Origin of the sequence: Rhodococcus sp. 5A-K4, assembly GCF_046097995.1 — a bacterium.
Classification (GTDB): domain Bacteria; phylum Actinomycetota; class Actinomycetes; order Mycobacteriales; family Mycobacteriaceae; genus Rhodococcus_F; species Rhodococcus_F erythropolis.
Map to the genome: position 1 here is coordinate 1 of NZ_JBJURM010000008.1, position 55,960 is coordinate 55,960.

Annotated in this window: 57 protein-coding genes, 6 tRNA genes and 1 pseudogene (1 of these 64 cut by a window edge); 24 read left to right on the forward strand and 40 right to left on the reverse strand. The window is 62.8% G+C overall.

Going from position 1 to position 55,960, the window contains the following annotated elements:
• The 3 genes and pseudogenes from ACKAMS_RS12645 to ACKAMS_RS12655 form a co-directional block, all read left to right on the forward strand.
• A pseudogene (locus tag ACKAMS_RS12645) lies at window positions 1-428 on the forward strand (ABC transporter ATP-binding protein); the annotation flags it as partial.
• Entirely contained in the window at window positions 428-1,219 is a 792-nt protein-coding gene (locus tag ACKAMS_RS12650; RefSeq protein ID WP_019748317.1) for an ABC transporter permease, read from the forward strand. The pseudogene ACKAMS_RS12645 and the gene ACKAMS_RS12650, both read left to right, overlap by 1 nt.
• Before the next feature lie 133 nt (window positions 1,220-1,352).
• The gene (locus tag ACKAMS_RS12655) at window positions 1,353-2,153 is read left to right on the forward strand and encodes an alpha/beta fold hydrolase (RefSeq protein ID WP_060938521.1); all 801 of its coding nucleotides are present in this window, start codon (window positions 1,353-1,355) and stop codon (window positions 2,151-2,153) included.
• A 9-nt stretch (window positions 2,154-2,162) separates the two neighbouring features.
• On the opposite strand, the gene otsB is transcribed toward ACKAMS_RS12655, so the two are convergent.
• Window positions 2,163-2,951, reverse strand: coding sequence for a trehalose-phosphatase (gene otsB, locus ACKAMS_RS12660; protein ID WP_408989100.1), 789 nt, complete (start codon window positions 2,949-2,951; stop codon window positions 2,163-2,165).
• Window positions 2,952-3,125: 174 nt separating this feature from the next.
• Between otsB and ACKAMS_RS12665 the strand changes: the two genes are divergently transcribed.
• Entirely contained in the window at window positions 3,126-3,455 is a 330-nt protein-coding gene (locus ACKAMS_RS12665; RefSeq protein ID WP_080910859.1) for a type VII secretion target, read from the forward strand.
• A complete protein-coding gene (locus tag ACKAMS_RS12670; RefSeq protein ID WP_408989101.1) occupies window positions 3,452-4,729 on the forward strand; it encodes a hypothetical protein in 1,278 nt (425 codons plus the stop codon). The genes ACKAMS_RS12665 and ACKAMS_RS12670 overlap by 4 nt, the downstream gene beginning before the upstream one ends.
• A gap of 33 nt (window positions 4,730-4,762) precedes the next feature.
• Here the strand turns inward: ACKAMS_RS12670 and ACKAMS_RS12675 are convergent, their stop codons facing one another.
• The 4 genes from ACKAMS_RS12675 to ACKAMS_RS12690 form a co-directional block, all read right to left on the reverse strand.
• On the reverse strand, window positions 4,763-5,752 hold the full coding sequence (locus tag ACKAMS_RS12675) for a malate dehydrogenase (RefSeq protein ID WP_019748312.1): 990 nt from the start codon (window positions 5,750-5,752) through the stop codon (window positions 4,763-4,765).
• A 66-nt stretch (window positions 5,753-5,818) separates the two neighbouring features.
• On the reverse strand, window positions 5,819-6,448 hold the full coding sequence (locus ACKAMS_RS12680; protein WP_020969537.1) for a hypothetical protein: 630 nt from the start codon (window positions 6,446-6,448) through the stop codon (window positions 5,819-5,821).
• On the reverse strand, window positions 6,438-7,709 hold the full coding sequence (gene hisS, locus ACKAMS_RS12685; RefSeq protein ID WP_019748310.1) for a histidine--tRNA ligase: 1,272 nt from the start codon (window positions 7,707-7,709) through the stop codon (window positions 6,438-6,440). The genes ACKAMS_RS12680 and hisS overlap by 11 nt, the downstream gene beginning before the upstream one ends.
• 15 nt (window positions 7,710-7,724) lie before the next feature.
• Window positions 7,725-8,405, reverse strand: a complete 681-nt coding sequence (locus tag ACKAMS_RS12690; protein ID WP_408989102.1) for an MBL fold metallo-hydrolase — start codon at window positions 8,403-8,405, stop codon at window positions 7,725-7,727.
• Window positions 8,406-8,599: 194 nt separating this feature from the next.
• On the opposite strand from ACKAMS_RS12690, the gene ACKAMS_RS12695 reads away from it, so the two are divergent.
• Both ACKAMS_RS12695 and ACKAMS_RS12700 read left to right on the forward strand, forming a co-directional pair.
• Complete coding sequence (locus tag ACKAMS_RS12695; RefSeq protein ID WP_408989103.1) at window positions 8,600-9,481, forward strand: peptidylprolyl isomerase; 882 nt, start codon at window positions 8,600-8,602, stop codon at window positions 9,479-9,481.
• Window positions 9,481-10,293, forward strand: coding sequence for a peptidylprolyl isomerase (locus tag ACKAMS_RS12700; protein WP_372448901.1), 813 nt, complete (start codon window positions 9,481-9,483; stop codon window positions 10,291-10,293). The genes ACKAMS_RS12695 and ACKAMS_RS12700 overlap by 1 nt, the downstream gene beginning before the upstream one ends.
• 53 nt (window positions 10,294-10,346) lie before the next feature.
• Here ACKAMS_RS12700 and ACKAMS_RS12705 read toward each other — a convergent pair whose 3' ends face one another.
• The 10 genes from ACKAMS_RS12705 to ACKAMS_RS12750 all read right to left on the reverse strand — a co-directional run bounded on the left by ACKAMS_RS12705 (window position 10,347) and on the right by ACKAMS_RS12750 (window position 21,946).
• The gene (locus tag ACKAMS_RS12705) at window positions 10,347-12,758 is read right to left on the reverse strand and encodes a bifunctional (p)ppGpp synthetase/guanosine-3',5'-bis(diphosphate) 3'-pyrophosphohydrolase (protein ID WP_029255290.1); all 2,412 of its coding nucleotides are present in this window, start codon (window positions 12,756-12,758) and stop codon (window positions 10,347-10,349) included.
• A gap of 98 nt (window positions 12,759-12,856) precedes the next feature.
• Complete coding sequence (locus ACKAMS_RS12710; RefSeq protein ID WP_019748305.1) at window positions 12,857-13,435, reverse strand: adenine phosphoribosyltransferase; 579 nt, start codon at window positions 13,433-13,435, stop codon at window positions 12,857-12,859.
• Window positions 13,432-15,162, reverse strand: coding sequence for an ABC transporter substrate-binding protein (locus ACKAMS_RS12715; protein WP_408989104.1), 1,731 nt, complete (start codon window positions 15,160-15,162; stop codon window positions 13,432-13,434). The genes ACKAMS_RS12710 and ACKAMS_RS12715 overlap by 4 nt, the downstream gene beginning before the upstream one ends.
• A gap of 2 nt (window positions 15,163-15,164) precedes the next feature.
• Entirely contained in the window at window positions 15,165-16,388 is a 1,224-nt protein-coding gene (secF, locus tag ACKAMS_RS12720; RefSeq protein WP_020969531.1) for a protein translocase subunit SecF, read from the reverse strand.
• Window positions 16,385-18,106 carry a protein translocase subunit SecD gene (gene secD / locus ACKAMS_RS12725; RefSeq protein ID WP_408989105.1) on the reverse strand — a complete coding sequence of 574 codons (1,722 nt, stop codon included), beginning with the start codon at window positions 18,104-18,106 and terminating at the stop codon, window positions 16,385-16,387. Before secD ends, secF begins: the two co-directional genes overlap by 4 nt.
• A gap of 216 nt (window positions 18,107-18,322) precedes the next feature.
• Window positions 18,323-18,670, reverse strand: a complete 348-nt coding sequence (gene yajC / locus ACKAMS_RS12730; protein WP_047888383.1) for a preprotein translocase subunit YajC — start codon at window positions 18,668-18,670, stop codon at window positions 18,323-18,325.
• Between the two features lie 138 nt (window positions 18,671-18,808).
• Window positions 18,809-19,906: a Holliday junction branch migration DNA helicase RuvB gene (gene ruvB / locus ACKAMS_RS12735; RefSeq protein ID WP_019748300.1), complete on the reverse strand. Its 1,098-nt coding sequence runs from the start codon at window positions 19,904-19,906 to the stop codon at window positions 18,809-18,811.
• Complete coding sequence (gene ruvA / locus ACKAMS_RS12740) at window positions 19,903-20,502, reverse strand: Holliday junction branch migration protein RuvA (RefSeq protein ID WP_007732953.1); 600 nt, start codon at window positions 20,500-20,502, stop codon at window positions 19,903-19,905. The genes ruvB and ruvA overlap by 4 nt, the downstream gene beginning before the upstream one ends.
• The gene (gene ruvC, locus ACKAMS_RS12745; protein WP_020907638.1) at window positions 20,499-21,068 is read right to left on the reverse strand and encodes a crossover junction endodeoxyribonuclease RuvC; all 570 of its coding nucleotides are present in this window, start codon (window positions 21,066-21,068) and stop codon (window positions 20,499-20,501) included. Before ruvC ends, ruvA begins: the two co-directional genes overlap by 4 nt.
• Window positions 21,069-21,193: 125 nt before the next feature.
• A complete protein-coding gene (locus tag ACKAMS_RS12750; protein ID WP_408989106.1) occupies window positions 21,194-21,946 on the reverse strand; it encodes a YebC/PmpR family DNA-binding transcriptional regulator in 753 nt (250 codons plus the stop codon).
• 145 nt (window positions 21,947-22,091) lie between these two features.
• On the opposite strand from ACKAMS_RS12750, the gene ACKAMS_RS12755 reads away from it, so the two are divergent.
• Together ACKAMS_RS12755 and ACKAMS_RS12760 are read left to right on the forward strand one after the other, a co-directional pair.
• A complete protein-coding gene (locus tag ACKAMS_RS12755) occupies window positions 22,092-22,448 on the forward strand; it encodes a GntR family transcriptional regulator (RefSeq protein ID WP_003943322.1) in 357 nt (118 codons plus the stop codon).
• Entirely contained in the window at window positions 22,445-23,365 is a 921-nt protein-coding gene (locus ACKAMS_RS12760) for a hypothetical protein (RefSeq protein WP_060938515.1), read from the forward strand. Before ACKAMS_RS12755 ends, ACKAMS_RS12760 begins: the two co-directional genes overlap by 4 nt.
• A gap of 30 nt (window positions 23,366-23,395) precedes the next feature.
• Here the strand turns inward: ACKAMS_RS12760 and ACKAMS_RS12765 are convergent, their stop codons facing one another.
• Both ACKAMS_RS12765 and ACKAMS_RS12770 read right to left on the reverse strand, forming a co-directional pair.
• Window positions 23,396-24,097, reverse strand: a complete 702-nt coding sequence (locus ACKAMS_RS12765; RefSeq protein ID WP_019748297.1) for a GAP family protein — start codon at window positions 24,095-24,097, stop codon at window positions 23,396-23,398.
• Between the two features lies 1 nt (window position 24,098).
• Window positions 24,099-24,299, reverse strand: a complete 201-nt coding sequence (locus ACKAMS_RS12770) for a hypothetical protein (protein ID WP_003943331.1) — start codon at window positions 24,297-24,299, stop codon at window positions 24,099-24,101.
• Window positions 24,300-24,410: 111 nt separating this feature from the next.
• Here ACKAMS_RS12770 and ACKAMS_RS12775 point away from each other — a divergent pair, with 111 nt between their 5' ends.
• Window positions 24,411-25,625 (forward strand): sensor histidine kinase, encoded by a 1,215-nt coding sequence (locus tag ACKAMS_RS12775; RefSeq protein ID WP_244891371.1) that lies wholly within the window; start codon window positions 24,411-24,413, stop codon window positions 25,623-25,625.
• Window positions 25,580-26,257, forward strand: a complete 678-nt coding sequence (locus tag ACKAMS_RS12780; protein ID WP_046378508.1) for a response regulator transcription factor — start codon at window positions 25,580-25,582, stop codon at window positions 26,255-26,257. The genes ACKAMS_RS12775 and ACKAMS_RS12780 overlap by 46 nt, the downstream gene beginning before the upstream one ends.
• A gap of 25 nt (window positions 26,258-26,282) precedes the next feature.
• On the opposite strand, the gene pdxT is transcribed toward ACKAMS_RS12780, so the two are convergent.
• Together pdxT and tesB are read right to left on the reverse strand one after the other, a co-directional pair.
• Window positions 26,283-26,888, reverse strand: a complete 606-nt coding sequence (pdxT, locus tag ACKAMS_RS12785; RefSeq protein ID WP_003943308.1) for a pyridoxal 5'-phosphate synthase glutaminase subunit PdxT — start codon at window positions 26,886-26,888, stop codon at window positions 26,283-26,285.
• Window positions 26,888-27,739, reverse strand: coding sequence for an acyl-CoA thioesterase II (gene tesB / locus ACKAMS_RS12790; protein ID WP_046378507.1), 852 nt, complete (start codon window positions 27,737-27,739; stop codon window positions 26,888-26,890). Before tesB ends, pdxT begins: the two co-directional genes overlap by 1 nt.
• A 35-nt stretch (window positions 27,740-27,774) precedes the next feature.
• Here tesB and ACKAMS_RS12795 point away from each other — a divergent pair, with 35 nt between their 5' ends.
• On the forward strand, window positions 27,775-28,440 hold the full coding sequence (locus ACKAMS_RS12795; protein ID WP_256279814.1) for a hypothetical protein: 666 nt from the start codon (window positions 27,775-27,777) through the stop codon (window positions 28,438-28,440).
• Window positions 28,441-28,490: 50 nt separating this feature from the next.
• Here ACKAMS_RS12795 and ACKAMS_RS12800 read toward each other — a convergent pair whose 3' ends face one another.
• From ACKAMS_RS12800 to ACKAMS_RS12810, 3 genes are all read right to left on the reverse strand, one after another.
• Window positions 28,491-29,312, reverse strand: coding sequence for an acyl-CoA thioesterase II (locus ACKAMS_RS12800; RefSeq protein WP_019748291.1), 822 nt, complete (start codon window positions 29,310-29,312; stop codon window positions 28,491-28,493).
• A 114-nt stretch (window positions 29,313-29,426) separates the two neighbouring features.
• Window positions 29,427-30,935: a DUF222 domain-containing protein gene (locus ACKAMS_RS12805; RefSeq protein ID WP_408989107.1), complete on the reverse strand. Its 1,509-nt coding sequence runs from the start codon at window positions 30,933-30,935 to the stop codon at window positions 29,427-29,429.
• A 128-nt stretch (window positions 30,936-31,063) separates the two neighbouring features.
• Window positions 31,064-31,486 carry an NUDIX domain-containing protein gene (locus ACKAMS_RS12810; protein ID WP_021332940.1) on the reverse strand — a complete coding sequence of 141 codons (423 nt, stop codon included), beginning with the start codon at window positions 31,484-31,486 and terminating at the stop codon, window positions 31,064-31,066.
• Window positions 31,487-31,647: 161 nt separating this feature from the next.
• Between ACKAMS_RS12810 and ACKAMS_RS12815 the strand changes: the two genes are divergently transcribed.
• A complete protein-coding gene (locus tag ACKAMS_RS12815; RefSeq protein ID WP_020907630.1) occupies window positions 31,648-32,124 on the forward strand; it encodes a RidA family protein in 477 nt (158 codons plus the stop codon).
• 98 nt (window positions 32,125-32,222) lie between these two features.
• On the opposite strand, the gene pdxS is transcribed toward ACKAMS_RS12815, so the two are convergent.
• From pdxS to ACKAMS_RS12860, 9 genes are all read right to left on the reverse strand, one after another.
• Window positions 32,223-33,131, reverse strand: a complete 909-nt coding sequence (pdxS, locus tag ACKAMS_RS12820) for a pyridoxal 5'-phosphate synthase lyase subunit PdxS (RefSeq protein WP_003943338.1) — start codon at window positions 33,129-33,131, stop codon at window positions 32,223-32,225.
• Window positions 33,132-33,301: 170 nt separating this feature from the next.
• Window positions 33,302-34,324 carry an NUDIX domain-containing protein gene (locus ACKAMS_RS12825; protein WP_042951805.1) on the reverse strand — a complete coding sequence of 341 codons (1,023 nt, stop codon included), beginning with the start codon at window positions 34,322-34,324 and terminating at the stop codon, window positions 33,302-33,304.
• A complete protein-coding gene (locus ACKAMS_RS12830; protein ID WP_003943332.1) occupies window positions 34,321-35,448 on the reverse strand; it encodes a glycosyltransferase family 4 protein in 1,128 nt (375 codons plus the stop codon). The genes ACKAMS_RS12825 and ACKAMS_RS12830 overlap by 4 nt, the downstream gene beginning before the upstream one ends.
• A complete protein-coding gene (locus ACKAMS_RS12835; protein ID WP_042919909.1) occupies window positions 35,445-36,347 on the reverse strand; it encodes a phosphatidylinositol mannoside acyltransferase in 903 nt (300 codons plus the stop codon). The genes ACKAMS_RS12830 and ACKAMS_RS12835 overlap by 4 nt, the downstream gene beginning before the upstream one ends.
• On the reverse strand, window positions 36,344-37,039 hold the full coding sequence (gene pgsA / locus ACKAMS_RS12840; protein ID WP_408989108.1) for a phosphatidylinositol phosphate synthase: 696 nt from the start codon (window positions 37,037-37,039) through the stop codon (window positions 36,344-36,346). Before pgsA ends, ACKAMS_RS12835 begins: the two co-directional genes overlap by 4 nt.
• Before the next feature lie 81 nt (window positions 37,040-37,120).
• On the reverse strand, window positions 37,121-37,675 hold the full coding sequence (locus ACKAMS_RS12845) for an HIT domain-containing protein (RefSeq protein WP_264614478.1): 555 nt from the start codon (window positions 37,673-37,675) through the stop codon (window positions 37,121-37,123).
• Window positions 37,672-39,729 carry a threonine--tRNA ligase gene (gene thrS, locus ACKAMS_RS12850; RefSeq protein WP_047888389.1) on the reverse strand — a complete coding sequence of 686 codons (2,058 nt, stop codon included), beginning with the start codon at window positions 39,727-39,729 and terminating at the stop codon, window positions 37,672-37,674. The genes ACKAMS_RS12845 and thrS overlap by 4 nt, the downstream gene beginning before the upstream one ends.
• 133 nt (window positions 39,730-39,862) lie before the next feature.
• Window positions 39,863-40,315, reverse strand: a complete 453-nt coding sequence (locus ACKAMS_RS12855; RefSeq protein ID WP_029255280.1) for a TIGR02611 family protein — start codon at window positions 40,313-40,315, stop codon at window positions 39,863-39,865.
• Between the two features lie 187 nt (window positions 40,316-40,502).
• Window positions 40,503-40,574 (reverse strand) — tRNA-Val (locus ACKAMS_RS12860).
• Window positions 40,575-40,867: 293 nt separating this feature from the next.
• Between ACKAMS_RS12860 and ACKAMS_RS12865 the strand changes: the two genes are divergently transcribed.
• The 5 genes from ACKAMS_RS12865 (at window position 40,868) to ACKAMS_RS12885 (ending at window position 41,371) form a co-directional block, all read left to right on the forward strand.
• A tRNA-Gly gene (locus ACKAMS_RS12865) sits at window positions 40,868-40,940 on the forward strand.
• A gap of 25 nt (window positions 40,941-40,965) precedes the next feature.
• A tRNA-Cys gene (locus tag ACKAMS_RS12870) sits at window positions 40,966-41,036 on the forward strand.
• Between the two features lies 1 nt (window position 41,037).
• A tRNA-Val gene (locus ACKAMS_RS12875) sits at window positions 41,038-41,112 on the forward strand.
• Between the two features lie 92 nt (window positions 41,113-41,204).
• Window positions 41,205-41,280, forward strand: a tRNA-Gly gene (locus tag ACKAMS_RS12880).
• A 16-nt stretch (window positions 41,281-41,296) separates the two neighbouring features.
• A tRNA-Val gene (locus tag ACKAMS_RS12885) sits at window positions 41,297-41,371 on the forward strand.
• A gap of 164 nt (window positions 41,372-41,535) precedes the next feature.
• Here ACKAMS_RS12885 and ACKAMS_RS12890 read toward each other — a convergent pair.
• Both ACKAMS_RS12890 and ACKAMS_RS12895 read right to left on the reverse strand, forming a co-directional pair.
• Complete coding sequence (locus ACKAMS_RS12890) at window positions 41,536-42,033, reverse strand: alpha-isopropylmalate synthase regulatory domain-containing protein (RefSeq protein WP_070385159.1); 498 nt, start codon at window positions 42,031-42,033, stop codon at window positions 41,536-41,538.
• A gap of 174 nt (window positions 42,034-42,207) precedes the next feature.
• Entirely contained in the window at window positions 42,208-43,593 is a 1,386-nt protein-coding gene (locus ACKAMS_RS12895) for a GH1 family beta-glucosidase (RefSeq protein ID WP_070385158.1), read from the reverse strand.
• A 116-nt stretch (window positions 43,594-43,709) separates the two neighbouring features.
• On the opposite strand from ACKAMS_RS12895, the gene ACKAMS_RS12900 reads away from it, so the two are divergent.
• The gene (locus tag ACKAMS_RS12900) at window positions 43,710-44,906 is read left to right on the forward strand and encodes an MFS transporter (RefSeq protein WP_019748279.1); all 1,197 of its coding nucleotides are present in this window, start codon (window positions 43,710-43,712) and stop codon (window positions 44,904-44,906) included.
• A 67-nt stretch (window positions 44,907-44,973) separates the two neighbouring features.
• Entirely contained in the window at window positions 44,974-45,507 is a 534-nt protein-coding gene (locus tag ACKAMS_RS12905; RefSeq protein ID WP_019748278.1) for an N-acetyltransferase, read from the forward strand.
• A gap of 12 nt (window positions 45,508-45,519) precedes the next feature.
• On the opposite strand, the gene zapE is transcribed toward ACKAMS_RS12905, so the two are convergent.
• Complete coding sequence (gene zapE, locus ACKAMS_RS12910; protein ID WP_408989109.1) at window positions 45,520-46,536, reverse strand: cell division protein ZapE; 1,017 nt, start codon at window positions 46,534-46,536, stop codon at window positions 45,520-45,522.
• 43 nt (window positions 46,537-46,579) lie between these two features.
• On the opposite strand from zapE, the gene ACKAMS_RS12915 reads away from it, so the two are divergent.
• Genes ACKAMS_RS12915 through msrB form a run of 4 tightly spaced genes read left to right on the forward strand, consistent with a single transcriptional unit; the run spans window position 46,580 to window position 50,687 of the window.
• Entirely contained in the window at window positions 46,580-47,329 is a 750-nt protein-coding gene (locus ACKAMS_RS12915) for a pyrimidine reductase family protein (protein ID WP_408989110.1), read from the forward strand.
• Window positions 47,330-47,348: 19 nt separating this feature from the next.
• Window positions 47,349-48,902 (forward strand): alpha/beta hydrolase, encoded by a 1,554-nt coding sequence (locus tag ACKAMS_RS12920; RefSeq protein ID WP_080910846.1) that lies wholly within the window; start codon window positions 47,349-47,351, stop codon window positions 48,900-48,902.
• Window positions 48,903-48,962: 60 nt separating this feature from the next.
• Window positions 48,963-50,246, forward strand: a complete 1,284-nt coding sequence (locus ACKAMS_RS12925; RefSeq protein WP_019748274.1) for a glycosyltransferase family 87 protein — start codon at window positions 48,963-48,965, stop codon at window positions 50,244-50,246.
• Window positions 50,247-50,255: 9 nt separating this feature from the next.
• The gene (gene msrB, locus ACKAMS_RS12930) at window positions 50,256-50,687 is read left to right on the forward strand and encodes a peptide-methionine (R)-S-oxide reductase MsrB (protein WP_003942631.1); all 432 of its coding nucleotides are present in this window, start codon (window positions 50,256-50,258) and stop codon (window positions 50,685-50,687) included.
• A gap of 53 nt (window positions 50,688-50,740) precedes the next feature.
• Here msrB and ACKAMS_RS12935 read toward each other — a convergent pair whose 3' ends face one another.
• From ACKAMS_RS12935 to ACKAMS_RS12960, 6 genes are all read right to left on the reverse strand, one after another.
• A complete protein-coding gene (locus ACKAMS_RS12935) occupies window positions 50,741-51,661 on the reverse strand; it encodes a hypothetical protein (protein ID WP_019748273.1) in 921 nt (306 codons plus the stop codon).
• The gene (locus ACKAMS_RS12940; protein ID WP_080910843.1) at window positions 51,661-51,972 is read right to left on the reverse strand and encodes a hypothetical protein; all 312 of its coding nucleotides are present in this window, start codon (window positions 51,970-51,972) and stop codon (window positions 51,661-51,663) included. Before ACKAMS_RS12940 ends, ACKAMS_RS12935 begins: the two co-directional genes overlap by 1 nt.
• Window positions 51,965-52,438 (reverse strand): YbaB/EbfC family nucleoid-associated protein, encoded by a 474-nt coding sequence (locus ACKAMS_RS12945; protein ID WP_232816759.1) that lies wholly within the window; start codon window positions 52,436-52,438, stop codon window positions 51,965-51,967. The genes ACKAMS_RS12940 and ACKAMS_RS12945 overlap by 8 nt, the downstream gene beginning before the upstream one ends.
• 82 nt (window positions 52,439-52,520) lie before the next feature.
• Window positions 52,521-54,797 (reverse strand): molybdopterin-dependent oxidoreductase, encoded by a 2,277-nt coding sequence (locus ACKAMS_RS12950; RefSeq protein WP_408989141.1) that lies wholly within the window; start codon window positions 54,795-54,797, stop codon window positions 52,521-52,523.
• Between the two features lie 54 nt (window positions 54,798-54,851).
• Window positions 54,852-55,547 carry a hydrogen peroxide-dependent heme synthase gene (gene hemQ / locus ACKAMS_RS12955; RefSeq protein WP_019748269.1) on the reverse strand — a complete coding sequence of 232 codons (696 nt, stop codon included), beginning with the start codon at window positions 55,545-55,547 and terminating at the stop codon, window positions 54,852-54,854.
• A 4-nt stretch (window positions 55,548-55,551) separates the two neighbouring features.
• On the reverse strand, window positions 55,552-55,960 hold the 3' end of the coding sequence (locus ACKAMS_RS12960) for a protoporphyrinogen oxidase (protein WP_408989111.1). Its footprint extends 953 nt past the window's final position; 409 of the gene's 1,362 nt are visible here — the last part of the coding sequence; the start codon falls outside the window, past its right edge; it ends in the stop codon at window positions 55,552-55,554.

The window sequence follows — 55,960 nt, forward strand, 5'->3', positions numbered from 1 at the left end:
CGAGTCACCTTCTCTCGGAGATGGCGTTGACGGCGGAGCAGTTGGTGGTGATCGGTCGGGGTCGGTTGATTTCGGATTCGACGGTCGCGGAGTTCGTGGATCGCTCGTCGGAGTCGACGGTGCGCGTGCGCAGCCCACAATTGGACGCTCTCCATGCCGCATTGACTGCCCACGGACTGACTGTCCGCGAGGAGCATTCAGGATCGGAGGCGGTGTTGGTGGTCGTGGATTCGACGACTGACGTGATCGGCGGTCTGGCTGGTTCGCAGGGAATCGTGTTGCACGAGTTGGCGTCTGTGCAGGGATCGCTCGAGGACGCGTTCATGAAGTTGACCGGAGACGATGTCCAGTACCACGCATCCGGTATCGATCCGGGTGCCGGAGCCCACCACACAAACACACAGCACGCTATGGGAGGTGCACTGTAATGGCTGTTCTCAGTGCTGAACGTATCAAGATCACCACGACCAAGTCACCGCTGTGGTGCACGATCACAATCATCGTCCTAGGGTTGGGCGTCGCCTGGATGATCGGGCGTTCGTCGAGTTCGAGCATTCAGGCGTACAACGACGAAGCCGCATCAGGAACTCCTGATTTCGAGAAGTTCCTCCCCACGTTCAATGAAGCGGGACTAGGAGTTTCCGGCTTCGGCGTCATGGTCCTGATGATCATGGCTGCCCTCGCGATTACCAGCGAATACCGCTTCGGCATCATCCGCACCACCTTCCAGGCCATCCCGAGCCGGGCTTCGGTCCTGATCGCCAAAGCCGGCCTGATCGGCGCCTTCGGCGCGGCGCTGTCCTTCGTTCTCATGCTCGGCGCGGTATTCATCACCAAAGCTGCTGCAGGCTCTGAAGGTTCCACCAATCTGGCACTCGACAACGCCGATGCCTGGCGCGCCGTCTACGGCGTACCGATCTTCGCCTTCCTCTGCGTTGTCCTTGCCATCGCCGTCGGAGCACTCCTCCGGCAATCTGCTGGCGCTATTGCATTGCTCCTGCTCTGGCCGCTGCTCATCGAGAGCCTGTTCGGCATGTTCGGATCCTTCGGTAGAAACGTCACACCGTTCCTCCCGTTCGCCAACGCCGACCACTTCCTCTCTTCGGGTTCGAGCACCAATTTCCATTGGGGCCCTTGGGGAAGCCTGTTCTACTTCGCAGCATTTGTGCTGGTGGTTTTCGGAATCAGCATCGCCGTCGTCAACAAGCGCGACGCCTGACCTAACACCAAGACTGGTCGTACCGGAGATGTTCCGGTGCGGCCAGTTTCTTGTTGCCACAACCGCGGTCCATAGAAGTTAGGGTAGGCTCGCTTCCATCTGATTCGGCAACGAACTGAGGCAACGGACAGCGATGCAGACTCTGACAACCCAGACTATTTCCACTCCGGGCACCGAAATGCGTGTGTGGCGCACGCCGGCGCTCGATCGGAAATGCATCGTCTTCCTGCATGGCGCCGGAGTTGATCATCGAATGTTCGACGACCAGGTCGCGGAACTCGCGGGCGCCTATTCCCTGGTGCTGCCCGACCTACGCGGTCAAGGGCTGTCGATTCTCGAGGAAGGCCACCGCGCCACTCTCGACACTGTGATCGACGACGTGAAGGTCATGCTCGACTCGCTCGGAATCGATCGCGCAAGCATCGTCGGACACTCGTTCGGCGGAAACATCGCGCAGGAGTTCACCCATCGTCATGCGAATCGAGTAGACAAGCTCGTCATGATCGGCAGCCCTGGCCAGCACCGGGAAATGAGTGGAGCCGCTGCCTCGGCAATCAAAATCGGCACGCATTTGTATCGACGGATTCCGTGGGGTCCCTTTGCCTTTTACAGTGGCCGGTGGTCGAGTCGAAATCCCGCAACTCGCAGATACGTTGCAGACTGCATGCTGGCCGCCGGACGGCAGACCTGGCTGGATCTGGGAACAAGCGGGTTCGCGTCACTCTGCCCGGTGGATACGGCACCCCGAAAGGAGACCCTCCTGATGCGGGGAGAGGTCGACATGCCGCGCCAACTCGATCGAATCTACGACGCCCTGAGCGATCAACTACCGGACCTGACTCGCCGGGTGGTGATCACCGGCGTCGGACATCAATGCACACAGGACAATCCGGAAGAGGTCAACCGCGCACTGGTCGAGTTCTTGGCAGACTGACCTCACGTGTCAGCGTTCCAGGTGCGCGGCAAGCTCTTTCATCCAATCGAGGAATGCCGGCGGGCCGTCGAACTGGACGCCGTCGAGAGCAGCCACTTCCGGTGCAATGTCATCGCCCTTGACCACCAACGCTTCTCCACCCGAGGCAAGGACAGCAGCAAAGGCAGGTAGGTCACCCCGGTCGTCGCCCGCGTACGCGACGACGTCGACGCCTGCGGTGGCGATCGCGCGAAGGAGGCCTGTCCCCTTGTCCTCCTCAACGGGTGGACGCAATTCTTCGACCAACTTGCCGGGCTCACGCCGCAACCCGGTCCGGCTCGCGATTTCTGTCGTCGCTGCTTCCACCAGGCGCTGCGCAACCGCTCGATCCGCGGCCCGACGCCAATGCACAGCCACCGCAAGGCCTTTGCTCTCGACGTGGATGCCAGGAACTGACTGAGAGTCGAACAGGCGACGCAGTTCGGCTTCTGCTTCGGCGACGGCATCACTGAACGCAGCGACGGCCGGAAGCACTTCGATTCCGTTCTCCGTCCAGGTCTCGACGCCGTAGGAACCCATGAGAACAACCGAATCCAGACTCAGTCGTTCTCGCAAGAACGACGCCGGCCGTCCCGAGAGCAAGCCCACCACGCCGAAGTGCCTCGACAAAGTCGCGAGCACCTCCTCGGCACCGGGCAGGAGCGCACTGGCCGACGGATCGTCGACGATAGGTGCAAGCACGCCGTCGAAATCCATCACCAGCCCACACCGAGCTGGATCGGACGTGAGTCGGAGGATGACGTCCGAAGCGGTTCGCATGGTTCGAGTGTGCCAAATCGATCGCACCCGCATAACCAACACCGGATCAGAATGTAATCTCTGCCACTTCGTCCAGGTTGTCCGGAAAGCGCAGGGTGAGCCGTGTCCACTCCCCTCCGGCGCCGCTTCTCTCCGATACAGTTCTCACGACGCTTACCAACTGGGGGGGTAATGATGAGCGAATTGACTGTCGTCACTGACGACATCCGAAAGTACGGCTCGACGTCGGCCGAAGCTGCAGGACACATCGCGCAGGCCGCCGCCGTCGATCTGGGCGCCAACATCGCGGCAGTCGCACCAGCCGTCGGTCCTGTCGGCATCGAGTTTCTCGAGGCATTCGCGCGCGCCCAGGCAACTCACACCAAAGATGTTGCAGCACTGGCGACCTTCTACGCCGGCAACGCAGCAACGGCGAGTGCAGCCGCTCAGGCCTACGACACCACAGATCTTTCAACCGCGTCAGATCTGGCCGGCATCGCTGGATCGACGGACGTGACCGCGTGAACAGCGATCGCGTCGACACCGATCGCATGAACACCGAAGACGACTCGACGACGGTCCTCGAATTCCTTCAAGGTGGTGCTCCGGCCCCGGCATTGCCGAACAACACGGTCGAATCGATGCTCGCCGGCATACCGGTTCCGGCATTACCCGGAATCGAAGATCTGTTCGCGCCGTTGATCGAACTCGGGAAGAGCCTCGGCACCGGCACTTTTGCCGGCACCGATCCCGTCGGCATCTTCAACCAGGCGTCCACTCTCATCGACCAAGCCATGGGATTGTCCCAAAGCGCGGTCGCCGAGGTGGGCCAGACCTGGAACAGCACCGGCAGTGAAGCCGCGACCGAACTGTCGCGATCCGCCCAGAACAGCGGCGCAGAATTGAGCGAACGCGGAACCGCGATATCGAAAACCGCTGCTGCCGCCGCGGAATCGGTGCAGCGAGGCAACGCGAATCTCGCGGCGATCGCGCAGTCCTTCGCGACCACGGTTGCAGCTGCTGCACCGATCGCGTGGACACCACCAGGACAGGCGATGCTGATTGCCTCCGCAGCCGAACACATGCAGGCAGCCGTCGCGGCGGTGACGCAGACTCGCGGGGAAATGCTCGGGCACACCGCTGCCATGAACGCCCTTGCCGGGTCGATCCCCGTGCCGACTCCACCGATCGGTGAGGCTCTCGCCAACCTTGCCACTCCGGAGGCGCTCGCCGACGCCGCCCGTCAGATCGCCCAACCTCTGGCGGCATCAGCCGTGTCGGCATCGCCGCTGTCTGGATCGACCGATGCCGGCGACGCACCGTTCTCCACCCACTCAGGCGCCGACGCCGTTCGGACCTCGGCAGCGCAGGCAGGCGCCGGACTTCCGACCGGCGTCGACAAGCTGTGGGGCGCAGGCAATTCGTCGACGTCACTCGCAGCCGGCGGGTCGCCGTCGCCCAGTGCCACAGCGAGCTCCGGCGGAGCATGGGTGGGCGGAAGCGGCACTACCGGTGGAACGATGAGAGGCGCAGCGGGAGTTGCTGCAGTTCAACCGGTTCCGGTAGCAACGCCCGACCTGGGTGCACCATCTTCGGCGGTCGGCAGTAGCGGCATATCGCCGGGCGGCATGATGGGCGGCGGTCCTCGCGGAACGCGGGACGACGAGTCGTCACGCACGACTCCGGGGTATCTCGTCAGCGCCGGTGACGAAAACTCGATGGTCGACGATCTACCGATGGTGTCACCGCCCGTGCTCGGTGCCGAGAATCCCGATCAGTACCTGTTCCGAGATCTCTGATCGGGACTCCCCGGCCGGGGCGGCATTACAACCTCAAACGAAGCCCAACTCCCGTACCGCCGCACGCTCCTGCTCCAATTCGCTGACGGACAGGTCAATCCGTTCGCGTGAGAAGTCGTCGATCGCGAGATCCGGAACGATAGCGAATTCACCATCGGCACAGGTCACCGGGAAGGACGAGATCAATCCTTCGGGCACCCCGTAGGAACCGTCCGAACAGACGGCCATGGATACCCAGTCGTCTTCGGCCGTTCCGATCACCCAGTCACGGACGTGGTCGATCGACGCGCTGGCCGCACTTGCCGCAGAGGACGATCCACGCGCAGCAATGATAGCGGTGCCTCGTACCTGCACAGTCGGGATGAAATCGTTCTCCACCCAGTCTCGGTCGTTGATCACCGCGAGCGCAGGCTCACCCGCGACGGTCGCGTGGGACAGGTCCGGGTACTGCGTCGCCGAATGGTTTCCCCAGACGGAAACCTTGCGCACCGACGACGCACGAACGCCGGTCTTCTTCACCACCTGCGCAATCGCTCGGTTGTGGTCGAGGCGCGTCAGCGCACTGAACCGAGTATCGGGTACATCCGGCGCGTTGTTCATCGCGATGAGAGCGTTGGTGTTGGCCGGGTTTCCGACGACCAGCACCTTGACGTCCGAGGCTGCGTTGTTGTTGATCGCCTTCCCATGCGCTGTGAAAATAGCGCCGTTCGCGCTCAGCAAGTCGGCGCGCTCCATCCCCTTGCTCCGCGGACGTGCACCGACCAGCATCCCGACGTTCGCGCCGGAGAAGGCGACATCGGGATCGTCGGTGATGTCGATGGAGCTCAGCAAGGGAAATGCGCCGTCTTCGAGCTCCATCGCTACGCCTTCGGCAGCGGACACGGCGGCGGGAATCTCGAGCAGTCGAAGTTTGATCGGTACGTCAGCGCCGAGCATCTCCCCCGCAGCTATGCGGAAAAGCATGCCGTAGGCGATCTGACCCGACGCTCCGGTCACCGTGACGGTTACGGGCGCAATACTCATTGCCGACTCCTCACCTGCCGTTTTCACGACTGTCCGTTCTACAACGCTGTAAGAACGGTTTCCACGCTAGTCGAGTAATCCGGCCACTTCGTGGTCTGTCAGTGTGGTTCTCGGCACTCGTCCCTCCGCCGTCACGAGTTCGACGGCGCGGTAGAGCGGACGCTCGGCCAGTCCGGCGCCGCGGGCTTCGGCACGCAACTGTTCGATCAGCACCGAGGACAACGCGGCAGCCGGTACCAACTCACTGGCCGCCAGGGCGTCGGCGAGCTTGCGGAGTGCAAGGATCTCCAACTCGCGCCCGCCCCCTGCCGTGTAGAGCGCCAGCGGTATTCGCACGGTGGACCGACCGTCACCGAGTGTCAGGCTGACCTCGCTGATCCGGCCGGATCGCACCGTCAACGCCGCCGTGAGCACCTCGGCCACGTCGACGTCGTTGGTGCGAAAACCAGCTTGTGCTCGAATCCTGTTGCCATACAGGGTGATATGCCGGCGCAGCGTCATCAGAATCGCCAGTGACGTCGGAACCGCGATGACGGCACCGACGATCACTCCGACCGTCACCGTCGAGAACACACTGACGATCAACCCGACGACCACACCGAAGACCACCACAACAACGGCGAACTTCTTCAGCCGCGGCGCGATCAACGCCACGGGAACCAGATCGAGCGAAACCGGTTCAGCCTCAGTGCTCAACGAGATCCCCGAGCTTGTCGACAACTTGGTCGAGCGGCACCGTCTCCTGCTCACCCGTCGCCAATTGTTTGACAACGACAACGCCCTCTTCGAGCTCGCGCTCGCCGAGAACCAACGCGACTGCGGCGCCCGAGCGATCGGCCGCTTTCATCGAGCCCTTGACGCCACGATTTCCGTACGCCAGGTCGACGCGAATCCCATTGGCACGCAACTGGTGTGCGATCTTCACCAGTGCCGCCTTCGCCTCGGCTCCCATCGGTACACAGAAGACGTCGACACGTGCCGGTGGCGCAACCGACTTACCCTCGGCCTCGAGCGCGAGAACCGTGCGGTCGACGCCGATTCCGAACCCGATCCCCGAGAGCGGCTGTCCGCCCAGCTGTTCCATCAGTCCGTCGTAACGACCACCACCACCGATTCCGGACTGCGCGCCCAGTCCGTCGTGCACGAATTCGAAGGTCGTCTTGGTGTAGTAGTCGAGGCCGCGGACCATGCGCGGGTTGACGACGTAGGGAACTCCCAAGGCGTCGAGGTGCGCTAGTACCTCGTCGAAGTGCGCCTTGCAGCTCTCCGAGAGGTGATCGAGCATGAGCGGTGCGCCGGCCGTCATCTCGCGTACATCTGGGCGCTTGTCGTCGAGCACCCGAAGCGGGTTGATCTCGGCGCGTCGCCGTGTGTCTTCGTCGAGCGGAAGTGCAAAGAGAAACTCCTGCAGCAGTTCGCGGTACTGCGGTCGGCAGGTGTCATCGCCGAGAGAGGTGATTTCGAGGCGGAAGCCGTCGAGCCCCAACGACCGGAATCCGGCGTCAGCGATCGCGATGACCTCAGCGTCGAGCGCGGGGTCGTCGATCCCGATGGCCTCGACGCCGACCTGCTGCAACTGGCGGTAGCGACCGGCCTGCGGGCGCTCGTAGCGGAAGAACGGGCCCGCGTAGCTGACCTTGACCGGCAACTGTCCACGATCGAGGCTGTGCTCGATGACGGCACGCATGACACCGGCGGTTCCCTCGGGACGCAACGTCACCGAACGGTCACCGCGATCGGCGAACGTGTACATCTCTTTGCTGACGACGTCGGTCGACTCGCCGACACCGCGCGCGAACAGGCCGGTGTCCTCGAAGATCGGCAATTCGATGTGGCCGTACCCGGCCAACCTGGCGGCGCGCGTCAAACCGTCACGAACGGCGACGAATTCGGCTGACTGCGGCGGAACGTAGTCCGGAATTCCCTTGGGTGCAGAGAAGGTGCTGGCTTTACTCACGAGAGGTACTTTTCCTTATTCTTGTGCGCTGAGTCCAACGAGAAACGGGTTCGAGCTTCGCTCGGCGCCGATCGAACTGTTGCCACCGTGCCCGGGCAGGACCACGGTCTCGTCACCGAGTACCAGTAGCTTCCGGGCGATCGAAGCGAGCAACTGCTCGTGATTTCCGCCTGGCAGGTCGCTGCGCCCGATGGAACCCTGGAACAGGGTGTCACCTGTGAACGCCAAGTCCACGGGCCCGCTCTCGGTGTTCGCCTGGGTGCGGAACACCACCGATCCCTGCGTGTGCCCGGGCGTGTGGTCCACGACGAACGTCATTCCGGCCTCGGTGATCTTGTCTCCGTCACTCAGTTCGATCACCTCGTCCGGCTCCACGAACGTCATGCCCTGAATGAATTCCTTCATCGTCGGGCCGATCCCTCGTGCCGGATCGCTGAGCATGTAGCGATCCTCGGGATGGATGTACGCGGGCACGGAGTACCGCTCACAGACCTCGCGGGCCGACCACACGTGATCGAGATGGCCGTGTGTCAACAGGACCGCGTTGACCGTCATGTCTTTGGAGTCGAGATATTCGAAGAGCGGCTCGGCCGCGTCCTGCCCTGGATCGACGACCACACATTCGCACGCGTCGTCCTGGGCGAGTATGTAGCAGTTGGTTTGGAACATCCCGGCCGGAAAACCAGTGACGAGCACGGGGGCAACTCCTCTTCGAAGGGTGGAAACGAACAACACGGTGTCGGTTACAGCCTAAGCTGCTGCCCCGCCAGTAAGTTCTCAGGTTGCAATGGGAGACTCTGACGACGAGTAGAGCCGCTTGCCGAAGCCGACCCCAGGGTGTCGCTCGGCCGGCCGACCACGATCCACCCGCGATACGGAGGACTACAGCAGTGCCGAGTAACGAGCAACGCCGCGAGGCGGCGAAACGCAAGCTCGAGCGTCAGCTCGAACGCCGCGCAGAACGTGCCCGCAAGCGCAAGCAGATGACGATTGCCGGAACCGCGCTCGGCGTGGTTGTCGTGGTCGGTGTCGTCGGTGGACTCATCTGGCTGAGCAACCGCAGTGACGACGACGCGAACACCACCAACACCGCTGCCGACGACTCGAGCCTCACGCCACAGACTGCGGGTGCCATGCCTGCCGGACTGTCGACGCCGCTCGCCGACACCGTGTCCTGCTCGTACCCGGCTGACGGCGCTACCGCCTCCAAGGCCAACAATCCGCCTCGTACCGACGGCATCCCCACCACCGCGCCCGACGCGACGCCGAGCATCAGCGTCGAGACCTCGCAGGGAAACATCGGGCTCACGCTCGACGGAACAAAGTCTCCGTGCACGGTCAACAGCTTCGTGAGCTTGGCGCAGCAGGACTACTTCAACGACACCACCTGCCACCGTATGACGACGAGCCCCTCGCTCCAGGTTCTGCAGTGCGGTGACCCATCGGGCACCGGCACCGGCGGACCAGGTTACGGATTCGACAACGAGTTCCCCACCTCGGCCTACGCCACCACCGACCCGGCAGCGCAAGAGCCCGTCACCTACGCGCGCGGCACGGTTGCGATGGCCAACACCGGGGCACCCGGTAGCAACGGCAGCCAGTTCTTCCTCGTCTACGGCGACTCACAACTCCCGCCGCAGTACACGGTTTTCGGCACGATCGACGAAACCGGGCTCGCCACTTTGGACAAGGTCGCGGCCGGCGGATCGACGCCAGAGGGCGACGGCAAGCCGAATCTGACCACCGACATCAAGACAGTAAGGCTCGACTGATGCGACGCAATCCCGTGATGCGCTTTCCTGTAGTCATTGCCGCTGCGAGCGCCGCGGCGCTGCTTCTGGCTGGTTGTTCCAGTGATTCGGGTAGCTCGGACTCGCCGTCCAGTACCTCCAAGGCGAAGACGACAACGGCTGCCATGCCGCCGCTCGACATGTCACAGTTCGACGCACTCCCGCCTGTCCCGACTCCGGCGGCGGCGACCGTCGACTGCTCGTACCCGAGCGCGGCGGGTGCAGCCAAAACCGTCAATCCGCCGAACTCCACGGGTGTGTCCACCGAGGGAACCGTCAACGTCGCGCTCACGACCACGGCCGGCCCGATCGGGATGGAGCTGAACAGGGCAGAAGCCCCATGCACGGTCAACAGCATCGTGAGCTTGACCGAGCAGAAGTATTTCGACGACACCCCGTGCCATCGACTGGTCACCACACCCGGCCTTCAGATCCTGCAGTGCGGCGATCCGTCGGGCAAGGGCACGGGCGGACCGGGCTACGGATTCGACAACGAGTACCCGACCACTGCGTACTCCGCTAACGATCCGGCGCTCTCCTTGCCTGCCGTCTACCCTCGCGGCACGCTCGCAATGGCCAACTCGGGTGCACCGGGCAGCAACGGCAGCCAGTTCTTCCTCGTCTACGAGGATTCGGTCTTGCCGCCCAACTACACGGTCTTCGGAAAGATCGACGACGCCGGCCTGGCGACGATCGAGAAGATCGCAGCCGACGGCGACGACGGAGGCATGGGCGCAACCGGTGGCGGCGCACCCAACACCCCGATCACCATCGAGACTGCAGTAGTCGCCTAACCCTGCTGTGCGCCTTTATTAACCGCCCGCGGTTAATAAAGGCGCACAGCAGTTTACGAAGCAGAGGTCACGCGGTAGACGTCGTAGACGCCTTCCACATTGCGAACCACGTTGAGCACATGACCCAAGTGCTTCGGGTCGCCCATCTCGAAGGTGAACTTGCTGATCGCCACTCGGTCACCTGAGGTGGTGACCGAGGCCGACAGGATGTTCACCTTCTCGTCGGCCAACGCCTTGGTGACGTCGGAAAGCAACCGATGACGATCGAGCGCCTCGATCTGGATCGCGACCAGGAACACCGACGTCGCTGAGGGCGCCCATTCGACGTCGATGATTCGCTCGGACTGATCGTGGAGCGAGTTGGCGTTGGTGCAGTCGGTACGGTGCACGCTCACCGCCCCACCGCGCGTGACGAAGCCCAGAATCGAATCGCCCGGAACCGGCGTGCAACACTTTGCGAGTTTTGCCACCGTGCCGGGTGCTCCGGGAACCAGAATTCCGGAGTCACCCGTACTGCGGGTGCGCACCGGCATGGTCGACGGCGTCGAACGCTCGGCCAGTTCCTCTTCGACGGCGCCGACGCCGCCCAGATGAGCAACCAGTCGCTGCACGACGTGGTGCGCCGACACCTGGCTCTCGCCTACCGCCGTGTACAACGCCGAGACGTCGGGATAGCGAAGTTCATGCGCGATCGTGCTCATCGATTCGGCATTCATCAACCGCTGCAACGGAAGTCCCACGCGGCGGACTTCCTTCGCGATCTGATCCTTGCCGGACTCGAGCGCCTCCTCGCGGCGTTCCTTCGCGAACCACTGCCGGATCTTCGCCTTGGCACGCGGCGAGACGACAAACGTCTGCCAATCTCGGCTCGGCCCGGCGGTGGCAGCCTTCGACGTGAAGACCTCCACCACTTCGCCGTTTTCGAGAGTTCGCTCCAGCGCGACCAACCGACCGTTGACCCTGGCACCGATGCATCGGTGCCCGACCTCGGTGTGCACCGCATACGCGAAATCGACGGGAGTCGATCCGGCAGGCAACGTGATCACGTCACCCTTCGGCGTGAAGACGAAGATCTCCTTGACCGCGAGGTCGTAACGCAACGATTCGAGGAACTCCCCCGGATCGGCCGCTTCACGTTGCCAGTCGAGTAGCTGACGCATCCACGCCATGTCGTCGACCTCGGCGATGTCGCCCGCGTGCTTGCCCTTGGTCTCCTTGTACCGCCAGTGCGCGGCGATACCGAACTCCGCGGTCCGGTGCATGTCCTGGGTCCGGATCTGGACCTCCAGGGGCTTGCCTTCCGGTCCCACGACGGTGGTGTGCAGTGACTGGTAGACGCCGTAGCGCGGCTGTGCGATGTAGTCCTTGAAGCGTCCGGCCATCGGCTGCCACAGTGAGTGGACAACGCCGACCGCGGCGTAACAGTCACGCACTTCTTCACACAGGATGCGGACGCCGACCAGATCATGGATGTCGTCGAAATCGCGGCCCTTGACGATCATCTTCTGATAGATCGACCAGTAATGCTTGGGCCGGCCTTCGACGATGGCGTTGATCCGCGAGGCGGACAGAGTCGAGTTGATCTCGGCGCGAACCTTGGCCAGATAGGTGTCACGAGAAGGCGCGCGATCGGCGACCAGTCGAACGATCTCGTCATACTTCTTCGGGTGCAGGATAGCGAACGAGAGATCCTCGAGTTCCCACTTGACGGTCGCCATTCCAAGTCGATGTGCAAGTGGCGCAATGACTTCGAGAGTCTCTCGCGCCTTACGTGCTTGCTTTTCGGGCGGCAGGAATCGCATCGTGCGCATGTTGTGCAGACGATCCGCAACCTTGATCACGAGCACGCGCGGGTCCCGCGCCATCGCGATGATCATCTTGCGGATGGTTTCGCCCTCGGCGGCGGTGCCCAGAACGACCTTGTCGAGTTTGGTGACTCCGTCGACGAGGTGAGCGACCTCGTCACCGAAGTCCTTGGTCAACTCTTCGAGTGAGTACCCGGTGTCCTCGACGGTGTCGTGCAGCAGGGCTGCGACGAGGGTGGTGGTGTCCATACCCAACTCGGCCAGAATGCTTGCGACGGCCAACGGATGCGTGATGTACGGATCGCCGGACTTGCGACGCTGGCTCGAATGTCTGTCCTCGGCGACGTCGTACGCACGCTGGAGCAGCGCGAGGTCGGCCTTCGGATACAGCTCACGGTGGAGGCTGACCAACGGCTCGAGCACCGGGCGGATGGTGGCGTTGCGCTGACCGGTGATGCGCCGAGCAAGCCGAGCGCGCACCCTACGGGAGGCGGAAGCGGGCACGGCCAGGTTCTGCCCACCCCGATTGCCGGCAGTTTGCGCAGATCCCGAATCGTCGGGCACCGCGGACTTCGATGGTGTCGTCTCCGGAGCCGGATCTGCACCCGTCTCCTGCGACACTGCACCCGAGTTCTGTGATCGATCAAGATTCGACGTCATGTCGCCACCTCCTACCACCGAGTTGGTTGAGGCAACCGCCCTGCATCGGGTAATTGCCCTGGAGGTCTAACTCGACCCCCAGGAGACAACTTTAATACTCAGACCTTCACCAGGGATGTCAGTGGGTACTTCAAGAAGCGATCTCGACCGCGCAGTTCCTCGATCTCGAGCACCACTGCGACGCCGACGACGTTCGCTCCACCCAACTCAACCAACTGTACAGCCGCCTCGAGTGTCCCTCCGGTAGCCAGAACGTCGTCGATCACCAGAACATTCCGCCCGGTGAGATCGAAGCCGTTTGCAGGAATCTCGAGCGTCGAAGATCCGTACTCGAGGCTGTACGAACGAGAGAGTACCGGCGGCGGCAGTTTGCCGACCTTCCGCACGGCCACCACCCCAGCACCCATCTTCGCAGCCGCGCCGGCACCGAGCAGGAACCCGCGAGCATCGACGGCGGCAATCGTGTCGGCGTCCGGAGCACAGGCGACAAGGGCGTCGAGCACGGCCCCGAACCCCTCGGCGTCGGCGAACACCGGAGTCAGATCGGCGAACCGAACCCCGGGCCCGGGAAAGTTGTCCGCCCAACGGGTCAGCCGAACAACGGCGTCTCCGGCAGCCCGGTGGATTGCGATCAATTCTTCAGGCGTGTGCAAGGCAACACCATTCGAGACGCTCATCTGCGTAATACCCATCTGTCCATGTTCCAGCCGGTAGCGGCCCGAGTCGGATTGACCAACACCGCCGACATGCCTGGAGCTACAGCGACAGTTCGTAGTTGATTGAACAGTGGAATCGTAGGCACCTGGGTCCACAGGATGTTCTCCGCCTCCACCGAGAGTCCCAATTGCGCACTGGTGCTCGCATCCACGTTCAACTGATCGATGATCTGATCGATCCGTGCATTTCCGTACGCACCGAGGTTTGCGCCGTTGCCCGATCGCAACGCTCCGCGCGCGTCGATCATGCTCGCTGTTCCGCCTGCCCCGACTTTGCCTGCCATGCCGGAAAGCACAGCGTCGACTCCCCCGGACTGCAGACTCGCAGGATCGAAGCTGTCGGTACTCGCGTCCTCGATCGTAATTCCCGCCGGAGCACACGCGGCTTTCGCTTCAGCGACGATCTGCGCCCGCACCGGGTCCGGTGCGAGGTACCCGACCCGGACGGTCAACTGGTCGAGATCGGCTTCCGACAACGACGTCTTCGCGGCATCGACGTCGGTATTGGCGTACCGGTCACCGTCGACCGCAGCGGCGTCGCTGTACACGAGTGAATCCGGCGCCATCAGTCGCGAATCGACCACGCCGGAACCCAGACCAGCCTGCGGCGCGTTATCCGTCTGCCCGAACTTCTCGAACAGAGTTGTCCGCGGAACACAATGCGCGAACGCTCGACGGGCGGCTTCGTCGCCCAGCGAACCAGACGTCGCGAGAACGAACTGCTCGATCGACCGCGACGGAATCTGTTGGACGTCGAACCCGGACGGAGTACCGAGCTCGCCGGCCGACCCGGAAGCGACGTCGACGACCTCGATCGAGTTCTTGTCGAGATCTTCGGTCAGATTCACACCACGTGGCCAGACGACGATGCGATCGGTCGCCGGCTTGTTGCCCCACCACCGCTCGTTCGCGACCAGCACCAGGCCGTCGTCGGCGCTGTACGAGTCGATTCGATACGGACCAGCGGAAGGCAGTACGGAGGTGTCCACCTGACCTGGAGTCAGGTTCCACCCGGTGTTCCAGAAGTCGGCGATCTTCGACAACGCGTCGGTGTCACCGGCATTCACCGCGCTCACCACGTCGCCGACTCCGGCGCGCTGCGTCACGATGTGTGAAGGCATCAATGCAGTCGCACCGAACAACGACCGCCAATCGGTGAACGATCGCCCGGGCTTGAAGAAGACAGTCGCGTCCTTCGACCCGCTCTGGCAGTCGATCCGGTCGATGTCCGCGTAACCGAGATTGTTCGCCGTGTCGAACATGGGCTTCGCAGCACCATCGACGTCTTTGGTGAACTTGCCACTCGACGCCGCCCAGGTGAGGACCAGATCGTCACAGGACATCGGAATCCCGTCGGAGTACACCGACGCCGGATTGAGCTTGTACGAGACCGTGAGCACGTCACCGGGCAACTCCGACGCCGTGCCGATGTCGGTGTCCGACACAGGAGCACCGGCCGGACCGGTGAACGTGAAGCCGGGAAGCACCCGGCCGAACGCGGCCATCGCCCCGGACACCGATCCAGCTGTCGTGTTGGCGTTGTACGTGGAGATGGAGTTGTCGATGGCATATCCGATGGACGGAACCTGCTCGGCGCTTTCCGAGCAGGCCGCCAACGAACCGGCAGCCACAGCGGTGGCCGCAACGAACGTCATCGATCGAACCAGTGTGCGTGTTCTTGGGAGCATGTTCAGTGCCCCTTCTTGTTTCGCTTTCCGGTCGGCCGCACACCCGGCTGCGGAGCAACCGGCGCACGGCGTGCAACGGGCGCGCCGACGGCAACCGTCTGCGTACCCTTCTCGGCCAGCGTAGCCCGGCGCGAGAGCACCTTACGAGTGTGCGCGGCAACGGGTCCCCAGCGTTCCTTCATCGACACCAGGAGCGGCGTCGCGAAGAAGATCGAGGAGTACGCACCCACGATGATGCCGACGAGCTGAACGAGCGCAAGGTCCTTGAGTGTGCCGACGCCGAGCATCCAGACCGCGACAACCATCAGAGCGATCACCGGGAGCACACTGATGACGGTCGTGTTGATCGATCGCATCAAGGTCTGATTCACCGCGAGGTTGGCCTGCTCGCCGTACGTCCGGCGCGTCAGATGCAGAACACCGCGTGTGTTCTCTTCGACCTTGTCGAACACCACCACTGTGTCGTACAGCGAGAAACCGAGAATGGTGAGCAAACCGATCACCGTCGCGGGCGTCACCTCGAAACCGACGAGCGAGTAGACGCCGGCAGTGACGATGATGTCGAAGAACAACGCAACGATCGCAGCTACCGCCATGTCCCGCTCGAAGCGGATGGCGATGTAGATACTCACGATCACCAGGAACACAATCAGCGCGATCAGCGCCTTCTTGGTGATCTGGCCACCCCAGGTTTCACTCACGTCCGCAAAACTGATGGCTTGCGCAGACGGGTTCCCGTTCTTGTCCTTGGGCTGGAACTCGTCGAAGAGAGCCGACTGAAGATCGTTGATCTGCGTCGCGTTCAACGTCTCCGACCGAATCTGTACGGTGGCGCTGGCACCCGAGCCGACCGTCTGCACGCTGACCGGCTCGAACCCGAGTGTGTCGGAGTAGACGGTTTCCACCTCCGACGTCTCGACTCCACCGTCGGCCGGGAACTGAATGCGCGATCCGCCCTCGAAATCGATACCGAAGGTGAAGCCGCGAAGGATGATGCTCAGCAGCGCAATGGCGACCAGAGCGCCGGTCAGTCCGTAGTAGAAGCGACGCCTACCGACGACCTCGAACGCACCCGTACCCGTGTACAGCCGCGAGAGCCAACTGTGCTTGGGCATCGCGCCCTGATCGACGCCGGAGTCGGTGATCTCCGACCGGGCTGCGGCATCGGCGGACTCGGCCGAGGAACTGTTGTTGGACCCCACCGGGGAGTTGTTGGACTCGCTCATGCTCGTGTCTCCTTAGCCGACGCAGCGGCGGCAACCTTACGTTCGCGGGCAACCTCTTGCACTGCGCCGAGACCGTTGACGCTGGGCTTGGACCAGAACGCCGAACGGGACGCCATGCTGACCAGTGGCCACGTCACGAGGAACACGACAATCACGTCGAGAATGGTGGTCAGACCCAAGGTGAAGGCGAAGCCTCGCACCTGTCCGACCGCCAGCACGTACAGAACTGCAGCGGCGATGAAGCTCACCGCGTTGCCGGACAGAATTGTTCGGCGGGCTCGCGCCCAACCGCGTGGCACCGCGGAGCGGAAGCTACGGCCCTCACGCATTTCGTCCTTGATGCGTTCGAAGAACACGACGAACGAGTCGGCGGTCATACCGATACCGATGATCAGACCAGCCATGCCGGCCAAGTCGAGTGTGAAGCCGATGTATCTACCGAGCAGAACCATGATCGCGTAGACCATGACTCCGGAGAGGATCAGCGACAACGCCGTCAGGACGCCGAGCATCCGGTAGTAGACGAGGCAGTACAGCAGAACGAGAACGAGACCGACCGCGCCGGCAATCAATGCCGCCTGAAGTGAGGCCAGGCCGAGCGTTGCCGAGACCGTCTCGGCCTCGGAGGCTGCGAACGAGAGCGGAAGCGAACCGTACTTCAGAGTGTTGGCAAGTTCTTTGGCGCTCTCCGCAGTGAAACTGCCCGTGATCGAGGTCGCGCTACCCGCAGGCGTTGCACCTTGAATCGTGGGAGCGCTGACGACCTTCGAGTCGAGCGTGAACGCTGCCTGCTTGCCGATGTTGGCTGAGGTGAACTCGGCCCAGGTGTTGCTGCCGGTCGTCTTGAACGAGAGGCTGATCTCGTGGCGCGACTGCTGCGAGTTGAAGACCGAAGACGCGTCGGCAATCTCCTGGCCGTCGATGATCGAAGGACCGAGAAGATAGATGTTCAGTCCGTCTTGCGAGCACGCGACCAGCGGAAGAGTCGGGTCGTCGTTTCCACGGAGCGGATCCGCGACGGAGCAGTCGAGGTTCGCCACTGCTTGCTGCTGCACCGTCGGATCGCTGCTCTGTCGGAGGGCGCGCGCTGCGGCGATTTCCGCTGCTGCTGCGTCGCCTTCGTCGGTGCCGTCACTCGATGCGTCCGCGGGGGGAGCCGGTGTTGTCGTCTCCGGCGCCGGGGTTGCCTCCGGAGTGGTCGGGTCCTGAGCCAGGAACGGGCGGTTCTGCGGCGTCTGGGTCCCGTCGCCCGGCGCCTCGGGAGCCGGGGCATCAGTGGCCGGAGTTTCGGCCGCCGGCGCCTCAGGGGTAGCTGTCCGGTTCGCGTCACGGGTGGCGACATCGATCGAACCCGTCACCGGGCGGATGTACAGACGGGCGGTCTGGCCGAGCGAGCGAGCCTGCGCACTGTCGTCGCCGGGAACGGTGATGACGAGATTGTCACCGTCGACGACGACCTCGGAGCCGGAAACGCCGAGACCGTTGACGCGGGTCTCGATGATTTCCTGAGCCTGCTTGAGACTGTCCTGACTGGGAGCGCTGCCGTCCGGGGTACGAGCGGTCAACGTGACGCGCGTTCCACCCTGCAGGTCGATGCCGAGTTTCGGCGTGGCCGACTTGTCTCCAGTGAAGAACACCAGGGCATACAGTGCCACCACCAGGACCCCGAAAAGGGCCAGGTAGCGGACCGGATGCACCGTTCCGGTGGAAGGTGCCACGATCTTTAAGTCTCCTCAGTAGGTGCAGAGCTTCAGTAAATGCAGGGCTCGGGCGGTCGACGACCACCCGAGCTGCGGCGTTCGACTGCAACGATTGATCAACGGGATGAACTGAGCTGCTGGTGAAAGAACTACTCCGATGAAAGAACTACTACAGACCCGATCTGGACGTGTGTCCGAGTTCACAACTCTAGAACACGTGCCAGGTCGACGAAGTCAGGACTCCTTGGTGAGCCGGATTTCGGTGTCAGCAGCTGATTCTTCGATCTCGGAAACCGAGTCGTCGTCGTACTCGTCGGTTTCGGCCGTCTCGACAACGCGCTCACGGATGACCAGACGCGACCAGGTGGTGATGACACCGTCGGCGATCTCGAGGTCCACGGTGTCGTCGTCCAGAGAAGCAATCGTGGCATAGAGCCCGGCCGTGGTCTGCACTCGATCGCCGACCTGCAGCGAGTCCTGCATCTCGGAAGTGGCAGCCAAAGCCTTCTTCTGCTTGCGCATGCCCAGGAACATGGGCACCAGCAGTGCGAGGATCAAGAGTGGGAAAAGCAAACTCGACATGTGTTGATCAACCTCGGTTGTGTTGCACGTTTTACGCCGCGATGGTCCCGGATGGACCTACGCAATACACCAGTGTGCCATTAGTTGCTGAGGATTCCTGACAGATCGGCCGTTCAAGTAGGCCTTTCCAGTCGAAATTCACTCTCCGTTCGGATCGAACAACGTGGCCTGCGGTTCGTTGACACGAACCTCGATACCGCCCGCTGCGGCATCCGGCGGCGGTGTCATTCCGAGTTGAGTCCAGGCAGCGGCGGTAGCCACGCGTCCTCGCGGCGTCCGGGCGATCATCCCGGCCCGAACCAGGAACGGCTCGCACACTTCTTCCACCGTCGACGGTTCCTCGCCGACGGCCACCGCAAGCGTCGACACGCCGACGGGCCCGCCGCCGAACGACCGCACCAATGCACTCAGTACGGATCGGTCGAGACGGTCCAAGCCCAACTGGTCCACGTCGTAGACAGCCAAGGCCGCCTGAGCGACGTCCATGGTGACGATTCCGTCGGCGCGCACCTCGGCGAAGTCGCGAACCCGGCGCAGCAATCGGTTCGCGATACGCGGTGTCCCCCGCGAGCGTCGTGCGATTTCGGCCCCGGCGTCAACTTCGAGATTGACTCCCAAAATTCCGGCCGAACGCATCAGAATCTGTTGCAGCTCTTCGGGTTCGTAGAAATCCATGTGAGCGGTGAACCCGAAGCGGTCGCGCAACGGACCGGTCAGCGCACCTGACCGTGTAGTCGCACCGACCAGCGTGAACGGTGCAACCTCCAGAGGAATCGACGTGGCACCCGGCCCCTTACCGACGACGACGTCGACACGGAAGTCTTCCATCGCCAGGTACAACATCTCCTCGGCCGGACGAGCGATTCGGTGAATCTCGTCGATGAACAACACGTCACCCTCGACGAGATTGCTCAGCATCGCGGCCAGGTCTCCGGCGCGTTCGAGCGCCGGTCCGGACGTCAACCGCAGAGAAGAGCCCAACTCCCCCGCGATGATCATCGCCATCGACGTCTTTCCGAGTCCGGGGGGACCGGACATCAGGATGTGATCAGGTGTGCTGCCGCGAAGTTTTGCTCCGGTGAGCACGAGCTGCAGTTGTTCGCGAACACGGGGTTGCCCGATGAAGTCGTCGAGACTCTTGGGGCGCAAACTCGCTTCGACATCGCCGTCTCCCGCCACCAATTCGGCAGAGACCTGCGACTCGTCGTCGAAATCGTCGATCGGGTCGAAGTTCATCGAGTCTTACCGAGCAGCGACAGAGCAGAACGCAGTGCTACCGACGTAGTGGCCTCGGGCGATTCCGCCAGGACCGAATCCGTGGCCTGCTCGGCCTGCTTGATCGGGAAGCCCAGACCTTCGAGAGCCTCGACGATCTGATCACGGATCGAACTGCCGACGACGACACCGGACGCCGCGCCGGCCGTCGTCGCGACGGCGTCGACCTTGTCGCGCAGTTCGACGACCATGCGCTCGGCGCCGCGTTTCCCGATACCGGGGACCCTCGTCAACGCCGTCAGGTTGCCTTCCGAGAGTGCCCGCCGCAATGCGTCCGGTTCGAGCACTGCAAGAGTTGCCATCGCCAGGCGCGGTCCGACTCCGGAAACCGTCTGCAAGAGGCTGAACAGGTCCTTCGACTCGGTATCGGAAAAACCGTAGAGCGTCATCGAGTCTTCGCGAACGATCATCGTCGTGAACAGTCGCGCTTCGCTTCCCCGATGCAGTGCACCGAGAGTCACCGGGGTGGCATTGACCCGATAGCCGACACCTGACGCTTCGATGACCGCATGGTCGAGTGCAATATCGAGTACCTCGCCGCGTACCGACGCGATCATCGTGAACCTGCCTTCTTCATCTCGGCCAATTTTGCCTGATACTTACGCATTTGTTCAGCGGCCATCGCCTCGGCGCGGGCCATTCGCTCGATCATCGGTGCTCGCCAGCAGTGACAGATCGCGAGCGCCAGAGCGTCAGCGGCGTCAGCCGGTTTCGGCGCCGTCTTCAAGTTCAGGATTCGCGTCACCATCGCGGTGACCTGCGCCTTGTCGGCGTTACCGCTGCCGGTAACGGCGGCCTTCACCTCGCTGGGCGTGTGGAAACACACCGGGATGCCGCGTCTGGCGGCAGCGAGCGCGACAACTCCGCCTGCTTGCGCCGTGCCCATCGCGGTACTGACGTTGTGCTGCGCGAATACACGCTCGATCGCGACGACCTCCGGCTTGTACTGCTCGATCCACAGTTCCGCCGCATCGGAGATCCGCAGTAGCCGAGACCCGAGGTCCATCTCGGGCGGGGTCCGCACCACGTCGACGGCAATGGGGCGCACTTTCCTGCCGTTGCTCCCGTCGACCACACCCAACCCGCAGCGAGTCAAGCCTGGGTCCACTCCGAGCACGCGCACTTTGTCACACCTCTCCATACCGAACAGCTGTTCGATAGCTTAGCGGTGCGCGGGCGTACTGCCCCGCATCAACACGCAACCCGGCCGAGACGCGGACGTCAGGGCCGGGTTGAGTTGAAAAGCAATCAGTCTTCGAGAGCCGCGAGAACCTCGTCGGACAGATCGATGTTGGTGTAGACGTTCTGCACGTCGTCAGAGTCTTCGAGCGCGTCGACGAGCTTGAAGATCTTGCGTGCGCCGTCGACATCCAAGGGAACCTCGACGGAAGCGCGGAAATCGGCTTCAGCGGAGTCGTAGTCGATGCCGGCTTCCTGAAGTGCCGAACGTACGGCAACCAGATCCTGTGGCTCACTGACGATTTCGAAGGTTTCACCGAGATCGGTGACTTCCTCGGCACCGGCGTCGAGCACAGCCATCAGGACGTCGTCCTCCGACTGGCCGTCCTTCTCGAGCGTGACGACACCCTTGCGAGCAAACAGGTAGGAGACGGAACCCGGGTCAGCGAGGTTGCCACCGTTACGGGTCATCGCGGTGCGAACTTCACCGGCTGCGCGGTTGCGGTTGTCGGTGAGGCACTCGATCAGAACGGCGACGCCGTTGGGTCCGTAGCCCTCGTACATGATGGTCTGCCAGTCTGCGCCGCCCGCTTCTTCACCGGCGCCGCGCTTGCGCGCACGCTCGATGTTGTCATTGGGAACAGACGTCTTCTTCGCCTTCTGGATGGCGTCGTACAAGGTGGGGTTGCCCGTGGGATCGCCACCGCCGGTTCGTGCCGCCACCTCGATGTTCTTGATCAGCTTCGCGAAGGATTTGCCACGACGTGCGTCGATCACAGCCTTCTTGTGCTTGGTGGTGGCCCATTTTGAGTGGCCGCTCATGCGATTCAAGCCCCTTTCCTGCTGCGTTGCGCACGCCGAATGCGCGTCTTTCAGCTCTGCCGATGTTACCCGTCCCACGTCACAACTCGCTGCATCCCCCGACACGAATTAGTCAAACCGCGCATTGTTTGCATAGAATGCAAACATGTTGGTCCGAATAGATCACGCCTCCACAACTCCGCTCGCGGAGCAGATTGCAGCCGGGGTTCGTGGCTCGGTCATCCGCGGTGAGATCGGACCAGGTGACCGCCTGCCGTCCGCTCGCGCTCTCGCCGAGTCGATCGACGTCAATCTCCACACGGTTCTTCGTGCGTACGCAACACTCCGCGACGAAGGCCTGATCGACCTCCGACGCGGACGTGGCGCCGTCATTCGCGCCGAATTCGACTCGGGAAGAACAGCTCTCAACGAATCTGCGCGCGAGTTCGTACGGCAGGCCCGAAATCTCGGACTCGACACTGCGCACATGCTCGACCTCATCAAGGAGACCAGCACACAATGACGACCAGCAAGATCCGACTCTGGACAGCAGCTTCGCTGACTCTGATCCCGACCCTGATTCTGGTGTTCGCACGCTTCGCGTGGGGTGACCGCCTACCCGAGACCGTCGCGAGCCATTGGTCCGGATCGACCCCGGACGGGTTCAGCACCACGACGACGTTTTTCGCCATCGCGCTGGTGATTTCACTGGTGGCTGTCGTTTGCGCCTGTGCCGTCGCGGCCCGTTCGAGCGACAACGCGCCCTTGTTTCTCGCCGTAACCTCGATCTCGAGTGCGACACTGGCGACGATCTGGATTCTGAGCGTCGCCTTGACGATCGACGCCGGGTCGCCGGAAGACGCGCGTATCGGCTGGTGGATTCTTGCGCCGATCGCGGCGGTACTCGTAGGAGTTCTGGCATACGCGCTGCCTGACCAGCAACGAAGCGGCCCGGAGTCGCCACTGCCGACCCCGACGCTCGACACTCCGCTGACGGCCTCCGAACGTGCAGTGTGGGTCGGGCAGGTCCGCAGCGTCTGGCCGTGGATCGTTACCGCCGGCCTCGTAGTTCTCGTGATCGCGACTGCCGCGTACTCGGATTGGTGGGTTGCCGTGATCCTAGGTGTGTCCACCCTCGCCGTCACAGCATTCGCGTCGGTCACCGTGCGCGTCGACCGTCATGGTGTCGGCATCAGTTCCTGGGGCGTTCGATGGAAGAAGATCCCCATCTCGAAGGTGAAGTCCGCATCAGTCGACGCGATACGTCCGGCCGAATGGGGTGGATGGGGTTACCGAATGACACCGCGCGGAACAGCCGTCACTCTCCGCTCGGGTGAGGCCATCGTGGTCACTCTCGAGAACGGACGACTGTTCGCCGTAACCGTCGATCACCCGGAAGACGGTGTGAAGCTGATCAATTCGTTGGTTCAGGCTGGTTGATTCACGAACAACGTCAATCTACGAACAACGTCAATTCACGAACAACACGGCAGCGGCATTGCCGGCGAGGTAGAAGCCGGCAATGCCGAACACCCAACCCATCGCGCTGTCGCCGTGGCGTGAGATGAACGAGTCCACCCCGCTCAGCGGCTTGTCCAGTCGGTCGCCGGCCACGATCCGCCCGCACAACAGAAGCACTGCCGGAGTGGCCATGATCAGGCAGTATCCGGCAAGTATCGACGCAGACGTGACTGCGGACAGCCCAGCAGCGGTGATCATCGCGATCGCCGCCAAGTAGGGCAGCATCGTCACCAATTCGGCGGTCCCGGCAGCAATTGCCAGAAGTACAACACTTCTCGCGGAACTGGCCGAGCCGAGCACCCGCTCTCGCCAAACATGGGTTCGATCGGCTTGACCGGATGTGCGCCTCTTCTCGGAATCGAATCGAAAGCTCCACGCGAACAACGCGATACCGAGTATCAACTGCGCACCGCGGGCGGCGGGGGTTTCGAGCAGCGGGGCGACGACAGGCATACCTGCCCGTGCCGTCGTCCAGACTGCCACCCCGACAACAAAATAGAACGTCGTGATGACCACCAGATACGTCAGCAGCCTGCGAACCTGCGGTCGTCCCGGCATCAACAACATCCAGACCGGGACGACCAAAGTTCCGATGCTCGTACTGTCCAGCAGGGCGAGCCCGCCCAGCGTGGTGAGCAGGACGAGTTCCACGTCAGTCGTTTCGGCGCTCGGGTATCGCTGTCTCCCTCGTTCGGACTGCATTCACGATGTCGAAGGCACCGATGATCGCGAGGATCACGCCGAGTGGTCCGCCGCGAAACCAGAAGAACTCGGCGTCACGCGCGAACAGCCACAGACAGCCGCCACCGACGACCAAGAGAATGCCGATCATCAACTCGAAGCGAATTTTCATACGTCGAGCCTGTCTTCTCTATCGAATCCGCACATCAGCCATCGGAACAACGCCGACCTCATCATTTGGTATGACAAGTCAGGCGCCCCGATGTGCTCTGATAAGTCTGTGGTGACCAGAAGTCGGAGTGTCGGCAAGTGGAACGATCCGCTCATCGCCTTCGGCCTGTTCGCGATCGGGGTACTCCTCTACCTGGTCGGCCTGTACCAAATGTGGACCGATGTCGGAGGTGTCGGCGACGTTCCCGCCGGGGTTCGGATCGGGATGCTGGCTCTGCTGTGTGCGATCGACTCGTTCCGGCGGGTGCGTCCGGCAACAGCTTTGGCGGCGGGGGCCGTCATCGTCGCGGTCGACGCTGCCCTGGGACCCACTCTGCCGATGTGGCTGGTCCTCTCGGATCTCACCTACGCCGCAGTTCTGTACGGGACGGCGCGGCTGGGCCGAGTGGTGTGTTCTCTGACCGCGGTGACGGTTGCCGCGCTCACCGCACTCGTCTACCTGTCCACCCAGGACGTCCGCGCTGCGGCTGGGGCAGGCGTGGTGACGGCACTGTTCTTCGGTACGCCGGTGTGGTGGGCACTGGTCATCCGTCGACAAGTCGAACTGACCGAGGCCGAACGCGAGCGTTCCAGAGTCCACGAAGCACTCGCCGCTCTAGACCGCGAGGCCGCAGTCGCTCACGAACGAGCAACCATGGCGCGCGATCTGCACGACGTCATCGCAAGCCACCTCTCCGCCATCGCAATCCATTCGGAGGCGGCACTGTCCACCACAGCTCTCTCCGGTGAACGGGGCGAACCAGACGACGGCTTGCGGGAGATGATCGGGGCGATCAGATCGAGCAGTCTCGCGGGCCTTTCCGAGATGCGGTCGATGATCGAACTGCTCCACGCCGGGGACGACGAGACCCCGGACCCGCGTTCCTCTCCCCCGCGGCTGACCGAGTTGCCCGTCGTCCTGGACGCAGTTCGGGCAGCCGGCGGCACTGTGCACGTTGCGATCGACGTCGATGCTGCCGCCTTGCCGAGCGTGGTCGATCACACGGCGTATCGGATCACCCAGGAAGCCTTGACCAACGCACTCAAACATGCGCCCGGTGCGCCGATCTCGATGTCGATCTCTCTCCAGCACAATGCATTACAGATCGAGATCCGAAACCCCGTCGGTCCCGACACATCCCATCCGCGGGCTGGAACGCGCGGACTTGCAAACATGCGTCACCGCGCCGAGCTGCTGGGCGGTTCACTCGACGCACTTCCGGTCGACGGAGAATGGACGGTATGCGCACAGCTACCGGTCCCCGCACCGAACGGAACGGATCGGTGATCACCGTCGCCCTGGTCGACGACCACGCCGCGATCCGCTCCGGCCTGGCGATGATCCTGCGGCAGCACGACGACATCGATGTCGTTGCAGAAGCCGGTGACGGAGCGTCGGCGATCACCGTCACCCGCACGCATCAACCCGACGTCGTACTCATGGACGTCCGGATGCCAGGCACCGACGGCATCGAGGCGACGCGTCAGATCATCGGGACGACCCGCAGCCGGGTTCTGGTGTTGACCACCTTCGACCTCGACGAATACGTCTTCGCGGCCCTGCGCGCCGGCGCGTCGGGATTTCTGCTCAAGACTGCGACCGCGGACGAGCTGACCAGCGCTATCCGCAACGTCGCGGCCGGAGATGCAGTGCTCGCTCCTCGCGCGGCGCGTGCACTGATCGGCGAGTTCGTTCAGCGTGCACCCAAACCCACCGAACCGCTGGGATTGAGCGAGCTCACCGATCGTGAACGCGAGGTGCTCGCGCTGCTTGGGACGGGTATGTCCAATGCCGAACTGTCGCGTGAACTCGGTGTCGGTGCTCCGACGGTGAAGTCTCATGTGTCACGAGTTCTGTCGAAGTTGCACCTCACCTCACGCGTCCAGGCGGCGATCCTTGCCCGCGAACTGGAGCTGTAGGTTCGGCCGAGGCTGGCTACTCGAGTTATCCGCGAACCAGATCGACGAACATCTCGTGCACTCGACGGTCACCGGTTACCTCGGGATGGAAAGAAGTGGCGATCACCGAGCCCTGCCGAACCGCGACGATCCGGCCCGCGGCCTCCCCCGCGGCGGCGGGAACCTGCGCAAGGACCTCAACGCCCGGTCCAACTCGCTCCACCCACGGCGCGCGGATGAAGACGGCGCGGATGGGATCTCCGATGATGCCCTCGAACTCCAGGTCTGACTCGAAAGAATCGACCTGTCTGCCGAAAGCGTTGCGGCGCACCGTCATGTCGATGGCGCCGAGATGTTCGGCGTCCGGCCGGGTGTCGAGTACCTCGCTCGCCAGCAGAATCATGCCGGCACACGAACCGTAGGCCGGCAGACCGCCGCGAAGACGCTCACGCAGCGGATCCAACAGTTCGAACACCTGCAGAAGCCGGCTCATGGTGGTGGATTCGCCACCCGGAATCACGATTCCGTCTACCTTGTCCAGCTCCTCCGGCCGTCGGACACCCACGGCATCCGCACCCGAATCATCAAGTGCAGCAAGGTGCTCGCGAACATCACCCTGGAGGGCGAGTACACCGATCAACGGACGCGTCATCACACAGTTCCTGTCTTGTTCTCACGGCTGTCGGGTTCGCGTTCCAGACGCGTCAAACCCTCCTGAACCACCGCTGCCACCATGTTGCCATCGCGATCGTAGATACGCCCCTGAGTGAGCGCGCGACCGAAACCTGCCGACGGCGATGTCTGGTCGTAGAGCAACCACTCGTCGGCCCGGAACGGACGCAGGAACCACATCGCGTGATCGAGCGAAGCAGTCTGCGTTTTCACGCCCCGGTGCGGGACTTTCGAAGTTCCGAGCAGGGTCATGTCACTGAGGTACGCAAGCGTGCAGATGTGCAACAGCGGACGATCCGGCAGAGCCTCGCGGTAGCGCATCCACACGCGCTGTTGTGCGGCGAGATCCGGCGCTGACGCACTCTGCTCGGCCGGCACAATTCTGATGTCCCAGTTCTTCCACTCTTGGTAGAACTGGGATTCCGCCAACTTGGGGACGGTCTGCGCGTCCTGCAAGTCCTCCGGCGCCGGAACGGAAGGCATCCGATCCTGATGCTCGATACCTTCGTCCTCGACGTGGAACGAGGCCGACATCGTGAAGATCGTCTTACCGTCCTGGACTGCGTTCACCCGGCGGGTGCAGAACGAGCGCCCGTCGCGGATGCGGTCCACCAGGTAGACCGTCGGAATCTTCGGGTTGCCCGGGCGCAGGAAGTATCCGTGCAACGAGTGCACGTGGTAGCTCTCGTCGACGGTACTCACGGCAGAAACCAACGACTGCCCGGCAACCTGCCCGCCGAACGTCCGCTGAAGTGCGGTGGGATGGACCGCACCACGGAAGATGTCCTTCTCCAGGTGTTCGAGCGCGAGGATCTCCTCGATACCAACCATGAGTCCTCCGGAAATAGACCGCCGCGGTGGGCGCGATGACGGTTCACAATATCGCCTCGGCGAGCGGGCACGGCACCATGGTGGGCGTGAGCACATTCATCCCGTCCACTCCCCTCGCCCTGGCCGAGCAGATCGCAACGCTGACCGGATCATTTCCGTCGGTGGCGGTTGTAGCGATCGACGGACCTGATTGTGCGCAGCCGTCTCGGCTCGCGGAACTGGTCGGGTCCGCCGTCGAGTCGCACAGCAGGCCGAGTGCTGTTGTGTCACTGCACGACTACGTGCGGCCGGCTTCGCTGCGATACGAGTTCGGTCACGAGGATGCGCTGAGTTACCGCACCATCTGGTTCGACTATCCGGCACTCGATCGTGAAGTGATCACCGCCGCCCGCACCAAACGAGCGTTCTTGCCGAAACTCTGGGACGAACCCACCGATCGATCGGCTCGCTCGACCCGCGTCCCCGTCCATGAGCGCGCGGTCATCGTGATCGCCGGTCCGATGTTGCTCGGGCGTGGGCTGGAGTTCGACGTCAGCGTCCGCCTGGACATGAGCGAACCTGCCATGCGGCGGCACACTCCGGAGGCGGATCTGTGGACCGTCGACGCACTCCTCGAACACCGATCAGAGGTGTCCGAGGAGGTCGATTTCGAGGTCAGGTACGACCATCCGGCCCGGCCTGCGGTGCGGTCTCGCCCCTGAAGGTCTCACTGCGATTGATCTCACTTCAGGCGACCTCAATTCGGCCGACCTCACTTCGGGCGATACAGCCTGGTCAGGCCTTCCTGGACGACTGCAGCAACCATGTTTCCTCGGCTGTCGAAGATCCGTCCCTGCGTCAATGCGCGACCGAAGCCCGCTGACGGCGACGTCTGGTCGTACAACAGCCACTCGTCGGCCCGGAACGGCCGCAGGAACCACATGGCGTGATCGAGCGAGGCGCTTTGCATGGCGACGTCCATGTGAGGGCCTCGGGAAGATCCGAGCAGCGTCATGTCGCTCATGTACGCAAGCGTGCACACGTGAAATACCGGGTCGTCCGGGAGAGCCTCGCGGGAACGGAACCATACTTGCTGCTGTGCGGCAGCGCCTGGACGTTTGTTGATGTCGGCCTTCGGCACCATCCGGAGGTCCCAATCGGACCACTCGCGAGCCAACCACGCAGTCTCGGGATCTTCCGAATCCTGGGCGATGGCCAAGGTCTCGGGGTCAGGGACCGGTGGCATCTCGTCCTGGTGCTCGATGCCTTCGTCTTGGACGTGGAAGGATGCCGACATCGTGAAAATGGCTTGCCCGTCTTGAATTCCGGTGACCAAGCGGGTCGCGAACGATCGACCGTCCCGAACACGATCGACCAGAAAGACCGTCGGCTCCATCGGATTGCCCGGACGCAGGAAGTATCCGTGCAACGAATGAACTGAATAGGCCGGATCGACCGTGCGTACCGCCGACACCAATGCCTGGCCGGCGACCTGGCCGCCGAAAGTGCGGGTCAGGGTGGTCTCCGCGATGATTCCTCGAAAGATGTCACGCTCGAGGCGTTCCAACTCCAGAATTTCTTCGATCCTCGCCATCGATGCTCCACATCTTCCCGTGTACCGACGTCTACCGACCTTCACACAATGCCTGACGCACCCCCGGCCACCAAAGTGGGCATCCGAAAACACTGAGCGACGGGGCGCATCGACTCAGAACGGCGGTGGATCGTCTCCGCCGTCGAAGGTCCTCCTCTGTGCCTTCTTCATCCGCCGGTGCATCCGTATCCGCTGACGCCGGCGCTCACCCCGCACACGAGAGGCCTTGTTCTCCAGACGTGTGCGCCGACGCCGACCACCCTCGGGCAGTACAGGCTCGAGCATTCCCGCCAGCAGACCTGACGGCCTGGTTCGGTAGCAATGTCCGGTCGGCGAGGTCAGCATGACACTCCGGTCCGGGTTCGAGATGTGCAACCACTGACCGGAATGCTTGAGGCGGTGATGGTTTCGACAATACGCACTCAGATTCGACGCCACGGTCTTTCCACCACGATTGGGATCGCGATGATCAAAGGGCTCCGTGTGATCAAGATCTGAATTCCATGCAGCGACATCGCAGTGCAACCACTGGCAGCTTCCTGCGATCACCCGCACCCAGGTGTCGAGGACAGCGCCGGGGCGGTAGACCGACGCCGAAGGAACAACGGGTGGAGGTACTGGCTCGCCCTCACCGGAAGACTCGAGCGCGGCATCGGCTGGTACCTTCACCTTCCGAATCAGCGCACCCGCGGCGATGTCACGCGCATGCTCTGCACTGATCACTCCATAACCGTCAAGGTGAGCGGGTTCGTCTGCACCTGGTCCGTCACCGCCCTGAAGCGTTGATTCCAGCATGACCACGTGAACCAACGGCCGACGCACCACCACAATCCCGCTTCGATCTTGTGGGCACTCGTCCAGGCCGCAATCGCACGGCAGAATCGTCGACCCGGATACCAACGCTCCCAATGCGTCAGCTCGTCGTTGCTCGTACTTACGGGAATCGTGTCGACACACCGACATTGCCAACTCCCGCAACCGACGGTCGAAAGCCCGTGCTTCCTCCGCCGGAATACTCCCCAATATCCGCGCCATTCCGTCCTCGGCAGCGCTCACACCCACGAACCGATCAGCCAGGGCGCGGCGTCGACGTTCGCGTATCCCCTCGGGATCCACCACGGCGACGATCCGGTCGATAGCCGCTGTCAATCGGCGACCGGTCAAGCCGGTACCGCCAGGCATCGGTGGCGCCGAGATCTTTTCGAGGAGTTGCCGTTCCACCTCGTCGATCAAATCGTCGGCGACGTTAGCCGTAGCGGAGTCGATCAATCCGACTCGATACAGATCCAGTTCTCCGCGCGCCATGGCGGCACGCGTGCGATGGAGCCGAGTCTTGAGAGAAAAGCCGAGACCGATCAACTTTCCCGCTGCGGCACGGCCCATGGTCAATGCCGCGCCGAGCTCGGCCTCAGCCAGTTCGTGAGCGGTAGACGACCAAGCACCGTTATCAGTGTGGTCAGCGCTGCGACGCTCGAAAAACTCGGCAATGGCAGCCAGTTTTCGTTCCACGAGCATCGATTCGCGCGCATGCAGATCGGCGATGAGATCGATGAGGGCGCAGTCGGATTCGGCACCAGGCAGCTGCGCTGCGGTACCCGAGCTTCCTGCTCCGTCATCGAACATTCCTCAACACTATTCGAATATACGTTCGATATCTATGATTTCCAGGAATCAGTCCGAACAATCCCGATTGACCGAAAATTGTTGCGGAGCAACCTTTGCGGCCACTCGTGTTCCGGCAACGGATTCCCCTACTGAACCAGGGCGTTGATAATGCGGGCAGCTTCGGCCGGGTAGATAGGGCGGTCGGACCCACCACTCAATACCCAGTGGACTGGACTACCTTCGTCTAGGACTCGGAGTTGCACGTCGAGCGGAAACGCATCGATGTCAGCTGAGTCGACTGCAAAGACATGGACAATCTCATGCCCAGGTCGCCCCTCGAACTCGAAGATGTTCTCGACGACCTCGAGCAACTCGACGCTTCCCAACCTGACACCGAGTTCCTCCGCGAACTCGCGTCGCAGCGCTGCCTCGGCCGTCTCACCGAACTCGATACCGCCACCGATCAATCGATGAAAGTTCTCCCCCGTGACAGAGTCCGTGCCGTCGAGCATGAGTACGTGACCGGAACGGACAGGTATCCCCAGTGAGATGTTACGAATTGACGACATACGACACAGTTTAGGTGGCCAACTCGAACACCATTTGAATCCGACGACGGCGAATATCACCAAAAGTGATGGGGTGGGCGCAAATACGACTTGGACTTGCCGAGACTCCCGATGACAGACTCGAACACCATTCCCGGACAAAAGAACCCATTGAGGAACCGATGAACGACGCAAATACCTGGACCGCACGACTCGCCGCACTCGACCTGACCCTCCCGCCTGTTGCCACCCCCGCAGGCTCATACCTTCCCGCCGTTCAGACGGGGTCATACGTCTACACGTCGGGGCAATTGCCGCTCGTCGACGGCACTACGACGTGCATCGGCAAGTTGGGCGAGGGCGTCTCCGTCGAAGACGCCGCCCAGGCGGCGCGGTTGTGCACTCTCAACGGACTCGCGGCCGTTGATGCCTTGGTCGGTCTCGACCGCATCGTTCGGGTCGTCAAGGTCGTTGGATTTGTTGCTTCGGGATCCGGATTCTCGCAGCAACCCCAGGTGATCAACGGTGCGTCCGACCTGCTGGCCGAGATCTTCGGTACCGCTGGACAGCACGCCCGCTCTGCGATCGGCGTGGCCGAACTCCCCCGAAACAGTGCCGTCGAGGTCGAGTTCGTGTTCGAGGTATCGGACAGCATCTGACGGTCCGCCACACCCCGAAGGGCGGCGGTTGCCAATGCAACCGCCGCCCTTCTTGTGTGAAGACTTTCAGGCACTGAGCCCGGTCGTCGAACCTGCTGTCACCAACCGCGCTCTGCGAGGCGGTGTCCGACGGGCAGGTCGTCGACGTTGATGCCGACCATTGCCTCGCCGAGTCCGCGCGAGACCTTGGCGAGCACGTCCGGGTCGTCGTAGAACGTGGTGGCCTTGACGATGGCCTCAGCGCGCTGCTTCGGGTTGCCGGACTTGAAGATACCTGATCCGACGAAGACGCCCTCGGCGCCGAGCTGCATCATCATCGCAGCGTCTGCCGGGGTGGCGATGCCGCCGGCGGTGAACATGGTGACAGGCAGCTTGCCGGCCTTGGCGACCTCGACGACCAGTTCGTAGGGGGCCTGCAGTTCCTTGGCGGCTACGTACAGTTCGTCCTCGCTCAGCGAGGTCAACCGGCGGATCTCGCCGCGGATGGTGCGCATGTGTGTGGTGGCGTTGGAGACGTCTCCGGTGCCGGCTTCACCCTTCGAGCGGATCATGGCCGCGCCTTCGTTGATGCGACGGAGCGCTTCACCGAGGTTGGTGGCGCCACAGACGAAGGGAGCGGTGAACTTCCACTTGTCGATGTGGTTGGCGTAGTCGGCCGGGGTCAGGACCTCGGACTCGTCGATGTAGTCGACGCCGAGGCTCTGCAGGATCTGAGCTTCGACGAAGTGACCGATGCGTGCCTTCGCCATGACGGGGATGCTGACGGTGGAGATGATGCTGTCGATCATGTCCGGGTCACTCATGCGCGAGACGCCGCCCTGTGCGCGAATGTCTGCGGGGACCCGCTCGAGTGCCATGACGGCGACGGCGCCGGCGTCTTCGGCGATCTTGGCCTGCTCAGCGGTGACCACGTCCATGATCACACCGCCCTTGAGCATTTCAGCCATGCCGCGCTTGACGCGGGCGGTGCCGATGGCGGTGGTGGGGGCAGAGTCGGGGGTGCTCACAGCAAACTCCTGCAGTAGTGGCGTGACGAAAGAAACAAGGCACGGCGAACACACGAGTTCATACGCTCGGAGGCCTCTGGCCAGAACTCTAGGACGAACCGGCCTTCGATTCCGTATCCAATTTGCCATTGCTGGCCTTAAACGGCCGCGAGCACTGAACGACCGAACGATCAGCGGATGGAACGCACTTCCGGATCCTCGGAACCGTCCGCAATCGTCGCGGCCTCCACCAGGAGGTTTGCCAGATCCAACGGGTAGACGGGCTCACCGGACTTGGCCAGTCGGCGGATCTCGTCGGCGCTGCACCAGCGATGGCCGGTGATGGCACGCTGTTCCAATTCCGTGTGGCCTTGGAAGACCGGCTCGAAGCCGTGAGTGCGCGTAGCGAAGAACAGCTCTTCCGAACGGATCAGCTCACCGTCGAACGGGAAGATCGCCACCCGACGCCAAAGCGGACCTCGCAGATTCTCCGGCGCTACCTTGAACCCCGTTTCCTCCTCGATCTCACGAACCGCGGCCGCTCGCAGATGTTCGCCGCGTTCGAGCCCGCCGCCGACGGTGAACCAGAAGTAAGTGTTCGGGATCTTGGGATCGTGCCCGCGCAACAGCAGCACCCGATCTTCCTCGTCCAGCATCACCACGCGGGCAGAGGTCCGTGACGTATCCACGGTGATTCCCTCGGGCACCGCCGCCGCGGTCGTGCGCTCAGAGATCTCGAAGTATTGAGGCAGTGGCGCCGTTCCGCCGAGATGTAGCCATCGAACAAGTCGTCGGGTACGCAACGCGAGAGTGTCTCGCACCGCGTCGTTGTGGAACCGCCGGGCGATCAGCACGCGCGCCTCGGCATCGGCCAACTCGGCCACCAGTTGAGGTCGCAGCGACGTCGTGCCGTAGGCAGCGAGAGCATTGGACAGCCGGTTCTCGGCAAGCTCGCGATCCTGACGATCCGCCCGTTCGGCGGCGTCCGCCAAGGTGACGAATCTGCGGGCGTCGTCGGCGCTCATGTCCACAGCCGCCGCGCGGACAACCGCGGCACGACGGGACAGAGCCGCATCGAGCGCCAACCACGACTGATCCGAACGCACATGCAGTCGATCGAGTCGGTTCGCCGTCCCGTACGCCCACAGTCCGACGACCAGGACGACGGCAGCGACGAGCCCGAGAATGAAGATCGTCAGAGCGGAGAAGGTCATGAACCCACCACGCGTACGCCGGTGCCGCCAACCGTGACGGTCTCGTAGACACGCAGGATCTGTTCGGCCACCACCGGCCAGTCGTATTCGGCAACAACACTTGTCGCGGTGTTGACCAGCGCGCGTCGTCGATCCGGGTCACCGAGAACGGAATCGATTGCCTCGGCCAAGGCATCGGAGTTCCCGATGGGGACCAGCAAGCCGGCCTGACCGTCGCGAAGAACACGGCGGAAAGCGTCCAACTCACTGGCCACGACGGCAGTGCCAGCCGCCATGGCCTCGACCAGCACGATCCCGAAGCTCTCACCGCCGAGATTGGGCGCACAGTAGACGTCCGCACTGCGAAGCGCCGACGCTTTCTCCTCATCGCTGACCTGCCCGAGCAGGCGGAGATGCTTGAAGTACTTGCCCGCCTCTTTGCGGAGTTTCTCCTCGTCGCCGCGTCCGACCACGATCACTTCGAGATCCGGGTGGCGCTCGACCAACTCCGGCAACGCACCGAGTAGTACGGCCATCCCCTTGCGCGGTTCGTCGTAGCGACCGAGGAACAGAATGGTTCCACCTTCGCGCGGGTAGCCGGGCAACAGATCGGCCTCGGCAAACGCTGCGACATCGACGCCGTTGGGAATTTCGACGGCGTCGGATCCGAGGGACTCGACCTGCCACCGACGCGCCAACTCCGAGACTGCGATCCGGCCACTGATCTTCTCGAGATACGGAGCCAAGACACCCTGAAAAGTGCTCAGCACCAACGACTTCGTGGTCGACGTGTGGAAGGTGGCGACGATCGGGCCTTCCGCGATACGCAACGCGAGCATGGACAGACTCGGCGCATTGGGTTCGTGGATATGTAGAACGTCGAAGTCACCTTCCGCGATGAACTTGCGGAGGCGGTTGTTCGCCGTCGGGCCGAAAGACAACCGCGCAACAGAACCGTTGTAGGGAATCGCGACGGCTTTACCTGCGGAAACCACAAAATCCGGCAACTCGTCGTCATCGGACGACGGCGCAAGCACACTCACTTTGTGACCACGTTCGATCAGCACCTCGGCCAGATCCACCACGTGCGCCTGCACGCCACCGGGGACGTCGAAGGAGTACGGGCAGATCATGCCGATCTTCATTCACCCTCCATGCGGGCGAGCCGCGATTCGGAGAGGTCGGAGCGCCACAGCGGCTGAAGCATGTGCCAGTCAGCGGGGTGCGCTGCGATGTTGACCGCGAAACGGTCGGCAAGTGCCTGCGTGGCCGGGCCGACTCCGCCGGATACGTCGATCGGCGGGTCGATCTTGAAACCCCAACCGTCGGGAGTGAACCAGCAGTGGACCGGAAGTAGCGGCGCGCCGGTATCGATCGCGAGCTTCGCCGGGCCGGCGGGCATGCGAGTGGGTTCTCCGAAGAAGGTGACGGGCACACCCTTCTTCGCCAGATCGCGCTCCCCCAGCAGGCACACGATCTTGTTCTCGCGCAGATGCTTGGACAGTTCGACGAATGGAGGATGCTCCCCGCCGCTGAGCGGAAAGATCTCGAAACCGAGACTCTCGCGGTATTCGACAAACCGTTCGTACAGGGATTCGGGCTTGAGTCGCTCGGCAACGGAGGTCAACCCACCCCATTGCTGAACACACCACACGCCGGCCATGTCCCAATTACCGCTGTGGGGCAGCGCCAATACCGCGCCATGACCTGCCGCCATTGCCTTTTCCAGATGTTCCTGGCCCTCGACCAGCGCATGCAGCGCTTTACCGGTCGCGACCAGATCCATCGACGGAAGACGGAACGCCTCACGCCAGTACCGGGCGTACGAGCGCATCGAATCCTTGATCAACTGATCCGGAACTTCCTCCGGCGTCGTGCCCAGAACTCTCGCGAGGTTCTTCCTGAGTTGTTCGGGTCCGCCCTTGCGTACCGCGAAATCCGCTCCGGCGTCGAACAGCTTGACCGCCACCGATTCCGGCAGGCTTCGTACCAGACGCCAACCCGCGGCGTATCCCAGATCGGTTGCACGCTCGGCAAAGCTCATTTCTCTGCCTCGCCGTCCGTTTTAGGCTCGCCGTCGGTGTTCGGCGCGCCTTCGACCGTCGATGCCGCCGGGGCGATCGGCAGAAGTTCCCGGGCGCCAGGCGAATTGCGCACCGCGAGCACTCGTTGGAAGACCGTCACGATACTTCCGGCGGCAAGTACCCACATCGCGATGTGAATCGCCCACGTTAGACCCATACCTGTCAGGCCAGATCCGACCAACACGATGATCAGTCGGTCCGGGCGCTCGATCCACCCGCCGTCCGCAGTCAGCCCGCTCGCCTCCGCGCGCGCCTTCGCGTACGAGATGACCTGCGAGGTGACGAGGCAGATGAGCGTCGCGACGAGCAGCCACTTGCTGTTCTCGTGGTAGACCGCCCACCAGGCCAGGCCGGCAAAAATCGCGCCGTCGGCCACGCGGTCGCAGGTCGCGTCCAGTACCGCCCCGTACCGCGTTCCGCCCCCGCGAGCACGAGCCATTGCGCCGTCGAGCATGTCGAACATGACGAAGAACCAGATGAACAAGGTTCCCCAGAACAGATGTCCGGACGGAAACAGCGTCACCGCACCGGCGACGCTTGCCACCGTGCCGATCACCGTCACCGAGTCCGGCGTCAGACCGGTCTTGACCAGCGCCTTCCCCATAGGTGCCGTCACCTTGGACACCGATGCGCGCCCGAAGAAGCTCAACACCGCAGGAACCCTCCCCGTCGTGAGTTCCGGTTCGGAACTCGTTGCAGCAATGCATCCTGCCATGAAGCCGGATGCATCAACCTATTGTTGCCAGGCACCGGCGAGTAGTCCCCTGGTCTCCCGCAGCAATTGCGGCATCACCTTGACCCCACCGAGCACGGTGATGAAGTTGGCGTCGCCGCCCCAACGTGGGACTACGTGTTGGTGAAGGTGCTCGGACAGCGAACCGCCCGCGGCAGCACCGAGATTCAGACCGACGTTGAATCCGTGCGGATTCGACACGCTCTTGATCACCCGCAACGCACGCTGGGTGAACGCCATCAACTCGGCGCTCTCCTCCGGCGTGAGGTCTTCGAGGGCCGCGACCTTGCGGTACGGCACCACCATCAGGTGACCCGGGTTGTACGGGTACAGGTTCAAGACCGCGTAGACGTGTTCACCGCGGGCGACGATCAACCCTTCCTCGTCCGACATTTTCGGAATGTCGATGAACGGTTCACCCGTCGTACCCGGGGTGTTGGGCGCCTCGGTGATGTACGACATCCGATGTGGCGACCAAATACGCTGCAAATGATCAGGATCACCGACGCCGTGGTCGATCAGCGAACCCGGACCCTCGTCACCGGGGGCGCTCACTGCGCCACACTTGGCTGCACCAGTTCGGCTGTCGGCGAGGCATTCTCGCGGCGGCCGATCCACTCGGTGACGATCCGGACGGCGTCGTCGACGGGAATTCCGTTGATCTGGGTGCCGTCACGGAAACGGAAGCTGACCGCGCCGGCCTCCACGTCACGCTCGCCCGCGAGGAGCATGAACGGGACCTTTTGCGTGGTGTGGTTACGGATCTTCTTCTGCATCCGGTCGTCACTGAAATCGACCTCGGCGCGAACACCGGCTGCCTTGAGCTTCTTCGTGACGTCGAACAGGTGATCGGCGAACGCCTCGGCCACTGGGATTCCGACGACCTGCACCGGCGCCAGCCACGCCGGGAAAGCGCCCGCGTAGTGCTCGGTCAGGACACCGAAGAACCGCTCGATCGAGCCGAACAGCGCGCGGTGGATCATGACCGGACGAGTCTTGACGCCGTCGTTGCCGGTGTACTCGAGTTCGAACCGCTCGGGCAGGTTGAAGTCGAGCTGGATGGTCGACATCTGCCAGGTGCGGCCGAGTGCGTCCTTGACCTGAACGGAGATCTTGGGACCGTAGAACGCGGCTCCACCCGGATCCGGCACCAGAGTCAGGCCGGAAGCTTCGCCGACCTCGGCGAGCGTTGCGGTCGCCTCTTCCCAGACGTCGTCGCTACCGACGAACTTGTCCGGGTTCTTGGTGGACAGTTCGAGGTAGAAGTCGTCGAGGCCGTAGTCCTTGAGCAGGTTCAGAACGAACTGCAGGGTGGTGGTCAGCTCGTCGCGCATCTGCTCACGGGTGCAGTAAATGTGAGCGTCGTCCTGGGTCATGCCGCGCACGCGGGTCAGGCCGTGGATGACGCCGGACTTCTCGTAGCGGTAGACCGAGCCGAATTCGAAGAGCCGCAACGGCAATTCACGGTACGAGCGTCCGCGAGCACGGAAGATCAGGTTGTGCATCGGGCAGTTCATCGGCTTGAGGTAGTAGTCCTGGCCCGGCTTACGCACGGTGCCGTCCTCGTTCAGTTCCTCGTCGACGTGCATCGCCGGGAACATTCCGTCCCGGTACCAGTCGAGGTGACCGGAAACCTCGTACAGATGTCCCTTGGTGATGTGCGGAGTGTTGACGAACTCGTAGCCCGCCTCGATGTGGCGGCTGCGCGAGTAGTTCTCCATCTCGGTGCGGATGATGCCGCCCTTGGGGTGGAACACCGGCAGACCCGAACCGAGCTCGTCGGGGAAGCTGAAGAGGTCCAGTTCGGTACCGAGCTTGCGGTGATCACGACGCTCGGCCTCGGCGAGCAGTTCGAGGTACTCGTCCTGAGCCTCGGTGGACTCCCACGCGGTGCCGTAGACACGCTGAAGATCGGCGTTGTCCTGGTTGCCACGCCAGTAGGCGGCGGAGCTTCGGGTCAACTTGAAGGCCGGAATGTGCTTCGTGGTCGGAATATGCGGGCCGCGGCACAGATCGGACCAGATCTTGTCGCCAGTGCGCGGATCGAGATTGTCGTAGATGGTCAGCTCGTTGCCGCCCACCTCCATGATCTCGGGATCGTCGATACCGGACTTGTCGTCGATCAATTCGAGCTTGAAGGGCTCGTCGGCCAACTCGACCCGAGCGTCCTCGATCGAATCGACCACTCGACGCGAGAAACGCTGCGATCCCTTGATGATCTGCTTCATACGCTTTTCGAGCTTGGCCAGATCCTCCGGAGTGAACGGACGATCCACTGCGAAGTCGTAGTAGAAGCCATCCTTGATCGGCGGACCGATCCCGAGCTTCGCGTCGGGGAATTCCTTCTGGACCGCCTGCGCGAGGACGTGAGCCGCGGAGTGCCGGATGACGCTGCGGCCGTCCTCGGTGGATGCTGCCACCGGCTCGACGTCGACATCGACCTCAGGTGTCCACGACAGATCCTTGAGCGTTCCCTCGCCATCGCGGACAACGACGATCACGTCGGGCCCCTTCGTGGGGTATCCGGCTTCGCGCACTGCAGTCCCGGCGGTCGTCCCCGCGGGCACCCGAAGTGGGGCGGCTGAGTGCTCTGGCGCGGGACTGGTCACGGCGATGTGCTCCTAAAGGTATTGCGACAAGTTAGACAGGCGTCGTACCCACTGCGAGTACGCGCACGATCATGTTATCGGCCCTACCGACATGGTGAGACAACCGAGTGAAGGAAACCGGGCCGCGTTCAGCTCACAGTGGCGACTCGAGCCACGAGTAGTCCAGGCCCACCCATGTCCCGATCAGGCCGAAGGTGCCGAGCACCCACAACGTCGCCAGGACGATCACTGTGGTGAACAGAACGCCCAACCCCTTGACGAACAGCGACTGCTTGCCGAACCATTCCATGAACCTGTCGTATCGAGCCTTCGCGAAATGAAGGAGTCGATGTGCCCACGCGAACTCCGACGCCAGTATGCCGAGGCCGGCGAAGACGATGAGCCAACCGGGCCCGGGGTACGGAATAGCCACGATGCCTGCTGCGAACACGATCGTGCCCACGACTCCCACGCCGATGCGGTACGCAAGATTGAGGGTGGGCCGCGCGGCGATTCCAGCGCGCCACCGCTCCCAGCGGGACTCTGCGTCTTGGAAGACGGACAGGTCTGAATCGTCGACGGGAGAATCGACCTTTTCGGTACTCAAGTCGGTCACCTTTTCGGTCGCGAAATGTCTCTTCGACCAGGCTACCGAAATCATCGGCCGGCGACCTGCGACGACGGTCTGCATGCCGAAACAACCGTGCCCTCGAACAGCTGTGCTCTCAAACGACTGTGCTCTCAAACGACTGAAGGCGTCCCCGATGATCGGGAACGCCTTCAATGTTTTTCTGTGGTCCCGGCTGGGATCGAACCAGCGACCTTCCGCGTGTGAAGCGGACGCTCTCCCACTGAGCCACGGGACCGTAAGTCATCCGAACGCATGCGCTCGAACGAGTTGGAACATTAACACGGCTGCGCGATGAATACGAATCACCAGGTTGGCATTCGTTTTGCTCCAGGCGACCCCGAAATCTACGAATTCGAGCTGATTTCAGACCGTATTCATCGCCAAGACGGACAGTTGCAACGCGCGCGACGGGCCGATTCGACTCCGAACACGCCACTGAGCTGGTGATTTGTGTGTATCCGACACGGTCGGCTAATGTTTCCAACGCACCGAGGAGAGCGAGCAGCTCCCCAAGCAACACGGTGCGATGCGGACGTGGCGCAGCTGGTAGCGCACAACCTTGCCAAGGTTGGGGTCGCGGGTTCGAATCCCGTCGTCCGCTCGAGAGGTGTGACTCAACCTTTTACGGTGGAGTGGCCGAGTGGTGAGGCAACGGCCTGCAAAGCCGTGCACACGGGTTCGATTCCCGTCTCCACCTCGCGCGATTAGCTCAGCGGGAGAGCGCTTCCCTGACACGGAAGAGGTCACTGGTTCAATCCCAGTATCGCGCACCACGTCAGGCCCTCGGGCCTGATGGTCAAGACCTGCTTGCAGGTCTGATAAGTTAGAAAAGTACTGAGTTCCGGTAACGGAGTTCATTGCTCATGCGGACGTGGCGCAGCTGGTAGCGCACAACCTTGCCAAGGTTGGGGTCGCGGGTTCGAATCCCGTCGTCCGCTCCATTTTTCTCCAGAACCCGCGCGATTAGCTCAGCGGGAGAGCGCTTCCCTGACACGGAAGAGGTCACTGGTTCAATCCCAGTATCGCGCACCATTTGAAATTGCAAGAAGCCGGAACCTCAGGGTTCCGGCTTTTTGCGTTCGAGCGCCGAACACATCAACCGCAGTACAGACGCAAGCCCTCTCGGGAATCCACGTCAGTACTGCGGTTGATGTAGCTGATCAGATTGATGTAACTGATCAGATTGATGTAACTGATCAGTGAGAGAAGCGGTTCGCTGCCGAAGTCATCGCGCGCAGCGAGGACTCAGTCGACGACTCCGCAATCCCCATCGCCCAGCTCCGACGGCCGTCGCACTCGGTAAAGATGAACGTCGCCGTGCGGTGGCCGATCTGGTGCTGATGGAAAGACAGGATCTCGAGCGAGATTCCCGCGTCGTGCAGCATCGACGTCATGGCCGAGATCGCGCCAGTCGAGGTGGCGGAAGCCTTCTGGATGCGCTCCCCCAGACCGAGAGTCGCTTCGAAAGTCCAACGACCCGGCGCAATCTTCTCGGAGGACCACGCGCCCAAACGGATCGGGCCGCTCATAGCCGCATACGTGGACTCGAACTCGGTCCAAGACATCGCTGAGCATTCGGCGCGCAGGCCGGCTGGCAGAGATTTTCCGTGACGCGTCGCGAAAGGATCAGCAGCGGTAGAAGAAGAATCAGAAGCGAAGGCAGAATCAGAAGCGAAGGCGAAGTTGTAAGTCATGATCGTGGTCTTCCTGGAATGAAGTGGAGGACCAACTGGTAGCAAGACGACCCGCAGCGAGGGGTCGGTCCGATTCAGACCCCGCTACGGCGGCTTACTACGAGAATTCGCTTCATGAGAGACGAGGCTAGGCGGCCCGGTTCGAGAATGCAACCCGGACCGCCTCCGCACAGGTCAGACCTGAGCCGATTTGTGCCCGGCGATCAGGGCGCGATACCACTCGAACGAGGTCTTCGGTGTGCGCTTCTGGGTATCGAAATCGACGTGGACCAGGCCGAATCGTTCCTGGTAGCCGGCTGCCCACTCGAAGTTGTCGAGGAGTGACCACACAAAATAGCCACGGACGTCGACACCGTCGTCCATGGCCGATCGGAGGGCGCGAAGGTGCGCATCGTGGTAGTCGATTCGCGCTTCGTCCTCGACGACGCCTGCGGCATCCGGTGCGTCGTGGAATGAACATCCGCTTTCCGTGATATAGATCGGCGGCAGTGCGTCACCGAACCGAGCTCGGAACGTCCGCAGGATCTCACCCAGCCCTTCGGGAACGATCGGCCATCCGAAATCGGTTGTGGGATAACCGGTAATCGCGACAGGCGCAAAGGGCAGGCCCGGCGGTAGGTCGACCTCGAGCACACCTTCGGTCCCCTGGCCTTCCACCGGAGCGGCAATCATCGTCGGCTCGTAGTAGTTGATCCCGTACCAGTCGAGCGGCGCCCCGATGATTTTCAAGTCCTCGTCGACGGGACCGCTGAGCAGCTGGGCGAATTCGTCGGCGGGGTACTTTCCGACCAATACCGGGTCGGCGAACATCCAATTGACGACGTGGTCGTAGATGTCGGCAGCCATCACGTCTTCCGGGGAATCGGAAGCGGCCCGCACCGGTGCATGGTTCGAGGCGATTCCGATGTTCGTGCATCCGGTTGCCCGAAGCGCTTCGACAGCGAGGCCGTGCCCGAGCAGCTGGTGATGTGCGGCTTGGAAAGCCTCGAACCCCAAGGCCAGGCCGGGGGCATGAACTCCCAGGGCATGACCGTAGAGCGTGTGCACTACCGGTTCGTTGAGCGGCATCCACATTCCGACGCGATCGGACAACCGTTCGCCGACGACCTGGGCGTACTCCCCCAGCCGGTACGAGGTGTCTCGGTTCATCCAGCCGCCCTGCTCTTGCAGTGCGAGGGGCAGATCCCAGTGAAAGAGAGTGACGGCAGGAGTAATTCCCACCGAACACAGTCGATCGATCAGGCGGTCGTAGAAGTCGAGCCCTTTCGCATTCACGGCTCCCGATCCGGTGGGCAGAATTCGCGACCACGACAGGGACAGCCGATAAGCGTCGAGCCCGAGGTCTTTCATCAACTCGATATCCGATTCCCAGCGGTGATAATGATCGGCAGCAACCGCTCCGGTGTCGCCCCCGACGACTACACCGGGGCGGTCACAGAACTCGTCCCAAATCGACGGTCCGCGACCGTCTTCGGCCACAGCTCCTTCGATTTGGTAGGCCGCGGTGGCGGTTCCCCAGACGAAGGAAGACGGAAATTCTGGTGTCGGCTGCCGAGTCATGTCGGTCAGTTAATCAAAGAACCGTGCAAAACACGCAGCTTTGTTGGACACTCGACCAGTATCAAGATCCAGTACCGTTCGGCCTAACCGAACGAACGAGACAAAGGCCCTGCTTGATGACGGATAACACCCGCACCCTGACGAGGGCTCGGATCGCCACTTCGGTGGCCTTCGGACTTCAAGGATTTCTGCTCGCCGCCATTCTGACGCAGCTGCCGCAGTACAAGGACTTGTTCGAGCTGAGCGAGACACTGGTTGTGGTTGCGGTTGTCACCGTGTCCGTCATCGCCGGGCTCGGCAGCGTGCTCGCCGAGATTCTGGCCGTGAGAACGTCGAGCAAGATGACTCTGCGAACCGGACTCGCCGTCATCGCAGTCTTCGGCGGGGCAACCGGAATTGCGCCCAACGCGGCGATGTTCTTCGTCTTCCTGGCGATCTACGGCATCGGACTCGGCATGGTCGACGCCGCCGCCAACATGCAGGCAGTCTCGATCCAACACGCCAAGGGCCGCTTCATCCTCTCCTCGTTCCATGCTTCCTGGAGCGTCGGAGCGATTGTCGGCGCTCTGTTCATCTCTGCTACCGCAAGCCTCGACATCTCGATCCGCATAACGCAGGTGATCGCGGGAGTTGTTGTCGGACTGATGCTTCTGGCCTTCGGCCCGCAACTGCTCGATCGCTCCGAGTCTCCGGTTGCCGATGCAAACATCACGAGCACCGCGAAATTCACCGTACCCACCCGCGCCTTCGTCCTGCTCGGCGTCGCGATGGCATTGTTCTATGCGGTCGACTTCAGCGTCGGAAACTGGTCGACGCTGTACGTCAAGGACGAACTGCTCGCCGACGCCGGGACGGCCGCCCTTTCCGTGGCGGCGTACCAAATCGCGGCATTGGTCGCACGACTGACCGGCGACTACTGGGTCGGCAAGTTCGGTGAGACCACCGTCGTGCGGATCGGCTCTCTCATCGGCGTGGTCGGCATGACGATCGTTGTCCTCGCGCAATCTCCCGCCGTTGCCATCGCCGGCTTCCTGATCGTCGGCCTCGGCGTACCGGTGATCGCCCCGATCTGCTTCAGCGCCGCCGGACGGATGGCTCCCCCGGATCAGGTCGACGCGGTGATCGCACGCATCAACCTCTTCAACTACGTCGGCACGGTGGTCGGCGGCGGCATCGTCGGCGCGGTCGCTGCCTTCAGTGACCTTCGAATCGGGTTCCTGATTCCGCTGGCGTTCTGCGCGATCTTGATAGTCCTTGCTCCCGCGTTCGCACCGAAACGAGCCACGACGCCGGTCGCCGAGAATGCCGCTTGAGCATCACGCTCGACGAAGGTGGTGTACTTGATCAACCGAATCATGTGCGCGAGAGGTAGAAACTGACGTGACGATCACCGTTGACCGGGCCGGAATCTGGGACTCCGAAGCAATCGCCGACGTGGCAGCGGTGACGTTTCCGCTGGCTTGTCCGCCGGGCGCATCCGACGACGACATCAGTGCCTTCATCGACAACGTCCTATCCGTCGACAAGTTCTCCGAGTATCTGACGGACCCGACACGAACCGTTCTCAAGGTCATTCGCGACGGCGCGATCGTCGGCTACGCGATGCTCGTCGACGACGAGCCCGCCGACCCGGACGTCAAAGCTGCTGTGACACTTCGCCCGACGACGGAACTGAGCAAGTTGTACGTGCTTCCGGGAAACCACGGAACCGGCGCGGCAGCATCCTTGATGGACGCGGTTGTCGACCATGCACGACGCAGCGGAAGTGCCGGGATCTGGCTGGGTGTCAATCAGGAAAATCTGCGCGCCCAGAAGTTCTACGCCAAACATGGCTTCACCCAGGTCGGCACAAAGACGTTTCTCGTGGGGGCACAACTCCACCACGATTTCGTGATGGAGCGTCCCGTCAGCTGACAGGCCTGCTGATCAGCCGGCCGCGACCTCGAAACGAGAAAGTGCGAGCAGACGCGAGGTCGCGCGCAGGTACTTCTTCTTGTACCCACCGGCGAGCATCTCGGGAGTGAAGATCTCGTCGAGGCGTGCGCCGGAAACGGTGACCGGGATGCTCGCGTCGTACAAGCGGTCGGCAAGAACCACGATGCGCAGTGCAACAGACTGATCCGTGGCCGGGTGAACGCCGTCGATGAAGACTGCCTTCACACCCTCGACCAGCTTGTTGTAGCGCGACGGGTGCAGTGTGCTGAGGTGCTTGCACAGCTCGTCGAAGTTGTCGAGCGTGGCGCCGTCGATCGCCTCGGCCCGAGAGACCAATTCCTCCGAGGAGATGGGCTCCGGTGCGGGCGGGAGATCGCGGTGACGGTAGTCGGGGCCGTCGACGCGAATCGTCTCGAAGATCGAGCCGAGCTTCTTGATCTCGCGAAGGAAGTCCTGAGCCGCGAAGCGACCCTCACCGAGCTGGCCGGGAAGCGTGTTCGACGTCGCAACGATGGACACGCCGCGCGCGGAAAGCTCCGAAAGGAGGCGAGAGACGAGCATGGTGTCTCCCGGATCGTCGAGCTCGAACTCGTCGATGCAGAGAACGCTGTGGTCGGCGAGCGCTTCGACCGCTTTGTTGAAGCCGAGAGCGCCGACGACGTGTGTCAGCTCGACGAAGGTTCCGAAGGCCTTCGGCGTCGGAACGCTGTGGAAGATCGACGCCAGCAAGTGAGTCTTACCAACACCGAACCCGCCGTCGAGGTACAGGCCGGCGCCGGTCGCCTGGGTCTTCTTGCCGAACAGTCCGCGGCGTCCACCACTACGGATCTTGGTTACGCGCTTGGAGAATTCCTCGGCCTTGGCGACAGCAGCTGCCTGGCTCGGTTCCTTCGGATCAGGAATGTAGGACGCAAAACTCACCTCGTCGAACATTGCGGGAGGCACCATTTGAGCTACCAGTTGATCGGCGGGTACCACCGGGCTGCGATCGACAAGACGTTCATGCATCCGTCAAGGGTATCTACGTGATGTGATCTCTCATGTGCACCGTATGGATATTGCGACCTACTTCACACCAGGCCACGAAGACGAACTCCGCGGCATGTACGCCTATCCGGCGAACCTCTCCCAACCCTGGATGCGCGTGAACTTCGTTTCCAGCATCGACGGGTGCGTCTCCGTCGACGGAGTGAGCCATGGACTGGGCACACCTGCAGACAAGTCGGTATTCGGGATCTTGCGCGAACTTTGTGACGTCGTCGTGGTCGGCGCAGGCACAGCGCGAGCCGAGAACTACGGGGGTGTGCAGATCTCGGACGCAGCCCAGGCGCGACGAAAGGCGGGCGGCCTCGCTCCGGTCCCACCGATCCTCGTCGTCTCGGCGCACGCGTCGATCGACCCTGAAAGCCGGCTCCTACGAGATACCGAAATTCCGCCGATTCTTGTTGTCGGTAGCGCCGCGGACAGCGCAGCGATTTCAGCGCTGAGATCGGCCGGAGCGCAGGTGGAGGTGACGGACTCACCGAATGTCAGCAGCGGCGACATCGACAGGGCCTTGTCGGCTCGCAAGCTCCGTCGCGTGCTGTGTGAGGGCGGGCCGTCACTTTTCGGGCAGTTGATCGAGGACAATGCCGTCGACGAACTCTGCATCACCACTTCACCTCAACTGGTGGGGAGCAAAGTCGGCCGAATCTCGCTCTCCCCCAATGCAATGCCCACGTCGATGCGTCCCGCTCACATTCTCGGCGATTCGGACGGCACGATCCTCACTCGATGGGTTCGTCAGCAGCCACGTCGGTGAACCTGGCACTCTGGTCGGCATGCGCAGAGTTGCTTTGATGGCCGTCGTCCTCGCGACGTGTTGTGCGTGCGGCGCCGGGCCGTCGCTTCGGCCCGCCGTCGCGGTCGAAGGCCGCACCGACGGCAGCCCTGCCCAGAGCGAGGTACCGTCACCCGATGCGCCGCCGGTTGACCCCGGCGTCCCGACCGACGACATACCGTGGCGAGACTGCACCGGCACGTCACTCGCCGACCAGGCTCTCGCAGCGTCGAGCGCCGGCGTCATCCTCGAATGCGCGGAATTCAGTGCCCCCATCGACGTGACCGGCGCCATCGACGGCAACTTCACTGCCGGCTTGACCCGCGCTCGGACATCCTCGACGCCTGCCAACGCGTATCCGATCGTGTTCACGTCCGGCACCGACCGTTCGTCGGGAAACTCTCTGGCCATGCTCGCTACGTCCGGCTTGACGACGGTGCTCGCGGACCACCCCGTCGTTGCCCTGGATCGACGCGGAATCGACAGGTCCACCGCAATCGACTGCATGACGCCGGAGATTCGGCGCGGCCTTCACGATCTGGGCCAGTTCGACGCAGACTCCACCGGCGACGCCGCCGACGCGGTCGCCGCTCTCGGTCACGATGCAACCATCGCCTGTACCGACTATCTCGATCCTCAAGAACTGAAGTTCGGCGCGGACTCCGCTGCCGAGGACATCGACGCTCTACGTACGCGGTGGGGCGTCGAGACCATCGCTCTGTGGTCGGCAGGGTCCGGCTCTGACATCGCGCTGAGCTACGCGGCAGCCCACCCCGACAACCTCGCGAGGTTGATCCTCGATTCTCCCGCTCCGGTGGCCACCGACGCTGCCACCGAGGCGGAGAGCCGCGTGCAGGGCGAGGAAGCGGCGTTGACCGCATTCGCTCAGCGATGTGTGGCGCTGGGGTGCTCTCTCGGACCTGATCCGAAGAAAGCGGTCACGGACTTGATGGAGCGCGCTCGGGCCGATGAATTCCAGCCGCTGTCCGCCGCTGCGGTGTCGAACGCGATTTCGGCGAGCCTGTGGACTGCCGGAACCAACCGTGAGCAAGAGACCCGCTCGCTCTCAGACGCTCTGTCCGCGCTCGGTACCGGCAACGCTTCGCCGATTCGAGAGCGCGCCGCCCGGGCAGAGAACGAGGTGGACGGTGACGGCCAGTTCATCGGACGATGCACCGACGGCATGCAGTGGCCGGGGATCGGGCGCGTCCGCGAACTGGCGGACACCTGGGGCACCAACTATCCGGTATTCGGTCGAGAAGCCGCGCTCGGTTTGCTCGCATGCGCCAGCTGGCCGTCAACCGCCAACTCTCCCCTGCCGAATCAGTTGAAGCCCGCCGTCCTCGTGCTGAGCGGTCAGGGCGACCCGGCCGTCGGGAACTCCGGACTCTCGACCGTCACCGGCGTCGTGACCAACGCGGGGTCGCGCTTCGCAACCCTGGACTGGCAGGGTGCGGGTCACCCCGCGGCACAATCCACCTGCGCGCAGCAGGCGATGAGGGCATACCTCACCGACGCCTCCCTGCCCAGCAACGGAAGCGTGTGCCCGGCCTGACTCGGGCGCTTGTCCACCACGACCGAAAAGGGGTGCATCCCCCGATCACACCCTGCTCCGGTGTACCGTGCCGAAGTGTTCCTTCGACAGCTCGAGCCGCGTACCGGGCGGACAACCCAACAAGTCGTCAACTTCGTTTTGTGGCCGATCGCCGTGATGACCGTGCTCAATCGTGTCATCGTCACAGCAGTCAACGGCGCCATCACCGATGACTTCCGACCGGTCTACAACGCCGCGCTGGCGTTCTGGAACGGGCGCGACGTCTACACCGCAGATTTCAACTCCGTAGACCCCCATTATCTGTACCCACCATCGGGTTCCTTGTTGATGGCACCCCTGGCGATCCTCGATCCCGAGCGCTCGCGGTGGCTGTTCATCGGTGTCAATGCCGTCGCCATTCTCGTGGCTCTCTACCTGCTGTTGCGCTTGTTCGACCTGACGATCAGTTCCATCGCGGCGCCGATTCTGGTGCTCGGTGCTTTCATGTCGGAGACGGTCACCAACACGTTGGTGTTCACCAACATCAACGGCCTCGTACTGCTCGGCGAAGTTGCCTTCCTCCTGCTGCTGATGCGCAAGAAGGATCTGTGGGCCGGCGCCGCGATCGGTCTCACCATCGCAGTGAAACCCACTCTCGCGCCACTGCTCCTGCTGCCGCTCGTTCGCGGTCAGTGGAAGGTGCTCGTCACCGCCCTGGGCATCCCGTTCATTCTCACGGTCGTGGCATGGCCGCTTGCGTCGGATCCGATGGACTTCGTCCGCCGCACCGTGCCGTACCTGCTCGAATCTCGTGACTACTTCAACAGTTCGATTGTCGGAAACGGCGCTTACTTCGGTCTGCCCGAATGGTTGATCCTGCTGTTGCGCGTCGTGTTGGCCGCCATGGTCGTCGTCTCTCTGTGGCTTCTGTACCGCTATTACCGCAACGACGAACTCTTCTTCCTCACCACCGCGACCGGTGTGATCATGACCGCGTCGTTCCTGCTGCCATCGCTCGGCCAGATGTACTACTCGATGATGCTGTTGCCGCTGTTGATGTCCGTGGTGCTCAAGAACTCGGTCATGCGGAACTGGCCGGCGTGGCTCGCCGTCTACGGCTTCATGACGTTCGACAGCTGGTGGTCGAACCGCTGGCCGACCTTCGGCCGGGCAGCCGAATACACCAAGAGCACCCTCGGCTGGAGCCTTCTGCTGATCGTGATCTTCTGTGTCCTCGGATACCGGTATCTGGTCGCGCGTCGCGAGGGCCGCTTGGATCGCGGAATCGATCCCGCCTACCTCCTCGATCCCCCACTCGATACCGTCTCACCTGCCGACGAAGCCGAAACGGCGACAAAGCATTAGCGTGGAGGCATGAGTTCTTCACACGATGGCATCGACAGCACACCTGAGGTCACGTACACCGAGAGCGAGTGGCGCGAAAAGCTGACGCCGGAGGAGTTCGCCGTCCTGCGCCAAGCCGGCACCGAACGCCCCTTCGTCGGCGAGTACACCGACACCACCACGGAAGGCGTTTACTCCTGCCGTGCGTGCGGAGCCGAACTGTTCCGCAGCACCGAGAAGTTCGAATCGCACTGCGGGTGGCCGTCCTTCTTCGATCCGGCGGATTCGGATGCCGTGATCCTGAAGGAAGACAGCTCACTCGGGATGCGCCGTGTCGAGGTCATCTGCAAGAAGTGCCACAGCCACCTCGGTCACGTCTTCGAGGGCGAGGGATACCCGACGCCGACCGATCAGCGGTACTGCATCAACTCGATCTCGCTGGTTCTCAAGCCCGCTCAGTAGCCAGGTCGTGGGCTACCCCGAGTCACTGGTAGCCCACGATTCGAGACTTCAACTCAGAAGTCCCAGTTCAGCGCAGTCGGGCTCAGACCAGCCGCGTTCAGGTCCTCGTTTCGAGCGACAAGACCGTCCTTGACTGACCCGATCCCACCACCGATCGCGCCGGACGTGATGTCCGTCAACGAGGCATCGCCGCCCGTGACTTCCTTCGTCACGATCGCAGCGGACGCTCCCGATACCGCATCGTCGAAAGCCCCCCGCGCGATCTGCTGCAATCTCGAACCGGTCGGGAGCGGGTTCGGGTCAGGGCCGACACGATCCGGCGTCGTCTTCAACCCTCCGTTCGCAAGTCCCTTGATGAAACCGTCGCGCCCCTCGGTCACGACCTTGCCACCGTCGATCGACTGGCGATGATCCATCGTCATCTGCCCGAGTTGAATGGCGAGGCCGGAAAAGACGGCAGCGGCAGCTTCCACTGCTGCAGCCTCGATCACTCGTATCAACAATTGCTGCAACAGCATTCGGACCGTGAGTGTTGTTGCCACCTCAGCCGCCACGATTCCGGCGGTACTCGCACCCAGTGTCGGGACAGCCGCCGCCACCATGGCGGCAATCTCGAGCGCCAGTGCGCCCAGCGCCGCGAGGATCGACAGTTTGGTGTACTCGATGTCCGTGCCGGTATCGGTGCATGACTGACCCAGTTCGGCCGCGGCAGAGGACAACCGCTCGAAGACCTCCGCAACTCCCCCGGCCTCCGACCAATACCGAGACAACGAGTCGCCGGCTCGACCGTCGATCGATGCCAGTACAGTTTGCAATCCGTAACCACCGGCAGCGGCCGAAGCCTCGATCCGATCAGCCGCGCCTGACCAGGCATCACCCAACCTCCACAGTGCCGTTTCGTCTCCTTGCGGCCAGTCACTGCCCACCGCGACCGACGCAACCGCCTGTAACCAGCCCGGAATCTCGAGTCCCATCAGAGCCCACCCGCCATGTCGTCGGCAAGCGAGGTGTCGATCGATTCGAAACGATCGGTGATCTCGATCAGCGTGGCGGTCAATTCGCGGAGCGCGCCCGCGACCAGTGTCATCCCACCGACTGCTGACTCCGCACCGGGAACATACGCGTCCGAGAATGCGGTTCCGAACTGGTCAGCGCCCCAGCGCCCCTCTTCGGCGCCGGCCACTGTTTCCAGAGCACTCCGTGCCTCGTCGAGATCGGCAGCGACCACCTCGAATGCTGGTGCAGCACTTCCCATCGCGGCCACGTCCACGTCCAGTTCAGACATTGCCGGAGCTCCTCAGAACGGTGCGGTCCCAGTGCTCGTCGCCGCCGACCGGCACCGACGCCGGACGAGGCGCGAGAATCTCACGCAATCCGAGCACACCGGGAACGAGGTCAGGCAAATCGATCCTGGCCGCTTCGGTGAACGGCCTCGACATCTCGGCAACCTGTCGGCGCATGTCCTCCGCCGCAGATGTGGCCGTGGCCAGGATCAGATTTCCCAACGCTACCGGCGAATGCTTGCCGTAAGCGCTCCCGGAGAGGGTGACTCCCACGGTCGCCCCCGAAGCGTCTACGACGACTTCCACGCTGCCATCACTCGAGCGCGCGCTCGCCGTCGCTCGTGCGATCTTCTCCTGCATATCCGCCAGCGATCGCGTTCGCTCCAACAGATCAACCTGCATCGAATCGATCTGAGCCCGAAGAACTTCGACCTGTCCCCTCATCGAACCAACATCCGCCCCACTCACGATGGCCCCCACCTTCGATAGATCGTGACACCTGATTCAGGCGCTCACGAGGTTCGACGCGGGAGGTCGCCGATCGGTTCCGTCAGCGCGAACGAAGCACGGGCGGATCGAACGCCTTGACCAGCGGCAGAACCCCTTGGAATTTCTCGATCTGCACCAGAACGTGCTGGCCGGTGCACCCGTGCGAAAGCGAAGACGTGCCGACGTCTGGCGTCAGAACGTTGGGATTTCCGTGAACACACAGCGAATCGGGATCGGCAGGATCGAGCGGGTCGTACCACGCCCCGGTCGACAACTGGACGACGTCGCTCCGCAAATCCGAATCGACGATCACACCAGCCAGGCACGCCCCGCGATCGTTGAATACGCGCACCACGTCCCCAGCCGACACGCCGCGCGCGGCCGCTGCATCCGGGTGCATACGAATCGGCTCGCGTCCCTGAATCTTCGATGCCTGGCTCGCAGCGCCGTGATCGAGTTGGCTGTGCAGCCGCGTCTTGGGCTGGTTGGCGATCAAGTGAAGCGGGAATTGCGTGGCCCGTGGTCCACCCAGCCACTCGTCGGGCTCGTACCAGCGCGGATGGCCGGCGCAGTCGTCGTAGCCGAAAGACTCGATGGTCTCGGAGAAGATCTCGATCTTCCCACTCGGAGTCGAGAGCGGATACTTCTCGGGGTCCTCGCGGAAGTCACCGAAGAGCACGAGGTTGTCTTCGGTTCGCATCCGGTAGTGCCCGTCCGACCAGAAATCCTCGAACGTCGGTGTGTTGCCGCCGTCTGCATCGACGAACGGCCGCCATTGACCGTAGAGATGCTCGATCCACTCCTGTGAGGATCTCCCCTCGGTGAACTGCTCCCCGAATCCGAGCGCAGAAGCCAGAGCGGCAAACGTGTCGTAGTCGTCTCGCGAATTCGCGAAAGGTGGAACTACTTGCTGCATCGCGACCAGAAGTGGATCATTTCGTGTGCAGCTCAGGTCATTTCGTTCGAGCGACGTTGTCGACGGGACAACGATGTCGGCGTTGCGGGCCATCGGCGTCCAGTAGGGATCGTGAACGACGATCGTGTCCGGACACGCAAATGCCCGTCGCAGCCTCGGGAGATCCTGGTGGTGATGAAACGGATTGCCACCGGCCCAGTAGACCAACCGAATATCCGGATAGGTCAGGCGCCTGCCGTCGTAGTCGAACTCCTCGCCGGGCGAGAGCAAGAGATCGGAGATCGCGGCCACCGGAATGAAATCGGGCACCGGATTCACACCTTGTGAGAAGGTCGGCAACGGATACGGCACCGGAGCCAGACCCGGCTCGTTCATCGAACCGTAGCCGTGGCCGAAACCGCCACCCGCAAGCCCGAATTGGCCGAGCATCGCGGCGAGTGTCACGCCCATCCACGGTGCCTGCTCACCGTGTTTGATGCGTTGCAACGACCACGTGACGGTCACCAGCGTCCGGCCGGACGCCATTCTCCGAGCCAGGTCGGTGATGAACTCCGCCGGCACCCCGGAGATCTTCTGCGCCCAGCGCGGATCCTTCGGTACACCGTCGGCACGTCCGAGCAGGTAATCCTCGAAGCGTTCGTAGCCGACGCAGAAGCGGTTCAGGAAATCGCGATCGTGCAGGTCCTCCGACGCCAGGACAAACGCCAGGGCAAGCATGATTGCCACGTCGGTTCCCGGAACAGGTGCGATCCACTCGCAGTCGCCATCGACGTCGTCGCGCAACGGACTGAAGGAGACGATCTTTCCGCCGCGGGCACGAAATGCGTCGAGCGCCCCGCGCGTCGGATGATCGCTCGTACCACCGGCATTGACGCCGGTGTTCTTGATCGGTACTCCCCCGAACGAGACGAGAAGATCGGAGTGCTTGGCGATGACGTCCCACGACGTGGAGCGCGCGAACAACTTCCAGTGTGTTCCGACCACACGCGGCATGATGACACCGGTGGCACCGAGCGAGTAGCTGTGGACCGACTTGGTGTATCCACCCGGCTGATTCAGAAATCGGTGAACTTGGCTCTGCGCGTGATGGAATCGACCGGCGCTGGCCCAGCCGTACGAGCCGCCGAAGATCGCGTTGTTCCCGTGCGTGTCGACCACGCGACGCAACTCGCGGGAGAGGAGTTCGGTCAGTTCGTCCCACGAGACCGAGACGAACTCGTCCGCTCCACGTCGGTCGCTGGGACCAGGCCCGTTCTCGAGCCAACCGCGGCGCACCGCCGGGCCCGAAACGCGAGCCCGACTGCGCACCGAACCGGCGAGGTTCCCGAGCATCGGCGAGGGATTCGAATCACCCTCGTACGGATGCACGGCGGTCACCTCGCCGGCGACCGATTCGGCGGTGAACATTCCCCAATGGGACATGTGTTGACGACGCCGGTTCGGTGCAGTTGTCACAGAAACTACTTTCGAAGTAGATCAGGGTAGGGAAAGGACCAGCTTCTCGATGTCCACGCGCGGCCCGGTGAAGAACGGCACCTCTTCGCGAACGTGCAAGCGAGCTTCGGTGGCACGCAGATCGCGCATCAGATCGACGATACGGATGAGCTCAGGCGCTTCGAACGCGAGAATCCACTCGTAGTCCCCCAGAGCGAAGGCCGGGACCGTGTTGGCGCGAACGTCCTTGTACGAACGAGCAGCCATACCGTGATCGGCGAGCATCTTGCGACGCTCCTCGTCGGGGAGCAGGTACCACTCGTACGAGCGGACGAACGGGTAAACGCAGATGTAGTCGCCCGGATCCTCACCCGCGATGAACGAGGGCACGTGGCTCTTGTTGAACTCCGCGGGGCGGTGCACCGCCGAGTTGCTCCAGATGGGAGCACTGGCCTGTCCGAGGACGGTGGTGCGGCGGAAATCCGCGTAAGCGGCCTGCAGTTCCTCGATGCTGGCCGCGTGGGTCCAGATCATGAAGTCCGCGTCGGCGCGCAAGCCGGCGACGTCGTAGATGCCGCGAACCACGACGCCCTTGTCTTCGAGACCCTCGAAGAACAAGCGGGCGTCCTTGACCGCAGCTTCCCGATCATCGCCCAGCACACCGGGTTCCACCTGGAACACGGAGAACATGAGGTAACGGATTTCAGAGTTCAGTTTGTCGAAATCAAGGCGTGCCATGGGTCTATCGTGCCACTCGCTCGAATATCCGTGTAGCCGCCGTCGTGCCGACTGCGACACACGCCGGAACCCCGACGCCGTGCAGCCACGACCCGGCTACTTCGAGGCCGTCGAACGGCGTCATCCCGGACTCGATTTCAGCCACGATTTCCGTGTGACCTGGGGAGTACTGGGGAAGACCGCCGTGCCACCGCTGTACGAAGCTCGCTCCTGGCTCCTCGGTGATTCCGGTCACGGTCTCGAGATCGGCGCGCGCAAGTTCGATCAGTTCACCATCCGGCCGGTCGACGATCTCCGATGCGCCGAATCGACCGAACGACACCCGAACGAGATGCTCGCCGCGATCAGCGAGGTGCGTCCACTTTCGGCTCGACAGCGTGAACGCCTTGGCGGTCAGGTCGGCGTCGGTGGCA

Excerpts from the sequence above, each read along its gene's own strand:
- ACKAMS_RS12800 (WP_019748291.1), bottom strand. The coding sequence starts at position 29,312 with ATGGCGAGGATCGAAGAAATTCTGGAGTTGGAACGCCTCGAGCGTGAC.
- ACKAMS_RS12760 (WP_060938515.1), top strand. The coding sequence starts at position 22,445 with ATGACGACCAGCAAGATCCGACTCTGGACAGCAGCTTCGCTGACTCTG.
- ACKAMS_RS12920 (WP_080910846.1), top strand. The coding sequence starts at position 47,349 with ATGCGCAGAGTTGCTTTGATGGCCGTCGTCCTCGCGACGTGTTGTGCG.
- ACKAMS_RS12655 (WP_060938521.1), top strand. The coding sequence starts at position 1,353 with ATGCAGACTCTGACAACCCAGACTATTTCCACTCCGGGCACCGAAATG.
- otsB (WP_408989100.1), bottom strand. The coding sequence starts at position 2,951 with ATGCGAACCGCTTCGGACGTCATCCTCCGACTCACGTCCGATCCAGCT.
- ACKAMS_RS12915 (WP_408989110.1), top strand. The coding sequence starts at position 46,580 with ATGGATATTGCGACCTACTTCACACCAGGCCACGAAGACGAACTCCGC.
- ACKAMS_RS12665 (WP_080910859.1), top strand. The coding sequence starts at position 3,126 with ATGAGCGAATTGACTGTCGTCACTGACGACATCCGAAAGTACGGCTCG.
- ACKAMS_RS12830 (WP_003943332.1), bottom strand. The coding sequence starts at position 35,448 with ATGAAGATCGGCATGATCTGCCCGTACTCCTTCGACGTCCCCGGTGGC.
- ACKAMS_RS12650 (WP_019748317.1), top strand. The coding sequence starts at position 428 with ATGGCTGTTCTCAGTGCTGAACGTATCAAGATCACCACGACCAAGTCA.
- ACKAMS_RS12940 (WP_080910843.1), bottom strand. The coding sequence starts at position 51,972 with ATGTCTGAACTGGACGTGGACGTGGCCGCGATGGGAAGTGCTGCACCA.
- tesB (WP_046378507.1), bottom strand. The coding sequence starts at position 27,739 with ATGGTTGGTATCGAGGAGATCCTCGCGCTCGAACACCTGGAGAAGGAC.
- zapE (WP_408989109.1), bottom strand. The coding sequence starts at position 46,536 with ATGCATGAACGTCTTGTCGATCGCAGCCCGGTGGTACCCGCCGATCAA.
- ACKAMS_RS12815 (WP_020907630.1), top strand. The coding sequence starts at position 31,648 with ATGAACGACGCAAATACCTGGACCGCACGACTCGCCGCACTCGACCTG.
- ACKAMS_RS12950 (WP_408989141.1), bottom strand. The coding sequence starts at position 54,797 with ATGTCCCATTGGGGAATGTTCACCGCCGAATCGGTCGCCGGCGAGGTG.
- ACKAMS_RS12825 (WP_042951805.1), bottom strand. The coding sequence starts at position 34,324 with ATGACCTTCTCCGCTCTGACGATCTTCATTCTCGGGCTCGTCGCTGCC.
- ACKAMS_RS12795 (WP_256279814.1), top strand. The coding sequence starts at position 27,775 with ATGACGGTTCACAATATCGCCTCGGCGAGCGGGCACGGCACCATGGTG.
- ACKAMS_RS12755 (WP_003943322.1), top strand. The coding sequence starts at position 22,092 with ATGTTGGTCCGAATAGATCACGCCTCCACAACTCCGCTCGCGGAGCAG.
- ACKAMS_RS12705 (WP_029255290.1), bottom strand. The coding sequence starts at position 12,758 with ATGACGTCGAATCTTGATCGATCACAGAACTCGGGTGCAGTGTCGCAG.
- ACKAMS_RS12700 (WP_372448901.1), top strand. The coding sequence starts at position 9,481 with ATGCGACGCAATCCCGTGATGCGCTTTCCTGTAGTCATTGCCGCTGCG.
- hemQ (WP_019748269.1), bottom strand. The coding sequence starts at position 55,547 with ATGGCACGCCTTGATTTCGACAAACTGAACTCTGAAATCCGTTACCTC.
- ruvB (WP_019748300.1), bottom strand. The coding sequence starts at position 19,906 with ATGAACTTCGACCCGATCGACGATTTCGACGACGAGTCGCAGGTCTCT.
- ACKAMS_RS12900 (WP_019748279.1), top strand. The coding sequence starts at position 43,710 with ATGACGGATAACACCCGCACCCTGACGAGGGCTCGGATCGCCACTTCG.
- msrB (WP_003942631.1), top strand. The coding sequence starts at position 50,256 with ATGAGTTCTTCACACGATGGCATCGACAGCACACCTGAGGTCACGTAC.
- ACKAMS_RS12890 (WP_070385159.1), bottom strand. The coding sequence starts at position 42,033 with ATGACTTACAACTTCGCCTTCGCTTCTGATTCTGCCTTCGCTTCTGAT.
- ACKAMS_RS12675 (WP_019748312.1), bottom strand. The coding sequence starts at position 5,752 with ATGAGTATTGCGCCCGTAACCGTCACGGTGACCGGAGCGTCGGGTCAG.
- ACKAMS_RS12715 (WP_408989104.1), bottom strand. The coding sequence starts at position 15,162 with ATGCTCCCAAGAACACGCACACTGGTTCGATCGATGACGTTCGTTGCG.
- ACKAMS_RS12835 (WP_042919909.1), bottom strand. The coding sequence starts at position 36,347 with ATGAGCTTTGCCGAGCGTGCAACCGATCTGGGATACGCCGCGGGTTGG.
- pdxT (WP_003943308.1), bottom strand. The coding sequence starts at position 26,888 with ATGACGCGTCCGTTGATCGGTGTACTCGCCCTCCAGGGTGATGTTCGC.
- secF (WP_020969531.1), bottom strand. The coding sequence starts at position 16,388 with ATGAGCGAGTCCAACAACTCCCCGGTGGGGTCCAACAACAGTTCCTCG.
- ruvA (WP_007732953.1), bottom strand. The coding sequence starts at position 20,502 with ATGATCGCGTCGGTACGCGGCGAGGTACTCGATATTGCACTCGACCAT.
- ACKAMS_RS12805 (WP_408989107.1), bottom strand. The coding sequence starts at position 30,935 with ATGTTCGATGACGGAGCAGGAAGCTCGGGTACCGCAGCGCAGCTGCCT.
- ACKAMS_RS12780 (WP_046378508.1), top strand. The coding sequence starts at position 25,580 with ATGCGCACAGCTACCGGTCCCCGCACCGAACGGAACGGATCGGTGATC.
- ACKAMS_RS12895 (WP_070385158.1), bottom strand. The coding sequence starts at position 43,593 with ATGACTCGGCAGCCGACACCAGAATTTCCGTCTTCCTTCGTCTGGGGA.
- ACKAMS_RS12750 (WP_408989106.1), bottom strand. The coding sequence starts at position 21,946 with ATGAGCGGCCACTCAAAATGGGCCACCACCAAGCACAAGAAGGCTGTG.
- ACKAMS_RS12810 (WP_021332940.1), bottom strand. The coding sequence starts at position 31,486 with ATGTCGTCAATTCGTAACATCTCACTGGGGATACCTGTCCGTTCCGGT.
- yajC (WP_047888383.1), bottom strand. The coding sequence starts at position 18,670 with ATGTCGAGTTTGCTTTTCCCACTCTTGATCCTCGCACTGCTGGTGCCC.
- ACKAMS_RS12710 (WP_019748305.1), bottom strand. The coding sequence starts at position 13,435 with ATGAGCGTCTCGAATGGTGTTGCCTTGCACACGCCTGAAGAATTGATC.
- ACKAMS_RS12935 (WP_019748273.1), bottom strand. The coding sequence starts at position 51,661 with ATGGGACTCGAGATTCCGGGCTGGTTACAGGCGGTTGCGTCGGTCGCG.
- ACKAMS_RS12770 (WP_003943331.1), bottom strand. The coding sequence starts at position 24,299 with ATGAAAATTCGCTTCGAGTTGATGATCGGCATTCTCTTGGTCGTCGGT.